The organism is Streptomyces pyxinicus, assembly GCF_024753135.1.
Taxonomy (GTDB): Bacteria; Actinomycetota; Actinomycetes; order Streptomycetales; family Streptomycetaceae; genus Streptomyces; species Streptomyces pyxinicus.
The window spans coordinates 286,686-343,633 of the sequence record NZ_JANUGP010000004.1 but is presented as its reverse complement, the minus strand read 5'-3'; the positions used below and the strand labels follow the sequence as shown (position 1 = coordinate 343,633).

General features: G+C 71.0%; 50 protein-coding genes, 1 tRNA gene and 1 pseudogene (2 of these 52 cut by a window edge). 33 read left to right on the top strand and 19 right to left on the bottom strand.

All coding sequences use genetic code 11. The features are described from left to right. Positions 1–1,668, top strand: the 3' portion of a protein-coding gene (locus tag NX794_RS08460) for a PDDEXK family nuclease (protein WP_258777627.1). 1,593 nt of this gene lie to the left of the window's left edge; 1,668 of the gene's 3,261 nt are visible here — the last part of the coding sequence; its start codon lies beyond the left edge, outside the window; the stop codon is at positions 1,666–1,668. Between the two features lie 656 nt (positions 1,669–2,324). Here the strand turns inward: NX794_RS08460 and NX794_RS08455 are convergent. The 4 genes and pseudogenes from NX794_RS08455 to NX794_RS08440 all read right to left on the bottom strand — a co-directional run bounded on the left by NX794_RS08455 (position 2,325) and on the right by NX794_RS08440 (position 7,782). After that, on the bottom strand, positions 2,325–6,023 hold the full coding sequence (locus tag NX794_RS08455; RefSeq protein ID WP_258777626.1) for a hypothetical protein: 3,699 nt from the start codon (positions 6,021–6,023) through the stop codon (positions 2,325–2,327). An 854-nt stretch (positions 6,024–6,877) separates the two neighbouring features. Further along, positions 6,878–7,045: an integrase core domain-containing protein gene (locus NX794_RS08450; protein WP_428985871.1), complete on the bottom strand. Its 168-nt coding sequence runs from the start codon at positions 7,043–7,045 to the stop codon at positions 6,878–6,880. Beyond that, positions 7,028–7,264, bottom strand: a pseudogene (locus NX794_RS08445) (helix-turn-helix domain-containing protein); the annotation flags it as partial. The pseudogene NX794_RS08445 and the gene NX794_RS08450, both read right to left, overlap by 18 nt. 444 nt (positions 7,265–7,708) lie before the next feature. Then, positions 7,709–7,782: transfer RNA gene (locus NX794_RS08440), tRNA-Gly, on the bottom strand. Between the two features lie 269 nt (positions 7,783–8,051). On the opposite strand from NX794_RS08440, the gene NX794_RS08435 reads away from it, so the two are divergent. The 3 genes from NX794_RS08435 (at position 8,052) to NX794_RS08425 (ending at position 9,435) form a co-directional block, all read left to right on the top strand. Further along, complete coding sequence (locus NX794_RS08435; protein WP_258777642.1) at positions 8,052–8,228, top strand: hypothetical protein; 177 nt, start codon at positions 8,052–8,054, stop codon at positions 8,226–8,228. A 121-nt stretch (positions 8,229–8,349) separates the two neighbouring features. Further along, positions 8,350–8,925 (top strand): dCTP deaminase, encoded by a 576-nt coding sequence (dcd, locus tag NX794_RS08430; protein WP_258777625.1) that lies wholly within the window; start codon positions 8,350–8,352, stop codon positions 8,923–8,925. 12 nt (positions 8,926–8,937) lie between these two features. Beyond that, the gene (locus NX794_RS08425) at positions 8,938–9,435 is read left to right on the top strand and encodes a phosphoribosyltransferase (protein WP_258777624.1); all 498 of its coding nucleotides are present in this window, start codon (positions 8,938–8,940) and stop codon (positions 9,433–9,435) included. A gap of 85 nt (positions 9,436–9,520) precedes the next feature. Here NX794_RS08425 and NX794_RS08420 read toward each other — a convergent pair whose 3' ends face one another. Both NX794_RS08420 and NX794_RS08415 read right to left on the bottom strand, forming a co-directional pair. After that, positions 9,521–10,582, bottom strand: coding sequence for a Yip1 family protein (locus NX794_RS08420; protein ID WP_258777623.1), 1,062 nt, complete (start codon positions 10,580–10,582; stop codon positions 9,521–9,523). A 61-nt stretch (positions 10,583–10,643) separates the two neighbouring features. Further along, a complete protein-coding gene (locus tag NX794_RS08415) occupies positions 10,644–12,128 on the bottom strand; it encodes a VCBS repeat-containing protein (protein WP_258777622.1) in 1,485 nt (494 codons plus the stop codon). Between the two features lie 180 nt (positions 12,129–12,308). Here NX794_RS08415 and NX794_RS08410 point away from each other — a divergent pair, with 180 nt between their 5' ends. Continuing rightward, positions 12,309–12,653 (top strand): antibiotic biosynthesis monooxygenase family protein, encoded by a 345-nt coding sequence (locus NX794_RS08410; protein ID WP_258777621.1) that lies wholly within the window; start codon positions 12,309–12,311, stop codon positions 12,651–12,653. 42 nt (positions 12,654–12,695) lie between these two features. Here NX794_RS08410 and NX794_RS08405 read toward each other — a convergent pair whose 3' ends face one another. From NX794_RS08405 to NX794_RS08395, 3 genes are all read right to left on the bottom strand, one after another. Further along, the gene (locus NX794_RS08405) at positions 12,696–13,613 is read right to left on the bottom strand and encodes an RNA polymerase sigma-70 factor (protein WP_258777620.1); all 918 of its coding nucleotides are present in this window, start codon (positions 13,611–13,613) and stop codon (positions 12,696–12,698) included. Between the two features lie 49 nt (positions 13,614–13,662). Next, positions 13,663–14,046, bottom strand: coding sequence for a DoxX family protein (locus NX794_RS08400; protein ID WP_258777618.1), 384 nt, complete (start codon positions 14,044–14,046; stop codon positions 13,663–13,665). A gap of 146 nt (positions 14,047–14,192) precedes the next feature. After that, positions 14,193–16,460 (bottom strand): (Fe-S)-binding protein, encoded by a 2,268-nt coding sequence (locus tag NX794_RS08395; protein WP_258777616.1) that lies wholly within the window; start codon positions 16,458–16,460, stop codon positions 14,193–14,195. Positions 16,461–16,727: 267 nt separating this feature from the next. On the opposite strand from NX794_RS08395, the gene NX794_RS08390 reads away from it, so the two are divergent. The 7 genes from NX794_RS08390 (at position 16,728) to NX794_RS08360 (ending at position 24,944) form a co-directional block, all read left to right on the top strand. Then, positions 16,728–17,747, top strand: coding sequence for an MraY family glycosyltransferase (locus NX794_RS08390; protein ID WP_258777615.1), 1,020 nt, complete (start codon positions 16,728–16,730; stop codon positions 17,745–17,747). A 94-nt stretch (positions 17,748–17,841) separates the two neighbouring features. Then, positions 17,842–19,689 (top strand): molecular chaperone DnaK, encoded by a 1,848-nt coding sequence (dnaK, locus tag NX794_RS08385; protein WP_258777614.1) that lies wholly within the window; start codon positions 17,842–17,844, stop codon positions 19,687–19,689. Beyond that, complete coding sequence (grpE, locus tag NX794_RS08380) at positions 19,686–20,351, top strand: nucleotide exchange factor GrpE (RefSeq protein WP_258777613.1); 666 nt, start codon at positions 19,686–19,688, stop codon at positions 20,349–20,351. Before dnaK ends, grpE begins: the two co-directional genes overlap by 4 nt. A 39-nt stretch (positions 20,352–20,390) precedes the next feature. Next, complete coding sequence (gene dnaJ / locus NX794_RS08375; RefSeq protein ID WP_258777612.1) at positions 20,391–21,575, top strand: molecular chaperone DnaJ; 1,185 nt, start codon at positions 20,391–20,393, stop codon at positions 21,573–21,575. 5 nt (positions 21,576–21,580) lie between these two features. Continuing rightward, complete coding sequence (locus NX794_RS08370) at positions 21,581–22,033, top strand: heat shock protein transcriptional repressor HspR (protein ID WP_258777611.1); 453 nt, start codon at positions 21,581–21,583, stop codon at positions 22,031–22,033. A 435-nt stretch (positions 22,034–22,468) separates the two neighbouring features. Further along, on the top strand, positions 22,469–23,575 hold the full coding sequence (locus NX794_RS08365) for a sugar ABC transporter substrate-binding protein (RefSeq protein WP_258777610.1): 1,107 nt from the start codon (positions 22,469–22,471) through the stop codon (positions 23,573–23,575). Positions 23,576–23,912: 337 nt separating this feature from the next. Next, positions 23,913–24,944, top strand: coding sequence for a helix-turn-helix transcriptional regulator (locus NX794_RS08360; RefSeq protein WP_258777609.1), 1,032 nt, complete (start codon positions 23,913–23,915; stop codon positions 24,942–24,944). Here NX794_RS08360 and NX794_RS08355 read toward each other — a convergent pair. Genes NX794_RS08355 through NX794_RS08340 form a run of 4 tightly spaced genes read right to left on the bottom strand, consistent with a single transcriptional unit; the run spans position 24,907 to position 28,913 of the window. Beyond that, the gene (locus NX794_RS08355) at positions 24,907–25,893 is read right to left on the bottom strand and encodes a helix-turn-helix transcriptional regulator (RefSeq protein ID WP_258777608.1); all 987 of its coding nucleotides are present in this window, start codon (positions 25,891–25,893) and stop codon (positions 24,907–24,909) included. The two genes, NX794_RS08360 and NX794_RS08355, sit on opposite strands and share 38 nt — an antisense overlap. After that, a complete protein-coding gene (locus tag NX794_RS08350; RefSeq protein WP_258777607.1) occupies positions 25,890–26,876 on the bottom strand; it encodes a helix-turn-helix transcriptional regulator in 987 nt (328 codons plus the stop codon). Before NX794_RS08350 ends, NX794_RS08355 begins: the two co-directional genes overlap by 4 nt. Further along, positions 26,873–27,901, bottom strand: a complete 1,029-nt coding sequence (locus NX794_RS08345) for a helix-turn-helix transcriptional regulator (RefSeq protein ID WP_258777606.1) — start codon at positions 27,899–27,901, stop codon at positions 26,873–26,875. Before NX794_RS08345 ends, NX794_RS08350 begins: the two co-directional genes overlap by 4 nt. A 1-nt stretch (position 27,902) precedes the next feature. After that, the gene (locus NX794_RS08340) at positions 27,903–28,913 is read right to left on the bottom strand and encodes a helix-turn-helix transcriptional regulator (RefSeq protein ID WP_258777605.1); all 1,011 of its coding nucleotides are present in this window, start codon (positions 28,911–28,913) and stop codon (positions 27,903–27,905) included. A 297-nt stretch (positions 28,914–29,210) separates the two neighbouring features. On the opposite strand from NX794_RS08340, the gene NX794_RS08335 reads away from it, so the two are divergent. Beyond that, a complete protein-coding gene (locus NX794_RS08335) occupies positions 29,211–29,546 on the top strand; it encodes a Rieske (2Fe-2S) protein (protein ID WP_258777604.1) in 336 nt (111 codons plus the stop codon). A gap of 145 nt (positions 29,547–29,691) precedes the next feature. On the opposite strand, the gene NX794_RS08330 is transcribed toward NX794_RS08335, so the two are convergent. Further along, positions 29,692–30,105 carry a TIGR03618 family F420-dependent PPOX class oxidoreductase gene (locus NX794_RS08330; protein WP_258777603.1) on the bottom strand — a complete coding sequence of 138 codons (414 nt, stop codon included), beginning with the start codon at positions 30,103–30,105 and terminating at the stop codon, positions 29,692–29,694. Between the two features lie 109 nt (positions 30,106–30,214). On the opposite strand from NX794_RS08330, the gene clpB reads away from it, so the two are divergent. Together clpB and NX794_RS08320 are read left to right on the top strand one after the other, a co-directional pair. Further along, complete coding sequence (gene clpB, locus NX794_RS08325; protein ID WP_258777602.1) at positions 30,215–32,827, top strand: ATP-dependent chaperone ClpB; 2,613 nt, start codon at positions 30,215–30,217, stop codon at positions 32,825–32,827. 173 nt (positions 32,828–33,000) lie between these two features. Beyond that, the gene (locus NX794_RS08320) at positions 33,001–33,531 is read left to right on the top strand and encodes a type III secretion system chaperone family protein (protein ID WP_258777601.1); all 531 of its coding nucleotides are present in this window, start codon (positions 33,001–33,003) and stop codon (positions 33,529–33,531) included. Between the two features lie 17 nt (positions 33,532–33,548). Here the strand turns inward: NX794_RS08320 and NX794_RS08315 are convergent, their stop codons facing one another. Then, positions 33,549–34,739 (bottom strand): mannosyltransferase family protein, encoded by a 1,191-nt coding sequence (locus tag NX794_RS08315; protein WP_258777600.1) that lies wholly within the window; start codon positions 34,737–34,739, stop codon positions 33,549–33,551. Positions 34,740–34,842: 103 nt separating this feature from the next. Further along, positions 34,843–36,027, bottom strand: coding sequence for a pyridoxal phosphate-dependent aminotransferase (locus tag NX794_RS08310; protein WP_258777599.1), 1,185 nt, complete (start codon positions 36,025–36,027; stop codon positions 34,843–34,845). A 148-nt stretch (positions 36,028–36,175) separates the two neighbouring features. On the opposite strand from NX794_RS08310, the gene NX794_RS08305 reads away from it, so the two are divergent. The 16 genes from NX794_RS08305 to NX794_RS08230 all read left to right on the top strand — a co-directional run bounded on the left by NX794_RS08305 (position 36,176) and on the right by NX794_RS08230 (position 52,138). Beyond that, on the top strand, positions 36,176–36,631 hold the full coding sequence (locus tag NX794_RS08305; protein ID WP_258777598.1) for a hypothetical protein: 456 nt from the start codon (positions 36,176–36,178) through the stop codon (positions 36,629–36,631). A 153-nt stretch (positions 36,632–36,784) separates the two neighbouring features. Continuing rightward, a complete protein-coding gene (locus NX794_RS08300) occupies positions 36,785–37,156 on the top strand; it encodes a hypothetical protein (RefSeq protein ID WP_258777597.1) in 372 nt (123 codons plus the stop codon). Between the two features lie 292 nt (positions 37,157–37,448). Continuing rightward, the gene (locus tag NX794_RS08295) at positions 37,449–37,985 is read left to right on the top strand and encodes a DUF2617 family protein (protein ID WP_258777596.1); all 537 of its coding nucleotides are present in this window, start codon (positions 37,449–37,451) and stop codon (positions 37,983–37,985) included. Between the two features lie 108 nt (positions 37,986–38,093). Next, the gene (locus tag NX794_RS08290; RefSeq protein ID WP_258777595.1) at positions 38,094–39,734 is read left to right on the top strand and encodes a polyamine aminopropyltransferase; all 1,641 of its coding nucleotides are present in this window, start codon (positions 38,094–38,096) and stop codon (positions 39,732–39,734) included. Positions 39,735–39,786: 52 nt separating this feature from the next. Then, positions 39,787–40,677 carry an SRPBCC family protein gene (locus tag NX794_RS08285; RefSeq protein ID WP_258777594.1) on the top strand — a complete coding sequence of 297 codons (891 nt, stop codon included), beginning with the start codon at positions 39,787–39,789 and terminating at the stop codon, positions 40,675–40,677. Between the two features lie 51 nt (positions 40,678–40,728). Beyond that, positions 40,729–41,523, top strand: coding sequence for an aldose epimerase family protein (locus NX794_RS08280; RefSeq protein WP_258777593.1), 795 nt, complete (start codon positions 40,729–40,731; stop codon positions 41,521–41,523). A 10-nt stretch (positions 41,524–41,533) separates the two neighbouring features. Continuing rightward, complete coding sequence (gene pyrE, locus NX794_RS08275; protein ID WP_258777592.1) at positions 41,534–42,082, top strand: orotate phosphoribosyltransferase; 549 nt, start codon at positions 41,534–41,536, stop codon at positions 42,080–42,082. A gap of 149 nt (positions 42,083–42,231) precedes the next feature. Beyond that, entirely contained in the window at positions 42,232–43,254 is a 1,023-nt protein-coding gene (gene fbaA / locus NX794_RS08270; RefSeq protein WP_258777591.1) for a class II fructose-bisphosphate aldolase, read from the top strand. Between the two features lie 96 nt (positions 43,255–43,350). Next, positions 43,351–44,853 (top strand): MFS transporter, encoded by a 1,503-nt coding sequence (locus NX794_RS08265; protein ID WP_258777590.1) that lies wholly within the window; start codon positions 43,351–43,353, stop codon positions 44,851–44,853. Positions 44,854–44,857: 4 nt separating this feature from the next. Further along, positions 44,858–45,271, top strand: a complete 414-nt coding sequence (locus NX794_RS08260; RefSeq protein ID WP_258777589.1) for a DUF3151 domain-containing protein — start codon at positions 44,858–44,860, stop codon at positions 45,269–45,271. Between the two features lie 198 nt (positions 45,272–45,469). After that, positions 45,470–46,318 (top strand): tryptophan 2,3-dioxygenase family protein, encoded by an 849-nt coding sequence (locus tag NX794_RS08255; protein ID WP_258777588.1) that lies wholly within the window; start codon positions 45,470–45,472, stop codon positions 46,316–46,318. Then, entirely contained in the window at positions 46,311–47,504 is a 1,194-nt protein-coding gene (gene kynU / locus NX794_RS08250) for a kynureninase (protein ID WP_258777587.1), read from the top strand. The genes NX794_RS08255 and kynU overlap by 8 nt, the downstream gene beginning before the upstream one ends. A 357-nt stretch (positions 47,505–47,861) precedes the next feature. Then, positions 47,862–48,755, top strand: coding sequence for an alpha/beta hydrolase (locus NX794_RS08245; RefSeq protein WP_258777586.1), 894 nt, complete (start codon positions 47,862–47,864; stop codon positions 48,753–48,755). Between the two features lie 93 nt (positions 48,756–48,848). Beyond that, positions 48,849–50,201, top strand: coding sequence for a sensor histidine kinase (locus NX794_RS08240; RefSeq protein ID WP_258777585.1), 1,353 nt, complete (start codon positions 48,849–48,851; stop codon positions 50,199–50,201). Further along, on the top strand, positions 50,198–50,863 hold the full coding sequence (locus tag NX794_RS08235) for a response regulator (RefSeq protein ID WP_258777584.1): 666 nt from the start codon (positions 50,198–50,200) through the stop codon (positions 50,861–50,863). Before NX794_RS08240 ends, NX794_RS08235 begins: the two co-directional genes overlap by 4 nt. A 54-nt stretch (positions 50,864–50,917) precedes the next feature. Further along, a complete protein-coding gene (locus NX794_RS08230; protein WP_258777583.1) occupies positions 50,918–52,138 on the top strand; it encodes a cytochrome P450 in 1,221 nt (406 codons plus the stop codon). A gap of 12 nt (positions 52,139–52,150) precedes the next feature. On the opposite strand, the gene NX794_RS08225 is transcribed toward NX794_RS08230, so the two are convergent. Further along, positions 52,151–53,671: an APC family permease gene (locus tag NX794_RS08225; protein ID WP_258777582.1), complete on the bottom strand. Its 1,521-nt coding sequence runs from the start codon at positions 53,669–53,671 to the stop codon at positions 52,151–52,153. Positions 53,672–53,798: 127 nt separating this feature from the next. Next, positions 53,799–54,608 carry a diacylglycerol kinase gene (locus NX794_RS08220; RefSeq protein ID WP_258777640.1) on the bottom strand — a complete coding sequence of 270 codons (810 nt, stop codon included), beginning with the start codon at positions 54,606–54,608 and terminating at the stop codon, positions 53,799–53,801. Positions 54,609–54,853: 245 nt separating this feature from the next. On the opposite strand from NX794_RS08220, the gene NX794_RS08215 reads away from it, so the two are divergent. Together NX794_RS08215 and NX794_RS08210 are read left to right on the top strand one after the other, a co-directional pair. Next, positions 54,854–56,137: an adenylosuccinate synthase gene (locus NX794_RS08215; RefSeq protein WP_258777581.1), complete on the top strand. Its 1,284-nt coding sequence runs from the start codon at positions 54,854–54,856 to the stop codon at positions 56,135–56,137. Between the two features lie 83 nt (positions 56,138–56,220). Beyond that, a complete protein-coding gene (locus tag NX794_RS08210; protein ID WP_258777580.1) occupies positions 56,221–56,448 on the top strand; it encodes a hypothetical protein in 228 nt (75 codons plus the stop codon). A 15-nt stretch (positions 56,449–56,463) separates the two neighbouring features. On the opposite strand, the gene NX794_RS08205 is transcribed toward NX794_RS08210, so the two are convergent. Next, positions 56,464–56,948, bottom strand: the 3' portion of a protein-coding gene (locus NX794_RS08205) for a phospholipase D-like domain-containing protein (protein ID WP_258777579.1). The gene runs 166 nt beyond the window's last position; only the last 485 of its 651 coding nucleotides appear in the window; the start codon falls outside the window, past its right edge — the gene reads right to left on this strand; its stop codon occupies positions 56,464–56,466.

Below are 56,948 nucleotides of genomic sequence, written 5' to 3'. Positions count from 1 at the left end.
CGGGAGCAAGCTTTGTCGGCCAAGGTGAACGGCAAACCGGTCGAGGCGGTCTTGTCGGCTCGACGCTGGCTTACCGACGCGGTGACCACTGGAGACTGGGGCAGCGAGTTCGAGGCACTGGATTTTCTGGGGGACTTGTATCGAGAGAGTCACGAATCGACGCTTGCCGCCCAGTACTACCAACGCGCGGGCAGGACGAAGAAGCTCAAGGAACTCGCCGCTGCCGTGGGAGACCTCACGTTGCCAATCGGCCCCCTCTCCGATGCTCCCTGGTGGGTACTCCATTGCCGCACCACGATCGTTGAGGCGCAGGCGGACCTGATCGCCGACGAGACGGCCCGTGATCTGCTCGGTGAATTGACTGATCTGGCTCAACGGGCCAGAGCCGGCGAAGTGGCGGATTCCCCCTTCCACAACCTCACACACCAGGCCACTCGCAGCGTCTGCGCACTCGCGGCTCGGGGGACACCGGAACAAGCTCTCGCCGTTCTCGACCTTCTGGCCCCTGATGTCCCACGGGGACCCAACAGGTACCACCACTCGGACGACTGTCATGCGTCCGCCTGTGTCGACATCGCCAGAACTCATGGGGCCATCGCGATGAAAGCTCTGACCAGACTCTTTGATCTGGCAGACGGAGGGGCACAGAAGGCGCTCAAACTCGTCGTGGATGACGAGGTGGTCAGCCTTCTGCAAGCGCGGCAAGCGGAAACGGAGCCGTTGGCAGGCTCCGTTGTCCCGGGCGGGTTGGCTGAGGACGACCTCATCCGGCTCCGGGCGAGAGTTGGCCGCCTCGACGACAACGGCCTCTTCTTGGCGGATGTCGCACGGGCTGTGATCGACCCCGACCACATCGCGGTGAGCGAGCGCGCGGAGCAGGCGCGAGCCCGCATTCTTCGACACCGCGAACCGACGCCTGGCGTCGCGGAGTTCGGAACCAGATTGGTCTCCGATTCCTATCTGGTCGGCAAGCTCGGCGAGGAGAGTCGCGCGGAATGCCTCGACAAGCTCATGAGCATCGCGAACGACGTACGTGAAGTGGCCACAACCAGGAAGGACGCGCTCATCGGAGTCCGTAATCTGGTGGTCGACCTGCCTGCCGAGATCCAGCGGAAGGTGTTCGGTACAGCGAAGGGCTTCGCGGTCGGCGACCAGGACGGCAGTCATCTGGACGACCAGCTGACCGGCACGCCCCACCCGCTCAGTTCCTTCAAGGTCTTTGGGGGTTCGGCGTCTCTGCGAGGAGAAGCTCTACTTCTGGCAGTCGCGTCGGCCACAACCTCCGAAGAATACGCATGGGTGCGCGGACAAGCCATCGGTCTGCTGTCCAGCGAGGACACCGCCCACCTTCATGCTGCGGCGGTCGCGCTCAGTCGACTCGCAGAAGGCATCACCGACGATGTCGACGCCGACCTTCTGGCGGCGCACCGTCATATCAATGTGCGTCAAGCCTGCGCGGTGCTGTGCCTACGGCATCCCGATCGCTACCAGAACACCGCCATGCGCCTGGCCAAGGACACTGAGCACAGAGTCCGTCAGACCCTGGCCGAAGCAGCTGCTCAGAGTGACCTCAAGCGATCCGAAACGGCGAGAGCCGTACTGGAACTCCTCACCCGTGACCCACGCCACAGTGTGCGTGTGGCGGCCGACATCCGGCCCCGTGAGTGAAAGGGCAAAAGGCAAAGACGGCGTGTGCCGTCATAGGTATATGGCCACTGATGCCGTGCATCAGACGAGTTCGTGCTCCTTCCAGTCCAGCGCCTGGACCGTCTCCAGGGGACACCGACGATCCCTGTCCCTGTTGGGACGCCGAGCCTTGGTGTGAGTCCGTGCCGGAGCAGTTCACTCTCCAACGCGGTCGACACCGGGACGATCGCCGGTAGTTGCGATATTCAGGGCCATGAGACGGCGTCGGTGCCAGCCCGGATGGTGCCGGCGTGGTGGTGGAGCAGGCTCACGGACATGTTCACGGTGGTAGACGTCCCATTCACGGAAGCCGGTGTTCACGGGCACCCCCAGCCCTGCCGGAACGACTGAGCCGCAGGTCTCCCACTTCCCGTCTCTCTGATTGGGCGTATCGCGGACGTGTCAGACGTGGTGCCGTCCGGATCGGGCGTCGGGGCGTGAACCGGGTGATAGGTCACCCAGCTACCCCACACAGTCCGGAGCAGCACCCCGGCCTTTGCCGGGACGTCTGCGCCGCACCTGGCACAGCGGCCCGCGTATTGCTTCGTCCGTATCGGGCTGTTCATTGCCTCGCCTCGATGAAGACCAGACTCCGCGGCAGAGCAGGGTGGGTGTTTTCGTCGCCCGGCACCGGTGCCTCAGTCATCGGCTGCGGTAAGGAGCTGAGCCGCGCGTTCGGGGGAGAGGTCCCACTGCAGGGCGACCGTGATCAGGAATTCCATCTCCTGGAAGTCGTCGGTCGGTTGGCCGGTGGCGCCTTCAGCAATGGCGACGGCGAGATTCGGTACGCCCGGGTCTCGGACCGCTGTGTCCGTGTCGACTTCGCTCTGCACCCGGAGAGCCAGGGAACCGAGGAAGTCCACGATCTCACTGATGACCAGGTCTCCGGGACGGAGTTCCGTGATGATGCGATGTGTCTCCTGGAATCGCGTCGCGGCTTCGTCGGCGACGCTCTGATGCAGCGGAGCGGTATCCCGCAAGGTCGCCAGGTGCGCCAGACCAGAGAGGCATTGGAGGGCCTGATGAGCGTCGATGACCGCGTTGGTGAGGGGGGTGGAGTGGGCCTCAGGGAGGGCCCCACTCCAGCTGTCAAAGAGGTCGACTCCCGGCCCCAACGTGGTCTGGAGCTGCCGGCTCAGCAGGCGGACCGGCCTACCGTCGACGAGTGGCATGAGGAGAACGGGTCCCCGGTAGCCCTGCGACACATAATCGTGGCGCATCAAGGCGCTCAGTTCGTCCACCGCCGCTGACCATCCGATGATGTCATCGAGGTACACGCCCACCGCCGACTCAACAGGTGGCCATTCCATCGCGTTCGGATCGGCGGGGAGGCGGGTGAAGAGCTGAACGGAGAGTCCCGCGGCCTCGGCGTCGGCTTGGAGCTGTTGCTGTGCGGCAGGCGCTCGGGCGTCTGCGGCGGTGCGGGCAACGTCCGCGGCCCGGGCGAGAGCGAGGCCGGACGGCCCCGATCGTGCCGCGGTTCTGATGGTCTGTAGGCCGAGGGTGCCCCACGTAAGCTCCGCGAGAACGGCGTGAAGGTCGGTGAGAGCCTTCGCCAACTGGTCCAGGACAGCTGGCGGTTCTTGGTCGACGAGATGCCATTGTTCCTCGTCCCGCACACCCAACGTGCTATTCCTCAGCGAGTCTCGGACGTAGCCGGCGAGTGATCTGTACTCTCCGGGATCGACGATCCGTCGTGTCAGATTGTCCGCGATCCCGAGTGCGAGCAATTGCATGTGGTCCGCTCCGCCACTCGGGACCGCGTCATCGGCAGGCAGCGAGGACAGGTGGGTACCGTCCAAGGGCAGTGTCAGCGCGGTGGCCTGCTTGTACAGGTCGGCCTGCACCGTCTTGAGCATGGCGATGTCCCGGGGCTTGCTGCGTCCGGTGAGCCAGACTCGGGTCAGATCAATCAAGTACTTGTACAGCTCGGGTAGCAGGGCGCTTACCGCAGTGGTCCTGCTGGTCCGGTCGGTGGTGCCGGCCAGGGTGGTGGCAATCAGGCTCTGCGCGCGAGTCCATGCCACCTGGGTCGGTGAGCGATCGTACTGACGCTCCAGACGGCTGATTCCAGCTGTGAAGTCACCGAAGGTCTGGGGAATACCACCGGGCAGAAGGCTCTGAACGTCCACACTTTCGCAGTGGGGGAGGCAGCGCAGAAGGATCCGGCCGAAGGCCCGGACTGCTTGTTCCGCCTCAGGCTGAGCCCGATCGGACACGTGCAGAAGACGGGCGTACGCAACCTGTCGACCTTCCCGTTCTAGGACAGATACCTCGTACAACCACGGAAAGTGGGCTCTGAGTCTCGTCAGAACAGCCTCCTCTCCGCCCACGAGTTCCAGTAGGCCGTTCGCCAGATCCAACGACACGGCTCGCGTCGCTGTGAGAAGGTCCCCCAGCAACTCGATCGATGAACCGGTCAGCAGTCGGCCGAACGGAGAATTCGCGAGCGCCGGAGCCCAGTTCGTAAGATCCAGGTCTGCCCCTGTCAGGACGGCCAGGACCCTCTGTGTCTCGGCCGGTTCCGTGCACTGAGCGAGAAGTTGGGCCAACTGGGCCGTCCCGAGCCGTTCCACCAGGGTGTCGCGCAGCGGCGAGCTCAGCGGAAGGTACGCGCGGATCTCGGTTGTGGCCGCCGCGATCTCGGGTAGCAGGTTGGGCAGTGGATCCCCGTCGAGCAGCGCGAGCTGTAGAAGGGTCCGACGGTATGCGAGCGCTACTTGATGCCGGTCGAGGATCTGTTTCCAGTCGTTGGCGCAACGAGTGAAATCGACCAGCCGAAGCGCCTGGAGGACACCGGTGATCGCAGTCGTTCCGTGCCTTTGCCCAACTTCGACGACAATCTGGCCCAGTACGACGGAATCGAGGTCGGGGCAGTCCGTGAGGGCGCCGGCGACGAACGGCTGGAGTTGTTCGTCCGTCAGCATCCGCATGACCGCGATAACGGTCTCATCCAGTACGGGTGGCGGTACCGCGTGTACGGCATCCGCCAATCTGCCCGAGCGCAGTTGGTGGAGCCCGGACAGATGGCCGAGCCGCTCGTGAACGAGGTGCTCGTGGACCAGACGCGAGAGCGCGGCGCGAAGTTCCACGTCCCCAATGCCGAGTTGTCGTTGGAGTGCCCGTACCGACAGATCGGTGCCCCATCGATGGGCCACCGAGATCCTGGCCAGAATGCCGAGTTCTGTCTGTCGTCCTTCGACTACCCGCCGGTCGACCTGCTCCGACAGAACGTCCGAGAGCCGCCTTCCTTTGGTGAGAAGGTGAGTGAACTCCAGAGTCAGACCGTCGGCTGCCTCGTATGCCTCCCGCCAGTGCGGTGCCGTCGTGGCACCGGACGCGGTCAGCCCGGTGTGGATCTCCTTCGCGACGTCCTCGTCAAGTGTCACCGCGATCTGCGTACACCTGGCCCGGGTCCGCAGCGGCAGCAAATCCTCACTGCGGACAGAACCCAACAGCAGCACTCCGGGAATCGGGGCGAGTTCTCGCTGAAGGGCGTCCCAAGCCTCGGCCGAGCCGATTCCGATGCCGTCCACCACGAATCCGACCGGCGAGCGTGCCGAGGGTTTCAACGCTCTCGCCAGCCGCACCAACGCGGCGATGTCCCCGTCTCGGAGACGCCTGATCCGATACCAGAGCACATGCCTGGTCACGTAGGCGGCCGTCCACATGACAGTCGACTTGCCCACTCCTGACGGGCCGACAATGAGGACGCTCTCTTCGCGGCCGATCGCCGTCACCACCTGGCCGGTCAGAGCCTGCCTGGGTGCGGGCAGGCCGGCTGCGATGTGACCGGGCTGCACGTCGATGCCTTCGTAGAAGTTGCTAAGCAGAAGCGGTCGGTCGAAGTCCACCGGCTCGCAGACACCTGACGACAGGGCTTCTTCCAGTGACTCGCGATCGATGGATTCCACGACCTCCTGAGCGATGCGCTCGATGCTTGTGCGAGTGAGCCCGGCCGCCTCACCCAGACTTGCCTCTGCGTTGGCATCCGCTTGGCCTGCCACCTCGTCGCGTAGACCCAGCACGACAGGTTGGGCGGCAGCAGGGAGCAGCCCGAAGCGCTGTACCACCGCGGCCCGGGTTTCCTCTGCCGCGGTGCCCCACGGCAACACGTACAGGCTGACACCCTCGCACCAGGCGTCGGTCTCATCCCTGTTCAGACCGGCGTGCGCAGCCTTCGCGGCGAATTCCCGCAGCACGGGATGGCCTGTTGGGAGAGCGCTCAACGGACGATCCCAGTGCATGAACAGCTCTCCTGCCACTGGCCGCTCGAGAATGAGGATCGCGCGATCGGTCAGTCCCACCGCTGCCCGCTTGGCGTGCGCCTTGGCCATGGCGACGAGGTGCCCGGCTACATCGGCAGCGGTGAAATCACCGACCCGTTCCTGACGTGATTTTACTTGGACATGCCAGGATGTCGGGCCTTCGCAAGAGAGGTCTTCAAACCCCTCCGGGACAATGCAATCGATGGCGAGTCGGCCGGACAGGACCCGGCCGCACAGCCATGCTCCGACGACATCCTGGTAGTGAAACCCGCGACCGGCTCGTGCCCCCGATCGTGTCTGCGTCCACAGGGATTCGGCGGGGCCACTGGTCGGATCGCCTCGACGCACGGGTACGGCGGGCCGCTCTCGTCCTTTGTTCCTACTGGCCATCTAGGAAGCATGGCAGTTCGGTCGGACAAGCGAGGCGACTTGTCCAGACGGCGCCGCTCGGTGACACCTACGGAAAAAGGGAATTCGGGCCCCGGTTGCTGAGGGATGCGCCACCCATCAAGTGGACTAGCCGACAAAGGACCCAGGGCCATCAACCTCGGGGATTTCGCATGGAGCAGGTGACGAGAGTCGAACTCGCATCTCCCAACTTGGGAAGCGACAGCGCTTCGGGAGCTGGATGGCTTCTGACCTGCACATATGGTCTCTGGCCTGGCGGCCAGGGGCTTGGAATCGCACCGCTGTTGACCGCGGTTTACCGGTCGCATGGGCACGCTATGGCGCGCTGCCAGCTCGTGGACGTGACTAGCGTATCTGGGCGGCTGGCGAGCGGCGGACGCCCTAGAAGCAGCCGTTTACCGGGAGGCCGCCGTTGCGGGAGCGCATAGAGGCGGGATCAGCGGCGGACGAACAACTCGGGGCGGAGGCGGCTCGGAGCGGCTTCGCGATGCGGACTTGCTCGGGGTAGCCACCACCTAGGTGTGTTGTTCGGACAGGTTGGTGACGCGGCTGGCGGGTGTTTGGCCTGTGATGCCGGTGTGGGGTCGGTGGTAGTTGTACCAGTCGATCCAGTCGGTGAATGCGGCTTGTCGCTCAGCGTCTGAGGTGTAGGGCCGCTGGTAGGCCCATTCCTCTGCCTCGATGCCGGCCGGTGTCCTGGCGGGCTGGTGGTGGGGGCTGCTGGAGTGGTCATTCATTCCGGCGACGCCGAGCTGTCGGTAGCGTCCGGCCCAGCGGGCCGCGGCGGTGTGGCTGACCTGGAAACGTTCCGCTGCCCGGCGCACGGGCTAGCCGTCGTCCACGACACAGCGGGCCAGGCGAAGTCGCCCGGTCTCAGTCGGCGGGGCATTACGGTGGACCACGAGTGCCTCCAGTCGTCGGTGCAGATGCCGCAATCCACACCGAACCCGGAGGCCCTCACCCATTTCAAGAACCCAGCACGCGTGTCACCAACGTCCCGGGACAACACACCTAGGCGGTAGAGCGGGGACGACTTCGGGCAGAGAGTCCGCGAGGAGATGCCGGACAACTCGCCAGGGCTGCCCGGCAGCCAGACGGCATGGCCGGTGTCAACTGGTGGTGATCGACCCCTTCGGGAGCGGTGTTCGGATCTGTACGACAGGTTGAAGGCTTCCGCGAGCGGGATCATGTCCGTGATGGCACAGCGGACCATCGCCTCGGCCAAGGCCACCTTGCAGGGCCGGCGACCTGACCTCGACTTACAGTGGGGCACGCAGAGGGCGCGCCCCCCATAAATTGGCCTAGACGACAAACAAGCCCCAGGCCATTGACCTGGGGCTTCACCGTGGAGCGGGTGACGAGAATCGAACTCGCGCTCTCAGCTTGGGAAGCTGATGTTCTACCATTAAACTACACCCGCGTGAAGGGGAGAGGGTGACCCCGTGGGGTCGATCTCCCGACGCTCGCTCACTGTACATCATGGCGGACCCCCGGTGCCGAGACCCGGGGGTTTGAGGCGTTCCAGGCGTGGTATCCGGCTGCGGGCGGCGCGAGTTGGGGCGTAGCGTGGGGGCGTGGGAGAGGGGCCGGGTGGGGCCGGAGTGCCGCCTGGAGAGTCGTCTCTTTGATCCCGTAATGTGGCTTTTGTCGTCAGGGCACTGAGCCCGACGCGGCTCTTGGGGAAGGGACTTGAGGGACTTGATGGAACGCACCGCCGTCGTCCGCTGCGCGGACGGGCACGTCTTCAGCACCGCTTCGTTCCCGATGCAGCAGGCCGAGCGGCTCGGCCCCGGCCGGCTCATGAGGTGCCCCCGGTGCAGCCGGCTGCGCAGCGTCGTGCCGGTCGTTCTGGAGAAGCAGGGGTAGGGGCACACAGAAGGAGAGAGGCGTCGCTCCTTGTGGTCGGGGCGTCGCAGGTCCGCGGGTACCTGGCGCGTGGAGTCGTCACGATTGTCGTGGCTCCGCGCGCCTTGCGTATCCTCGCTACGTGCTTCTCTCAGACAAGGACATCCGGGCCGAGATCGACGCCGGGCGGGTACGGATCGATCCCTATGACGAATCGATGGTGCAGCCGTCGAGCATCGACGTGCGGCTGGACCGCTACTTCCGGGTGTTCGAGAACCACCGGTACCCGCACATCGACCCCTCGGTCGAGCAGCCGGACCTGACCCGGCTGGTGGAGCCGGAGGGGGACGAGCCGTTCATCCTCCACCCCGGGGAGTTCGTCCTCGCCTCCACCTACGAAGTGATCTCGCTGCCCGACGACCTCGCCTCGCGCCTGGAGGGCAAGAGCTCGCTCGGCCGGCTCGGGCTGGTCACGCACTCCACCGCCGGGTTCATCGACCCCGGCTTCAGCGGGCACGTCACCCTGGAGCTGTCCAACCTCGCCACGCTGCCCATCAAGCTCTGGCCGGGCATGAAGATCGGGCAGCTGTGCATGTTCCGGCTGTCCTCGCCCGCCGAGTTCCCCTACGGCAGCGAGCGCTACGGCTCCCGCTACCAGGGGCAGCGCGGGCCGACCGCCTCGCGGTCCTACCTCAGTTTCCATCGGACCCAGGTGTGAGGACAGCCGTCCATGAGTGAAGTGCGCGAGAACCTGACCTACGAGCGGTTCGGCACCGCCGTGCGCGAGCTGGCGCAGACCATCGCCGACGACGGGTACGAGCCCGACATCGTGCTCAGCATCGCCCGCGGCGGCGTCTTCGTGGCCGGTGGCCTCGCGTACGCCCTCGACTGCAAGAACATCCACCTGGTGAACGTGGAGTTCTACACCGGGGTGGGCACCACGCTGGAGATGCCGGTCATGCTCGCCCCGGTCCCGAACGTGATCGACTTCTCCGACAAGAAGGTCCTGATCACCGACGACGTCGCGGACACCGGCAAGACGCTCAAGCTGGTGCGCGACTTCTGCCTGGACACCGTCGCCGAGGTGCGCTCCGCGGTGATCTACGAGAAGTCCCACTCCCTCGTGCGGTGCGAATACGTCTGGAAGCGCACCGACGAGTGGATCAACTTCCCGTGGAGCGTCCTGCCGCCCGTGGTGAAGCGGGCCGGGCAGGTGCTCGACGCCTAGAGTCCGGCAAAGGACGGCGTACGGCGTGTGAAGGGCCCCCGGCGAGTGATCACCGGGGGCCCTTCGGCACGTACGTCCGACGCGTTCAGAACGTGCCCAGCTTCACGATCGACAGCAGCGCGATCAGCTGGATCGCCGACGCGCCCAGCGCCTTCGGCCAGGGCAGGTCGTGGGAGCGGGAGACCATCAGGGTCAGCAGGGCGCCCGTGGCGAGCCAGGTCGCCCAGCCGAGCAGCTGCACGAAGCCGGCGTCGCCGCCGAAGAACATGGCCACGATCAGGCGGGGCGCGTCCGTCAGGGCGGTGATCAGCATCGACAGGCCCACCGTCGGCTGCCAGGCGCCGTCGCCGCCGAGCTGGCGGGCCAGCGTGTGCGTGACCACGCCCAGCACGAACAGGCCGAGCACCATCACGACCGCCGTCACCAGCACGATCGGCACCGCGTTGGAGAGCGTCGCGTCGATGACGTCCTTGCGGGCGCCGTCGAAGCCGAAGACGGCGAGCAGGCCGTAGAGGAAGGTGACGACGAGGGCGGGGCCCCACATCGTGTAGTCGCGCATCCGCAGGAAGGTCTGGTTCGGGGACAGGACGATCCCCTTCAGCAGCTCCTTCCAGTGCAGGGGCGGACCCAGCGGCGCCGCGGGCGCGGGGGCCGAGCCGGCGTGGTAGGTCGCGCCCTGCGTGTAACCGGCGGCCTCGTCGACCGAGAAGGCCTGGGTGTGCCCCGGGTTGTTCGCCGCGTACGGGTCGTGCCCGCCGGGTCCCGCGCCGTGGTGGCCGCCGTCGCCGAAGTACTCCGGACCGTCGTCGGCCGGGCCCGGGTAGCCGTACCCCGGCCCCGGTCCCTGCTGCGGGTACGGCGGCTGCGGCGGCGCGGCCGGGTAGCCGTACGAGGGGCCACCCTGCCGCCCGTACGACGGGCCGGCGGGCCTGCCGTACGACGACGGTCCCCGCTGTCCGTGCGGAGGAGGCCCCGCGGGCCTGCCGTACGACGGTCCCCGCGGCGCCTGCTGTCCTTGGGGGGTGCGGTCGTCCCGGCCCCCGCGTCCGATCCTGAATCCAGCCACGTCATCGAACGTACCCGGTCCCGGGGACCCGTGTGCCGGGCCCGGGTGTCCGGGCCCGGCTTTGCGGCCGACCTGTGACATCCCCTAAGGGACCGTCAGCCGGTCCTTCCGGGGTTCCTCCGGGTCGGCCCGGAGAACCGGGTCAGTCCGCGAAGACGGCGGTGAACCGGGGGGTGCCGGTCGTGGAGACGCCGACGGAGGACGGTCCGAAGGAGCGCGAGCCGGTCGTGGTGATCTTCGTACCGTCGGACGGCAGGTAGGTGACCGCGCCGTCGCTTGCGTTCTCGTACGAGCCGACCACCAGGTCGGCCTTGCCGTCGCCGGTCACGTCGTCCAGCTTGACCTCGGCGCCGAAGAAGTCGGACTTCTCGGCGGTGCCCGGGACGCCCGCGGTGTCCTCGGAGAAGGTCTGGGTGCCGGAGGCGGTGTTCACGCCGGACGCGGAGCCGTACAGGACGGTGACCGAGCCGGTGTCGACGGCGGAGCCGATGTCCTCCCGCGGGGTGCTGACGACGAGGTCCTGGTAGCCGTCCCCGTTGATGTCGCCGAGGTCCAGCTCGAAGCCGAAGGCGTCGCCCTTCTCGGAGGAGCCGGGCACGTTGCCGGTGTTCTGGGTGATGCCGGTGGTGGCGGCCGGGCCGGTGGCGGAGCCGTAGGTGATGTTCACCTTGCCGCCGGTGGCGGCGTCCGGGACGGTCGTGCCGTCGCTGGTCTTGGTGTCCCAGTCGGCGCCGCTGACGATGTCGCCGAAGCCGTCGTGGTTGATGTCCCCGACGGCGGTGATGATGCCGGGCTTCAGGGCCTTCGCGGAGGCGCCGCTCAGACCGCTGTTGGTGCCGGGCAGCCAGTAGTTGGTGTTCCAGCCGTACCGCGTCGAGGTCTCGTAGCCGTCCACGACGAGGTCGGTGCGGCCGTCGCCGTTGACGTCGCCGGCGGTGAGGTTGAGCGGGCCGTACGGGTAGTCGTCGGTGCCCGAGCGGATGGGCGGCTTGACGGTGGTACGGCTGCCGTAGGCCCCGGAGGTGGTGAAGCCGCCCTTGTACAGGTACAGGGTGCCGGCGGAGCTGCCGACGACCAGGTCGGCCTTGCCGTCGCCGTCGAAGTCGCCGGCGGCCAGGGCCCCGCCCCAGTAGTCGTGCGCGGAGACGGCCGGGTCGGAGACGGTGACGGCCTTGCCGGTCAGGCCGCTCCTGGAACCGAACAGGATGGCGACACCGCCGCCGTTGGTGTCGGTGCCGACCTTCTCGCCCGGGGAGCCGACGGCGAGGTCGTCGTAGCCGTCGCCGTTGAAGTCGGCGTAGGCCAGGTCGCCGCCGAACTGGTCCCCGGTCTCGGCGGTGCCGGGGACGCCGGAGGTGTTCTGGCTGAGCGTGCCGCGCTTGGCCGAGGTGACGCCGGTGGACTTGGCGCCGTACAGGACGACGACCTGGCCGGCGCTCTGGTGGCCGCCGACGTGGGCGGTGGGCGCGGCACTGGCCACGTCGCCGATGCCGTCACCGTTGAAGTCGGCCTTCGCCACCGCGGTGGAGTCGGCGGCGGTGGCGGGCGCGGTGGTGAAGGTGAGCAGGCCGCCCGTCAGCGCGGCCGCGGTGGCCGTCGCGAGGGCGAGACGCCTGTGCTTGTGCATGCGGGTTCTCCTGCGGCATGCGGGGGATGCCTGGCGGGCATCCACAGTCGATGGGGTGCGGACTGCCCGGGTTCGTCGCGTGTTGTACCGCGGTTCACCGGGCGGTCGGCGATCAAGAGACCCGCCGCGGGGGGTGAGGGTTGTACGTGGCTTCGGTGCGGGAGGGAGGAGGATGGGGCCATGAGCGTTGTGAAGATCAATGTGCTGACCGTTCCCGCCGAGCAGCGGGAGACGCTGGAGAAGCGGTTCGCCTCGCGGGCCCACACCGTGGAGAACTCCGACGGGTTCGAGTGGTTCGAGCTGCTGCGGCCCCTGGAGGGCACCGACCAGTACCTCGTGTACACGCGCTGGCGTGACGAGCAGTCCTTCCAGGCGTGGATGGAGGGGCCGATGAAGGCCGCGCACCAGGGCGGCTCTCCCGAGGGCGGCTCGCACGAGGGCGGGGAGCGGCCTCGTCCGGCCGCGACCGGCTCCACGCTGTGGTCCTTCGAGGTGGTGCAGCAGGCGGCGCCGAAGACCGCCTGAGCGACGAGCCGGCGGGACGGGGGAACGGCCCCGGCCCGTCCGTCACTCCCGGGGGCGGCGCCGGGCCTCGCGGTCGATCGCCCAGGCGTCCCCCACCGGGCCCAGGTGCCGGAGCTTGTCGGGGTTGACGACCAGGCGGACGGCCTGGATCCGGCCGTCCAGCACGTCGAGCGCCAGGGCTTTGAGCACCCTGCCGTCCCGGTCCCGGACGATCGCCCCCGGCGCGCCGTTGACCTCCCGCGGCTCCCAGGTCACGCCGAGCCGGGCCGTCCGGGAGAACGCGAGGTCGAGCAGCCGGGCCACGTGTTTGGCCCCGGCGACGGCCCGCGCCAGCCGCGGTGCCTTGCCGCCGCCGTCCCCGACCATCGACACGTCGGCGGCGAGCAGGCCCTGGAGGGCGGCCACGTCGCCCTCGCGCAGGGCGTCGAAGAAGCGGGACGACAGTTCCTCGCGCTCTCGGCGGTCCGCCGCGAAGCGGGGCCGGCCCTCGGACATGTGGCGCCGGGCGCGCAGCGCGAGCTGGCGGCAGGCCGGCTCCGAGCGGCTCACCGCCTCCGCGACCTCGGGGAAGCCGAAGTCGAACACCTCGCGCAGCACGAACACCGCGCGCTCCAGCGGGCTGAGCCGTTCGAGCAGCAGCAGGGCGGCCATCGACACCGAGTCGGCCAGTTCGGCGGCGCGCGCCGGGTCCTCGTAGGGGTCGGCGAGCAGCGGTTCGGGCAGCCAGGGCCCGGCGTACCGCTCGCGCCGCACGCGGGCCGAGCGCAGCACGTCGATCGCGAGCCGGGTCACCGTGGTGGAGAGGAACGCCTTGACCGACCGGGGCTCCGTCGTGGCGGCGGCGTAGCGCAGCCAGGTCTCCTGGACCGTGTCCTCGGCCTCGCCCACCTCGCCGAGGATCCGGTAGGCGAGGGAGAACAGCAGCGGTCGCAGTTCCTGGAACTCCTCTGTCCGGTTCATGGCGGCTCCCCCCGCGTGAGGTGGCTGGGTACGGCTGCGTGCGGTGCCGTCAGGCGGCGAAGGGCGCGGGGCCGAGGCGTCCCCAGGCGATGAACGCCGCGAGTGCCAGGTAGGCCAGGTTCAGCAGCACGAGGCCCCGCTCGCCGCGGCGGCCGTGCGTGATCATCGCACCGGCCATCAGGAGGGTCCAGCAGATCGCGGTCACCGGCACCAGAAAGGCCGCGATGCCGAGCGCGGCGGTGAGGACGAGGCCGGCCGCGGCGAGCAGTTCGAGCACGCCGAGCGACTTCACGAAGCCGGCGCCGACGTTCGCGGTCCAGCCGCCGCCGTGCACCGCGGCCAGCCGCTCCTTGGGTACGAACGTCTTGCTGACCCCACCGGTGAGGGCGACCGCCGCCAGCAGCCCGGTGGCGATCCACAGCGCCAGGTTCATGTTCCGCTCCACTCCCTGAGGACGAGTGCCTGTGCCCATGGGACGAGGCGGCCGGCCCCCGTGTGACACGCGCGTCGGAACCCGCACGTACGACGGCGCCCCCTGCCTGTGCGGGGCAGGGGGCGCCGAAGAGCGGGGAGCGGCGGTTACTTCACCGGTTCCGGCTCCGGCTCGGTCTCCGGCTCGGTCTCGCCGGCCGGGTCGAGCGGGGTCTTCACCGAGTCCAGCAGGAGCTGGGCGACGTCCACGACCTGGATGGATTCCTTGGCCTGACCGTCGTTTTTCTTGCCGTTGACGGAGTCGGTGAGCATGACGAGGCAGAACGGGCAGGCGGTGGAGACGATGTCGGGGTTGAGGGAGAGGGCCTCGTCGACGCGCTCGTTGTTGATGCGCTTGCCGATGCGCTCTTCCATCCACATCCGGGCGCCGCCGGCGCCGCAGCAGAAGCCGCGTTCCTTGTGGCGGTGCATCTCCTCGTTCCTGAGGCCCGGGACCTTGCCGATGATCTCGCGCGGGGGCGTGTAGATCTTGTTGTGGCGGCCCAGGTAGCAGGGGTCGTGGTAGGTGATGATGCCCTCGACCGGGGTGACGGGGACCAGCTTGCCCGCGTCGACCAGGTGCTGGAGCAGCTGGGTGTGGTGGATGACCTCGTAGTCGCCGCCGAGCTGGGGGTACTCGTTGCCGAGGGTGTTCAGGCAGTGCGGGCAGGTCGCGACGATCTTCTTGGCCGACTTCGGCTTCTTCGTGCTCTCGTCCTCGTCATCCTCGCCGAAGGCCATGTTCAGCGCGGCGACGTTCTCCATGCCGAGTTCCTGGAAGAGCGGTTCGTTGCCCAGGCGGCGGGCGGAGTCGCCGGTGCACTTCTCGTCGCCGCCCATGATGGCGAACGTGACGCCGGCGATGTGGAGGAGTTCCGCGAAGGCCTTGGTGGTCTTCTTCGCGCGGTCCTCCAGGGCGCCGGCGCAGCCCACCCAGTAGAGGTATTCGACCTCGGTGAGGTCCTCGATGTCCCTGCCGACGACGGGGACCTCGAAGTCGACCTCCTTCGTCCACTCCAGGCGCTGCTTCTTGGCCAGGCCCCAGGGATTGCCCTTCTTCTCCAGGTTCTTCAGCATCGTGCCGGCCTCGGAGGGGAACGCCGACTCGATCATGACCTGGTAGCGGCGCATGTCGACGATGTGGTCGACGTGCTCGATGTCGACCGGGCACTGCTCGACGCAGGCGCCGCAGGTGGTGCAGGACCACAGCACGTCCGGGTCGATGACGCCGTTCTCCTCGGCGGTGCCGATCAACGGGCGTTCGGCCTCGGCGAGGGCGGCGGCCGGGACGGTCTTCAGGGCCTCCTCGGACCCCTTCTCCTCGCCCTCCATGGTCTTGCCGCCGCCGGCCAGCAGGTACGGCGCCTTGGCGTGGGCGTGGTCGCGCAGGGACATGATCAGCAGCTTCGGCGACAGCGGCTTGCCGGTGTTCCAGGCCGGGCACTGCGACTGGCAGCGTCCGCACTCGGTGCAGGTGGAAAAGTCCAGCAGGCCCTTCCAGGAGAACTGCTCGACCTGCGAGACACCGAAGACGTCGTCCTCGCCGGGGTCGGTGAAGTCGATCGCCTTGCCGCCCGACGTCATCGGCAGCAGCCCGCCCAGCGCGGTCCCGCCGGCGGCGTCGCGCTTGAACCAGATGTTCGGGAAGGCCAGGAACCGGTGCCAGGCGACACCCATGTCCGTCTTCAGCGCCACCACGATCATCCAGATGAAGGAGGTCGCGATCTTCAGGCCGGCGAAGAAGTAGGTGAGGTTCTGGAGCGTGGAGACGTCCATGCCGCCGAACCACTTCACCACCGGGTACGAGATGAAGAAGGAGGCCTCGTAGCCGTCGACGTGGTGCTGGGCGCCCTCCAGGGCGTGCAGCGTGAAGATGCAGACGCCGACGATGAGGATGACGGTCTCGACGAAGTACGCCTGGCCGAAGTTGGAGCCGGCGAAGCGGGACTTGCGGCCCGCCTTGCCGGGCTTGCTCAGCTGGCGGATGCCGATCAGGACGAGGATGCCCAGGACCGTCATGGTGCCGATGAACTCGACGAACATGTTGTACGGCGCCCAGTCGCCGATGACCGGCAGGATCCAGTCGGCCTGGAAGAGCTGGCCGATGGCGTTGACGATCGTCAGCAGCAGCGAGAAGAAGCCGACCGCCACGAACCAGTGCGCGACGCCGACGACTCCCCAGCGGTTCATCCGGGTGTGGCCCAGGAACTCGCGCACCACGGTGACGGTGCGCTGGTACGGGTTGTCGGTGCGGGTCCCGGCCGGCACCGGCTGGCCCAGCCGCATGAACTTGTACAGCTCAAGGACGGCGCGGCCGAACAGTGCCACGCCGACCACGATCAGGACCAGCGACACGATGATCGCGGCGAGTTGCATTGACGCTCCTGGGGCGGCCTCGATGTGAACCGAGCGATATTACTAAGCGGTAACTTATGCAGTCCGTCTGAGACTACCCCCATCTTCCGTCGGGATGCAGCCGGACGCGGGGTGATATGGGTCGCTGAGGCACGCCTTCCCCGTCGTCCGTGATCCGGCCGGCGTTCCTCGTCCCGCCACTGCCGCCACTACTCCCGACGCGCCTCCTCAGGCAATCCGATCGTGTTATTCATCCCGATTTGCTACATAAGCCCCTACCTTAGAGCCGTGCTCTACGGGATCGCAGCCGCCACCGCCGCCCTGCTCCTCGCCGCCGTCCTCGCGGCGCTGCTCAGGGTGCCCGCGCTGCGGCTGGGCATCCTCGACCGGCGCCGGCAGCGGCCGTTGCCGGCGCTCGGCGGCCTCGCCGTCGTGATCGTCACCTGTCTGGTCGCCTGGGTGGGCGAATGGACCCGGGTCGCCCCCCTGGGGCAGGGAGTGGGGCGGCTGCTGGTCGCCGCCGCCGGGGTCGCCGCGCTGGGGCTGGTCGCCGACGTGTGGCGGCTGCGCGCGCGGGTGCTGGTCGCCGGTACGGCGGTGGCGGCGGCCTGCGTGGTGCCGTACGACGCTACGGGGGTGCCGGGCGGGCTGCTGGCGGTGGGCTGGATCGTGCTCGCCGCGCTGGCCTTCAAGGGGCTGGACCATGCCGACGGGCTGGCCGGGACGGTCGGGGTGGTGACCGCGTTCGGGGCGGCGGCCTGTGCCGCGGCGGAGGTGATGGACGGGCTCGCCGTGCTGCTGAGCGTGTTCGCCGCCGCCCTCACCGGCTTCCTGATGCACAACTGGCATCCCGCGCGCGTGGGCATGGGCGCCTGCGGATCGCTGTTCACCGGATTCCTGCTCGCCTCGTCGGTTGTCTTCACGCGCGCGGGGTACGCGATCGGACCGAGCGCGGCGGTGGTGTTCTGCCTGGGCGCGGTCGCCGCCGCCGACACGGTGCTCGTGGTGCTCGCCCGGGTGGTGGCCCGGCGCCCGCTGCTCAGGCGCGGCCCTGACCATCTCGGGCACCGGCTGCGGGGCCTCGGGCTGACCCCCCAGGCGTCCGTGGTGCTGCTCGGCGCCGGGGCCTTCTCGGCGGTGCTCGTGGGGGTGCTCGTGCACACCGGCTGGACGGGCGGCTCGGCAGCGCTCTGGGTGGCGGGCGGGGCGCTTTTCGTCGTCCTCGCGCTCTTCCGGATTCCGGTCCGGACCGCGCGGCGGCCGGCATCCACGCAGGTCACAGGCTCATTGCGTGTAAGGAACGGATAAGACTTGAGTCCTGTTGGCTCAGGTCTGTTGACCGGCGCCGTTCCGTCGTGCACACTTGAGCCTGTTGCACTCAAGTCAGCTGGAGGAATCAACCATGGCACGTGCGGTCGGCATCGACCTGGGCACGACTAACTCCGTCGTCAGCGTTCTGGAGGGCGGCGAGCCCACCGTCATCACCAACGCCGAGGGTGCCAGGACCACGCCGTCCGTCGTCGCCTTCGCGAAGAACGGTGAGGTGCTCGTCGGCGAGGTCGCCAAGCGCCAGGCGGTCACGAACGTGGACCGGACCATCCGCTCGGTGAAGCGTCACATGGGCACCGACTGGAAGATCCAGCTGGACGGGAAGGACTTCAACCCCCAGCAGATCTCCGCGTTCATCCTGCAGAAGCTGAAGCGGGACGCCGAGTCCTACCTGGGCGAGAAGGTGACCGACGCGGTCATCACCGTCCCGGCGTACTTCAACGACTCCGAGCGCCAGGCGACCAAGGAGGCCGGCGAGATCGCCGGTCTGAACGTCCTGCGCATCGTCAACGAGCCGACCGCGGCGGCGCTCGCGTACGGCCTCGACAAGGACGACCAGACGATCCTCGTCTTCGACCTCGGCGGCGGCACCTTCGACGTGTCCCTGCTGGAGATCGGCGACGGCGTCGTCGAGGTGAAGGCCACCAACGGCGACAACCACCTCGGTGGTGACGACTGGGACCAGCGCGTCGTCGACTACCTGGTCAAGCAGTTCCAGTCCGGTCACGGCGTGGACCTGTCCAAGGACAAGATGGCCCTGCAGCGCCTGCGCGAGGCCGCCGAGAAGGCCAAGATCGAGCTGTCCTCGTCCACCGAGACCTCGATCAACCTGCCGTACATCACGGCGTCCGCCGAGGGCCCGCTGCACCTGGACGAGAAGCTCACCCGCGCCCAGTTCCAGCAGCTGACCGCGGACCTGCTGGAGCGCTGCAAGACGCCGTTCCACAACGTGATCAAGGACGCCGGCATCCAGCTCGGCGAGATCGACCACGTCGTCCTCGTCGGCGGCTCCACGCGTATGCCCGCCGTCGCCGAGCTGGTCAAGGAGCTGACCGGCGGCAACGAGGCCAACAAGGGCGTCAACCCGGACGAGGTCGTCGCCATCGGCGCCGCGCTCCAGGCCGGTGTCCTCAAGGGCGAGGTCAAGGACGTCCTGCTGCTCGACGTCACCCCGCTGTCCCTCGGTATCGAGACCAAGGGCGGCATCATGACCAAGCTGATCGAGCGCAACACCACGATCCCGACCAAGCGGTCCGAGATCTTCACGACGGCCGAGGACAACCAGCCGTCCGTGCAGATCCAGGTCTACCAGGGCGAGCGCGAGATCGCGGCGTACAACAAGAAGCTCGGCATGTTCGAGCTGACCGGTCTGCCGCCGGCGCCGCGTGGCGTCCCGCAGATCGAGGTCGCCTTCGACATCGACGCCAACGGCATCATGCACGTCACGGCGAAGGACCTCGGCACCGGCAAGGAGCAGAAGATGACCGTCACCGGCGGCTCCTCGCTGCCGAAGGACGAGGTCGACCGGATGCGCCAGGAGGCCGAGAAGTACGCGGAGGAGGACCACGCCCGCCGCGAGGCCGCCGAGTCCCGCAACCAGGGCGAGCAGCTCGTCTACCAGACCGAGAAGTTCCTCAAGGACAACGAGGACAAGGTCCCCGGCGAGATCAAGACCGAGGTCGAAGGCGCGGTCGGCGAGCTGAAGGAAGCCCTCAAGGGCGAGGACACCGCCGAGATCCGCTCCGCCACGGAGAAGGTCGCGGCCGTCTCGCAGAAGCTGGGCCAGGCGATGTACGCCGACGCCCAGGGCGCGCAGGCCGCCGGCGGTGCCGGTGAGCCCGGTGCCGGCGAGGCCAAGGCCGACGACGACGTCGTGGACGCCGAGATCGTGGACGACGAGCGCAAGGACGGTGCCGCGTGACGGAGGAGACCCCGGGCTTCGAGGAGAAGCCCGACGTCCCCTCCGGCGCCGGCCCCGACGACGCCGAGCCGAAGGCCGCCGACCCCTCCGCGGAGGAGGCGGCGGCCCCGGCCGGGGACGCCAACGCAGACGCCGGTCTGGTCGCCCAGCTGGACCAGGTCCGCACCGCGCTCAACGAGCGCACGCTGGACCTCCAGCGGCTCCAGGCCGAGTACCAGAACTACCGCCGCCGGGTCGAGCGCGACCGGATCGCGGTCAAGGAGATCGCCGTCGCGAACCTCCTGACCGAGCTCCTGCCCGTGCTCGACGACATCGGCCGCGCGCGGGAACACGGCGAACTGGTGGGCGGGTTCAAGTCCGTCGCCGAGTCGCTGGAGACCGTCGCGGCCAAGATGGGCCTCCAGCAGTTCGGCAAGGAGGGCGAGCCCTTCGACCCGACGATCCACGAGGCCCTGATGCACTCCTACGCGCCGGACGTCACCGAGACGACCTGCGTGGCGATCCTGCAGCCCGGGTACCGCATCGGCGAGCGCACCATCCGCCCCGCGCGGGTGGCCGTCGCCGAACCGCAGCCCGGCGCGCAGACCGTCAAGGCCGAGGGCGCCGAGGAGAGCGGCCCGGCGGCCGACGACAAGGAGACCGGTGGCCCGGAAGAGGGCTGACGTGGTCACGGAGGACGCACGGGAGGAGGGACGTCGGGGATGAGCACCAAGGACTTCATCGAGAAGGACTACTACAAGGTCCTCGGCGTCCCCAAGGACGCCACCGAGGCCGAGATCAAGAAGGCGTACCGGAAGCTCGCCCGCGAGTTCCACCCGGACGCGAACAAGGGCAACACCAAGGCGGAGGAGCGCTTCAAGGAGATCTCCGAGGCCAACGACATCCTCGGCGACCCCAAGAAGCGCAAGGAGTACGACGAGGCGCGCGCCCTGTTCGGGAACGGCGGTTTCCGTCCCGGGCCGGGTGCCGCCGGCGGCTCCTTCAACTTCGACCTGGGCGACCTCTTCGGAGGAGGCGGCGGCGGAGGCGCCCAGAGCGGCGGCTTCGGCGGCGGCATAGGCGATGTCTTCGGGGGCCTGTTCAACCGCGGCGGCGCCGCCGGGGGCACCACCCGGACGCAGCCGCGGCGCGGGCAGGACGTCGACACCGAGGTCACCCTCAGCTTCACCGAGGCGATCGAGGGGGCGACGGTCCCGCTCAGGATGACGTCCCAGCAGCCCTGCAAGGCCTGTTCGGGCACCGGCGACAAGAACGGCACACCGCGCGTGTGCCCGACCTGCGTCGGTACCGGGCAGGTCGCCCGGGGCTCGGGCGGCGGCTTCTCGCTGACCGACCCGTGCCCCGACTGCAAGGGCCGCGGCCTGATCGCCGAGCACCCCTGCATGGAGTGCAACGGCAGTGGGCGCGCCAAGTCCTCGCGGACGATGCAGGTGCGCATCCCGGCGGGCGTCACCGACGGGCAGCGCATCCGGCTGCGCGGCAAGGGCGCGCCCGGCGAGAGGGGCGGACCGGCGGGCGACCTGTACGTGGTCGTGCACGTCGGCGAGCACCCGGTGTTCGGGCGCAAGGGCGACAACCTGACCGTCACCGTGCCGGTGACGTACACCGAGGCCGCGCTCGGCGGCGAGGTCCGGGTGCCGACCCTGGGCGGCCCCGCCGTCACCCTGAAACTGCCCCCCGGCACGCCGAACGGCCGTACGATGCGGGCGCGGGGCAAGGGCGCGGTCCGCAAGGACGGCACCCGCGGCGACCTGTTGGTCACCGTCGAGGTGAGTGTCCCCCAGGACCTGTCGGGGAAGGCTCGTGAGGCGCTGGAGGCGTATCGCGAGGCGACCGTGGACGAGGATCCGCGGGCCGAGCTGTTCGAGGCCGCGAAGGGAGCCTGAGAGTGATGGACGGCCGTCGACGTAATCCGTATGAACTGACCGAGGAGACCCCGGTCTACGTCATCTCGGTGGCGGCCCAGCTGTCCGGACTCCACCCGCAGACGCTGCGCCAGTACGACCGCCTGGGCCTGGTGTCCCCGGACCGCACCGCCGGCCGGGGCCGCCGCTACTCGGCCCGTGACATCGAACTGCTCCGCCAGGTGCAGCAGTTGTCGCAGGACGAGGGCATCAACCTGGCCGGCATCAAGCGGATCATCGAACTGGAGAACCAGGTCGTCGCCCTCCAGTCCCGCCTCGCGGAGATGGAGGCGGCCCTGGACGGCGCCGCGGCGGCGATGCGGCAGCGCGAGGCCGCCGTACACGCTTCCTACCGCCGCGACCTGGTGCCGTACCAGGAGGTCCAGCAGACCAGCGCGCTGGTGGTGTGGCGCCCCAAGCGGCAGCAGCAGAAGGACTGAGCCCGCGCCGCGCAGGGCCCGTCCGCCGAGCGGAACGAACGAGGCCGAGGGCCCGTGGGCGACAGCGCCCGCGGGCCCTTCGCCGTGCCCGGCCCCCGGCCCCGCTCACCGCGTATGCCGGCTTCGTTGGCCGAGTTCATTCGCTCCTCTGATCGATTCGAGGTCCGGTCGGTGCCCCTAGGCGAGCGGGGTGTGCAGGTTGCGCGCCAGGTTGCCCCGTTCTTTGCCGAATCGTGAACTCCCTTTGTATGGGGGGTCCGTAAAGGGGTGATGAAGGAGGTTCCGCGAAGTCTTCACAGGGACGGCCGAGCGTGGTGTTGCGGACTCGTTAAGTGATTCCGCTTGACGCCGGGTACGGGCTCCGCGTTGTCTTTTCAGACACCTGGGTCGTATAGCAGCACCCACGTCCGGAACGCACCTGAAGTGAGCCCCCGAATGCGTCGTATCGCCCTATCCGTGGCCGCGTCCACGATGACCCTCTCGCTCGCCGGCTGCGGCGTGCTGAACGCGACAGGGGACGGCGCGAGCGCGAGTCCGACCAAGGGCGACGACATCACGGTGGGCCTGCTGCTGCCGGAGAAGGCCAACACCCGCTACGACAAGTTCGACTATCCCATCATCCGGGACAAGGTGGCCGAACTCACCGGCAAGCAGGGCAAGGTGAAGTACGCCAACGCCGACGCGAACGCCGACCGGCAGGCCCAGCAGCTCCAGGCCATGGTCGACGACAAGGTGGACGTCATCCTGCTCGACGCGGTCGACGCGCACGCCGTCGCCGCCGGGGTGAAGAAGGCCAAGGACGCGGGCATCCCGGTCATCGCCTACGACCGGCTCGCCGAGGGCCCGATCGACGCCTACGTCTCCTTCGACAACGAACTGGTCGGCGAGGTGCAGGCCCGCTCCCTGCTGGCGGCCCTGGGCTCGGGCGTCAGCACCTCCGACAAGGTCGTCATGATGAACGGCTCGCCCACCGACCCGAACGCCAAGCAGTTCAAGCAGGGCGCGCTGTCCGAGCTGAACGGCAAGGTGGACATCGCGGCGTCCTACGACACCAAGGACTGGAAGCCGGAGAACGCCGAGGCCAACATGGCCGAGGCCATCGCGCGGATCGGCAAGGGCAACATCGCCGGCGTCTACGCGGCCAACGACGGCATGGCGGGCGGCGTCATCAAGGCCCTCAAGGCGGCCGGCGTCACCGACCTGCCGCCCGTCACCGGCCAGGACGCCGAACTGGACGCGGTGCAGCGGGTGGTGGCCGGCGACCAGTACATGAGCGTCTACAAGCCCTACCCGGACGAGGCCGAGGCCGCGGCGCAGATGGCCGTCACCAAGCTGCAGGGCAAGGACATCCAGTTCGACGCCCTCACCCAGGACAAGGTCGACAGCCCCACCACCAAGGACATCCCGTCCAAGCTGGTCCAGGTGAGCGCGCTCACCCGGGACAGCATCAAGGACACCGTGATCTCCGACGGCATCTACAAGGCCGACGACATCTGCACGGCCAAGTACAAGGCGGCCTGCGCGTCCATCGGCCTGAAGTGACCCCGAGCCGCCCCTGAGGCGGTACCCGCGGGGGCTTCCGCCGGCACCGCGCCACCCCCGTCGGCGCGGTGCCGCGGCCCCGGCGGGCGGGGGGTGCCCGACCGGGACCGCGCCGGGCGCCGGTGGGGCGCCCGGGGGAAGCGGGACCAACGATGCCCCGGTGAACTGCCCGCCACCACCATCATCTTGTTGCAATGCGAGGGGCGGGGCCTGGTGGATACCCGGGCGAACTGGCACTTCTCGGCGGTGGTGGTGGGCGGAGCCGTGTTGCGGACCCGGTCGGCGCCGCGCATAGTTGCGCTGCGGAAGTGGCAGCACACCGGGGGTGGAATGGGCGATGGCCGGGCACGGGGCCAAGGAGCATCCTCACGGTGCCGACCGGCTGTGTGAGGCCGGGGACCGGGTGTACTCCCGTGCCGTCCGCCGGGGCCGGGTGGCGCGCACGGACGCGGAGCCGGTGCCCTGCCTGCTGGAACTGGCCCTGCTGCACCCGGATCCGGACGACATGGAGTGGCTGGTGCCGACCTCCCCGCAGGAGGTCATGACCCGGCTGCTGCGCGGGGTGTACGACGAGGTCAGCGAGAGCCAGCGCCGGATGGGCTCGGCGGTGGCCGCGTTCGAGTGGTACGCGGGCCTGGGCCGGCAGCTCAACACGCTCGCGGCACCGGCCGAGGGCAGCGCGATCCGGGTGCTGGACGGACTCTCCCGTATCCAGGCCGCGATGGACGAGGCGACCGAGGCGTGCACGACCGAGGTGCTCACCGTGCAGCCGGGCGGCATCCGACGGGAGGCCGAGCTGACCGAGGGCCTGCACCGGGCGCTGGAGCTGCGCGGGCGGGGCGTGCGGATGCGGGACCTGTACACGCACGTGGCGCGGCACGGCCAGGGGCTGCTCAACTACCTGGAGCTGATGGGCGACGCGGTGGAGGCCCGCACCCTGGACGAGGTCATCGACCGGCTGATCCTCTTCGACCGCACGGTGGCGTTCATCCCGGCCAACTCCGACCGCACCCTCGCCCTGGAGCTACGCCACCCGGCGCTGGTGGAGTACCTGGTGACGGTCTTCGAACGCCTCTGGCGCCTCGCGATCCCGCTGACCGCGCCGCTGCCCGACACCGGCATCGAGGGCATCTCGCACCGCGAGCAGTCCATCGCCGCGCTGCTCGCCGAGGGCCACCAGGACGCGGTCATCGCCGAACGCCTCGGCATCAGCGTCCGCACCTGCCGCGCCCACATCGCCCGCCTCTCGGAGACCCTGGGCGCGGCGAGCCGTACCCAACTCGGCGTCCGCATCGCCCAGGTGGGCCTGGACGGCAGCCGCTCCGGCGCCCTCACCGTCCCTGATCAAGGATCCCCGACCGTCCTATGAGATACCCGAGCTGAGCCCGGCTCTCACTGCCGAGCGCGGCGGCGAGCTTGGCGATGTGGAGCCTGGCGGTACGGATGTTCATCCCGAGCCGTTCCGCTATGGCGGCGTCCGTGTGGCCTTCCACGAGGAGGGCGGCGATGGCCTGCTGGCGGGGGGTGACGCCGTCGACGGACGGTTTCCGGACGGCCTGGGCCTTCGGGTACATCGGCGTGGCCAGCCGCCACAGCCGGTCGAAGACCTTCATCAGATAGCTCACCAGCGGCGGGTGGCGCACCTCCACGGCCAGGCTGCGGTCGGTGTTGGCCGGGATGAAGGCGACCGCCCGGTCCACGACGAGGAGCCGCTCGGGCAGTTCGTCCAGTGAGCGGGCCTCCACATCACCCCGCAGGATCTCGTAGCGGGCGTGGAGCAGGGGGGCGTGCCGCTGGGTGTGCTGGTACAGGGTGCGGATACGGGCGCCCCGGTCGAGCAGCGCCTGGTCCCGCTCCAGGGCGATGACCCGTGCCGTGCGGCCGCCCTCCTGGTAGAGGTTGGTGGTCGGCTGCATGGCGAGCAGTTCGACGGTCGCCTCCCGCATCGCCTCCCCGATGGCCTCGTTGATGCGGGGGAGCCCGCTGAGGATGCGCAGGCCCGGCACGGCGTCGGGCGTGGTGGGCTGGCTCTCGCCGCGCAACAGCGGTTCGAAGAGTTCCACCAGCTTCTCCTCGCGCCGGTGTTCCTCGGCGGCCCGGGCCCGGGCGCCGCGCAGGAGGCGGTGCAGCGCGACCTCGGGAGCGACGGGCTCCAGCCGGGTGAGATCGTCGAGGGCGGGCTGCACAAGCCCGAAGTCGGTCAGGCACGGGGCGCCTTCGGCCTCGGCGGCGCTGATGTGGCCTTGCTTGAGGGCGAGTTCGTACAGTGCCACGCCCTCGGCGCAGAGGTCCTCGACACCGTGCGCACGGTGACTCATCGGTCGGCGGCCTCCTGGTCGAGAATCCCCGAACGCGCGATGAGATACCCGAGCTGGGCCCGGCTCTCGCTGCCGAGGGTGGTGGCGAGCTTGGAGATGTGCAGACGGGTGGTGCGGACGTTCATCCCGAGCCGCTCCGCTATGGCGGCGTCCGTGTGGCCTTCCACGAGGAGGGTGGCGATGGCCCGCTGACGGGGGGTGACGCCGCCGGAGGAACGCGGCTGGACCGCCCGCGGGTACATGGGCGTGGCCAGCTGCCAGAGCCGTTCGAAGGCGGTGCGGAAGAATCCGACGAGCGCCGGGTGGCGCACCTCCAGGGCGAGCCGCTGGTCGTCGCCGGCCGGGACGAAGGCGACCGCCGCGTCCACGATGATGTGCCGGTCCGGCAGTTCGTCCAGGGTACGGGCCTCCGCGCGGCCGCGTAGCTGTTCGTAGCGGGCGTCGATGAGCGGCATGTGGCGCTGGGTGTGCTGGTAGAGGGTGCGGATGCGGCATCCTCGGTCGAGGAGGGCCTGGTCGCGGTCCATCGCCATGTCCTGTGTCGTCAGACCGCGTTCGTCGTGGTAGTGCACGTGGGGCTGGATGGACCACAGCTCGTGGGCCGCCGTCGCCATGGCGTCGCTGATCGCCTCGTTGATGGCGTCGGTGCCGCTGAGCAGCCGCAGGGTGGGGGTGTCGGCCGGTTCGGGAGGAGGCGTGCCGCGCAGCAGGGGCTCGAACAGCTCCAGCAGGCGCTCCTCGCGGCGGCGTGTTTCGTGGATGCGGTCCTGGGAGGCGCTCAGGAAGCGGTCCAGTACAGCGGCGGGGGTGGCCGGTTCCAGTCGGCCGAGGTCGTCCACCGCCGGGTGCAGCAGCCCCAGCGAGGTCAGGCAGGGGGCCTCGGCGGCCTCGGCGGCGGTCAGCCGGCCCTCGCGCAGGGCACGCTCGTACAGCGTCTTCCCGGCGGGGCACAATGCGTCGGCGCCGTGCTCGTGATGCTTCACTCGACCGTCCCCTCCTGCCGGTCGAGTACCCCCGAACGCGCGAGGAGATAGCCCAGCTGGGTCCGGCTCTCGCTGCCGAAGGTGGCGGCCAGCCTGGCGATGTGCAGTCGGGCGGTGCGGACGTTCATGCCGAGGCGGTCGGCGATGACGGCGTCCGTGTGGCCTTCGACGAGAAGGGCGGCGATGGCCCGCTCCCGCGCGGTGACGTCCGCCGCCGCGGGCCACCGGACGCTCCGCGGGAACATGGGCGCGGCCAGCCGCCACAGCCGGTCGAAGGTGCTCGCGAAGTAGGCGAGCAGGGCGGGGTGCCGTACCTCCAGGGCAAGGGTGCCGTCGGTGGCCGCCGGGACGAAGGCGACGGTGTGGTCGACGGCGACCAGCCGGTCGGTGACCTCGTCCAAGCCGCGCGCCTCGATGTCACCGCTGAGTTGCTCGTAGTGGGCGGCGACGGCGGACACCTGGCGATGGGTGTGCCGGTGCAGGGCGCGGATGCGGCCACCGCGGTCCAGGAACGCCTGGTCACGCGGTACGGCAACACCGTACGAGGCGTGATCCTCGTGGTGCGGCCGGACACACCACACCTCTTGGCGGGCCGCGCTGATGGCCTCCGTGACGGCCTCGTCGATCCGTGCGGTGCCGTGGAGCACGCGCAGGGCCGGCGTGTCCGTGCCGTTGCCGGTGAGCCGGCCGTCGATCCGCAGGAACGGTTCGAACGCGTCCGCCAGCCGGGCCCCGCGGCGGCGTTCGTCGGCGATGCGGTCGGTGGTCGAGCGGAGCAGCCGGTGCAGGGCCACGGAGGCCGGTACGGGCTCCAGCCGCCCGGGGTTCTCCGCGTGGGGCCGAAGCAGCCCCAGGGCCGGCAGACAGGGAGCGTCGGCGGCGTCGGCGGCGTCGACCTGCCCTTCGCGCAGTGCGCGTGCGTACAGCTCCCGGCCCGCCGCGCACAGTTCCTCGGCACCGTGCCGGGCATGGGACGTCCGGCGCGTGTCGGCGTCCTGGCCCGTCGATCCGTGCGAGACGCTCACGTCAGTGGTCCCGGTCCAGCATGCCGGACTGGGCGATGAGATAGCCCAGCTGCGCGCGGCTGCCGCTCCCGAGGGCCTGGGCGAGCTTGGCGATGTGGGCGCGGCAGGTACGGACGTTCATGCCGAGCCGGCGGGCTATGGCCTCGTCGACATGGCCTTCGACCAGGAGCTTGGCGATGGAATGCTGGATCTCGGTGATGCCGTCGGGGGCGGTCTCGTAAGGGGTTCCGGCGCTCAGTGGCACGGCACGGTCCCACATGAACTCGAAGACCTTGATCAGGTAACTGACGAGGCCGGGATGGCGAAGCTCCAGCGCGACCTGGCGGTCGTCGCGTATGGGGATGAACGCGACCGTCTCGTCGCAGATGATGAGACGCTCGACCAGTTCGTCGATGGTGCGGTACTCCGCCTTGCCGTTGGCGAACTGGTCCACGTAGGCGAGTCGCTCGGGACTGTAGCGGGCCGTGTGCTGGTACAAGGTGCGGATGCGTACACCGCGTTCGACCAGCGTCCTGTCGCGCTCCAGGCCCTCGATGACCCTGCGCTCCGGGTGACGGGCGCTGGGCTGCACCGTCAGCATCTCGTTGCGGCACTGCTCGGTCGCGAGATCGAGCGCCGCGTTGATGCGGTCGAGCCCTTCGAGCACGGTGATGGAGTGTGTCGGAGAGACTCCCTGCGCGCTCAGGGCCAGGAACGGTTCGAAGATTTCGGCCAGCTCCACCGAGGCACGGCGGCGCTCGGAGATCTCGCGTTCCAGGGGGCTGAGACGCTGTGCCAGGGCCACCGTCGGGGGAACCGGACGCAGCCAGCCGACGTCGTCGGGGTCGGGGTGGAGGAGGGCGAACTCCATGAGGCAGGGAGCGGTCTCCGCGTCGGCGCGGGCGATCCGTCCCGTACGCAGCGCATTGGCGTAGAGACGCCTTCCTTCCTCACAGAGGTCGGTGATGGCGTGGGGATGTGTCCGCTTCGCTGGATTTGTCGTCAAATCTCCACCCCCCAGGGTCCTGAACATGCAGGAACATGATGCACTGATTGTGTGGTCATGACGTGCCTGAATGAGCCATCGTCTTATCCGACGGGGGAAGAGGGGACCTTCAAGTGAGGACGAAGCCGACTATGCGTAAGAGAATGCTTCGCTCGGTGCTTGTCGCCGCCTTCTCCGCCGTTGTGGCCTTCGGAACTCTGAACGGCCTCTCCACCGGGAAGGGCGATACACGAGCCGACAGCGTGTGGTCAGTGGTGGGGGCGAGTGACGGGTCGATCCAGGCCGTTGCCGAGGCCGCCCCGAGCGACAGCGTTTGGTCCTGACATGACGACGCCACCCGACGACCGCAGCTTCCGCCGTGAGATGGCCACCGCCTACCGTTCCGGCTGGCACTTCATCGATCTGGTCACCGCCATCCCCCACAGCGGTGACTCGTTGATGGTGACGGTGTTCGGTGAGCCGGTCGTCGTCACGCGGGACGAGGACGGCGACGTACGGGCCTTCCGGTGTCTGCGCAAGCCGCGTGGTGCGCCGCAGCCCGTGCGCTGTGCCATCCGGTACGGAATGATCTTTGTGAACCTGGACCAGCGGGATCACCGGCTTGCCGAGCCGGCGGACCCCGACCTCAGTACCATCTCGGCCACCCCCCGCAGTGCCTGACGCGATTCCCCCGTCGTAACAGATCGCTCAGGCGCTTCCCCCCGCAGCGGCGTCACCGTGACCTGAACACGGTGACGCCGCTGCAGTTTGTGGCGACATTTCGGGGAATGGGCACGCTTTCACGCTGGCTGAAAACCGACGCAGGTCAGCCCCGCCCGAGCGCCCGTTCCAGGGCGATCTCGATGACCACGCGGGTGGGATTCGGCCGCGGCGGGTGTCCGTAGCGCTCGGCGTAGCGCCGCTCCGCCTCCGTCACCCGGTCCGGCTCCGCGGACACCCGCGCCCGCCCCTCCAGGGTCGCCCAGCGGCGCCCGTCCACCTGGCACACGGCGACCCGCGCGCCCCCGGCGCCGGCCGCGCGGACGTGGGCCACCTTCCGGCTGCCCCCGTCGGCGATGACCCGCGCCAGGCGGGCCTCGGGGTCGTACGTCACCCCGACCGGCACCACGTGCGGGCTGCCGTCGGGGCGGATGGTCGTCAGCGTGCACAGGTGCCGCTCGCGCCAGAAGTCCAGGTATGCCGCATCCGGGGAACCCGGGTTCACGGAGTGTGCCGTCATGGCGTCGAACTTAGGCCGTCCGGCCCTGCACCTCCAGCCTTGAGTGGAATAGACTCAACTTTGTGTACGTTGGTCGAAGCAGTGGATCGTCGAGGAGGAGAACGGACACGTGGACGCCGAGCTGACCAACAGGAGCCGGGACGCGATCAACGCCGCGGGCAACCGGGCGCTGACCGAGGGGCACCCGGACCTCACCCCCGCCCACCTGCTGCTGGCTCTGCTCCAGGGGCAGGAGAACGAGAACATCACCGACCTGCTCGCCGCCGTCGACGCCGACCAGGCGGCCGTACGGGCGGGCACCGAGAAGGTCCTCGCCGCGCTGCCCAGCGTGACCGGGTCCACCGTGGCGCCCCCCGCGCCCAACCGCGAGCTGCTGGCCGTGATCGCCGACGCAGGGGAGCGGGCCAAGGAGCTGGGGGACGAGTACCTGTCCACCGAGCACCTGCTCATCGGCATCGCCGCCAAGGGCGGTGCCACCGGCGACCTGCTCAAGCGGCAGGGCGCCGACGCCAAGAAGCTGCTGGAGGCCTTCAGGAAGGCCAGGGGAGGGCGCCGCGTGACCACAGCCGACCCGGAGGGCCAGTACAAGGCCCTGGAGAAGTTCGGCACCGACTTCACCGCCGCCGCCCGCGAGGGCCGGCTCGACCCGGTCATCGGGCGGGACCAGGAGATCCGGCGCGTGGTGCAGGTGCTGAGCCGCCGTACCAAGAACAACCCCGTGCTCATCGGCGAGCCCGGCGTCGGCAAGACCGCCGTCGTGGAGGGGCTCGCCCAGCGGATCGTCAAGGGCGACGTGCCCGAGTCCCTCAAGGACAAGCGGCTGGTCGCGCTGGACCTGGGCGCCATGGTGGCCGGCGCCAAGTACCGCGGCGAGTTCGAGGAGCGGCTGAAGTCCGTGCTCGCCGAGATCAAGGACTCCGACGGGCAGATCATCACCTTCATCGACGAGCTGCACACCGTCGTCGGCGCCGGCGCCGGCGGGGACTCCGCCATGGACGCCGGCAACATGCTCAAGCCGATGCTGGCCCGCGGCGAGCTGCGCATGGTCGGCGCCACCACGCTGGACGAGTACCGGGAGCGGATCGAGAAGGACCCCGCCCTGGAGCGCCGCTTCCAGCAGGTGCTGGTCTCCGAGCCGAGCGTCGAGGACACCATCGCGATCCTGCGCGGTCTCAAGGGCCGCTACGAGGCGCACCACAAGGTGCAGATCGCGGACAGCGCGCTGGTCGCCGCCGCCACCCTCTCCGACCGCTACATCACCTCCCGCTTCCTGCCCGACAAGGCCATCGACCTGGTGGACGAGGCGGCCTCGCGGCTGCGCATGGAGATCGACTCCTCGCCCGTCGAGATCGACGAACTCCAGCGCTCCGTGGACCGGCTGAAGATGGAGGAGCTGGCGATCGCCAAGGAGACCGACCCGGCCTCCCGCGAGCGCCTGGAGCGGCTGCGCCGCGACCTCGCCGACAAGGAGGAGGAGCTGCGCGGCCTGACCGCCCGCTGGGAGAAGGAGAAGCAGTCCCTGAACCGGGTCGGCGAGCTGAAGGAGCGGCTGGACGACCTGCGCGGACAGGCCGAACGCGCCCAGCGCGACGGCGACTTCGACACCGCCGCCAAGCTGCTCTACGGCGAGATCCCCGAGCTGGAGAAGGAGCTGGAGGCCGCCTCCGAGGCCGAGGAGGAGGCCGCCCGGGACACCATGGTCAAGGAGGAGGTCGGCTCCGACGACATCGCGGACGTCGTCGCCGCCTGGACCGGCATCCCGGCCGGCCGTCTGCTGGAGGGCGAGACGCAGAAGCTGCTGCGCATGGAGGACGAGCTGGGCCGGCGGCTCATCGGCCAGGGCGAGGCGGTGCGGGCCGTCAGCGACGCCGTGCGCCGCTCCCGGGCCGGGATCGCCGACCCCGACCGGCCCACCGGGTCCTTCCTCTTCCTCGGCCCGACCGGCGTCGGCAAGACCGAACTCGCCAAGGCGCTCGCCGACTTCCTCTTCGACGACGAGCGGGCCATGGTCCGCATCGACATGTCGGAGTACGGCGAGAAGCACAGCGTGGCCCGGCTGGTCGGCGCGCCCCCCGGGTACGTCGGCTACGAGGAGGGCGGCCAGCTCACCGAGGCGGTACGGCGGCGGCCGTACAGCGTGGTGCTGCTGGACGAGGTGGAGAAGGCCCACCCGGAGGTCTTCGACGTGCTGCTCCAGGTGCTGGACGACGGCCGGCTGACCGACGGCCAGGGCCGTACCGTCGACTTCCGCAACACCATCCTGGTGCTCACCTCCAACCTGGGCAGCCAGTTCCTGGTGGACCCGCTCACCAGCGAGGCGGAGAAGCGGGAGCAGGTGCTGGAGGTCGTCCGGGCCTCCTTCAAGCCCGAGTTCCTCAACCGGCTCGACGACCTGGTGGTCTTCTCCGCGCTGACCAAGCCCGAGCTGGAGCGGATCGCCGCACTCCAGCTCGACCGGCTCGGCAGGCGGCTGGCCGAGCGCCGGCTCACCCTCGACGTCACGCCCGAGGCGCTGGCCTGGCTCGCCGAGGAGGGCCTCGACCCGGCCTACGGCGCCCGCCCGCTGCGCCGCCTGGTGCAGAGCGCGATCGGCGACCGGCTCGCCAAGGAGATCCTCTCCGGCGAGGTCAAGGACGGCGACACGGTCCGCGTCGACCGCGCCGGCGAGGGCCTGCTGGTGGGCCCGGCGACCGGGAAGGCGGACACGGCGAAGACACGGTGACGCCCGGCCGGTGGGAGCCGCGCCGCCCGGGGACCTCGTACCGGTCCCCGGGCGGGCGCGCGGCCGACCGGACGGATCATGTCAGCCCGTGGCTGACAGGCCGCTGCGGGGCTTGCCACCCCCCTCCCCGCATGGGGGAGGATGGCGAGATCCACCATGAAGGGAAAACTACGGTGAGCATCGACCCGTCCTCGATTCCGAACTTCGGGGGCCAGCCCGAGCCGCAGCCCCAGGGACCGGCCGGCCCCGTCCTCCCGGATCAGGACCTTGTGAAGCAGCTCCTCGACCAGATGGAGCTGAAGTACGTCGTCGACGAGGAGGGAGACCTCGCCGCGCCGTGGGAGCAGTTCCGCACCTACTTCATGTTCCGCGGCGAGGAGGAGCAGGCCGTCTTCTCGGTGCGGACCTTCTACGACCGCCCGCACGCGATCGAGGAGAAGCCCCAGCTCCTGGAGTCGATCGACGACTGGAACCGGCGCACCCTGTGGCCGAAGGTCTACACCCACACCCACGACGACGGCACGGTCCGCCTCATCGGCGAGGCCCAGATGCTGATCGGCACGGGTGTCGACATCAACCACTTCGTCTCCTCCACCGTCAGCTGGGTGCGGGCCGCGATCGAGTTCGACAAGTGGCTCGCGGAGCAGCTCGGCCTGGAGCAGGACGTCGACCAGGCGGACAAGCCCGAGGAGGACGGGGAGTAGCCTCCCCGCTCCCCGGGTCACAGGGGCGCGCGTCCGAACACCACCAGGTACGCGCCGTAGGCGTAGCCGAGCCCGGCCAGGGCCGCGACCACCACGGTCGCGTGCCAGGGCCGGGCTCGTGCCGTCCGCACCAGGGCCAGCGCGAGCGGCAGCAGTAGCGGGAACGCCGGCAGCAGGAACCGCGGCTTGGACTCGAAGAAGCCGGACCCGCCGAGCGTGATCAGCAGCAGCGCCCCGCTGTACACGAGCAGCGGCAGCGGGGCCCGCTCCACCAGCAGCAGCGCGAACAGCAGCACCCCGGCGAGCACGATGAGCAGCGCGACCGGGAACGCGAACCGGTGCCCGAGCAGCAGCGCCCGGCGCACCGACTCCAGCGAGCCCTCCCCGAAGTCGAACCGCGAGCCCCAGCGCCGCTGCACCGCGAAGTAGCCGCCGGTCAGGCTGCCGGTGCGGCGGCCGACCCAGAGGACGTACGCCGTCCAGCCCAGCGGGGCCAGCGCCGCGCCCGTCCACAGCCTGGGGGAGACCCGGCCGCGGCGCCGCCACAGCTCGGCGCCGGCCGCGGCCAGTACGGCGGCGGCGACCGCGAACCCGTTCGGCCGGGACAGCCCCGCGAGCGCCGCCAGGGCACCGGCCCACACCCAGTTGCCGGCCAGCACCGCGTACAGCGACCAGGCCGCGAACGCGGTCAGCAGCGGCTCGGTGTACGCCATCGACAGCACCACCGAGTGCGGCAGCAGCCCCCACAGCAGCACCAGCGCCAGACCGGCCGACCTGCCGTGCAGCCGGGTGCCGACCGCGTGGACGCCGGCGGCGGCCACGGCGGCGGCCGTCCACGACACCAGCAGCCCGGCGCCGATCCCGTCGAGCGGGGTGAGCGCGGTGACCGCGCGGACCAGCGCGGGGTACAGCGGGAAGAACGCCAGGTCGCTGACGAGCGTGGCGTGCAGGCGCATCAGCCGGCCGTAGCCGTGCGAGGCGATGCTCAGATACCAGACCGAGTCCCAGGATCTGCCGAGCAGCGCGAGCGGATGCCGGCCGGCGGCCTGTCCGACGAGGGCGAGCACGGCCGTACCGGTGAGCCGGATGCCCAGGAACAGGCCCACCGCGAGGAGACTGGCCCGGCCGAGGGACGACCGGGCGCGCTCCGCGGGCGCCGGCTCGGGTGTGACGACGGGCGGGGCGAGAAGGGTGCTGGCGTGAGTCACACCTCCGCACCTTGCAAGCCCCCGGCCACCGACGCGAGCAGCGAACGGCCGAGCGTGTCACCGGTTCACCTGTGTCGAGTACAACGCCGGGCCACCCGGGTGGTCACATCCGGCGCAGCCGCCCGGCGGCTTCTCGCAGGACCTCCTCGCGCTTGCAGAACGCGAACCGCACGAACGGGGCGCCGGCCTGGCGGTCGTCGTAGAAGACCGCGTTGGGGATGGCGACCACGCCGGCGCGTTCGGGCAGGGCGCGGCAGAAGGCGAAGCCGTCCTTCTCGCCGAGCGGGCGGATGTCGGTGGTGACGAAGTAGGTGCCGGCCGGCCGGAACACCTCGAAGCCGGCCGCCGTCAGCCCCTCGGCGAGGATGTCGCGGCGGGCGAGCATCGACCGGCGGAACTCCTCGAAGTAGGAGTCGGGCAGCGCGAGCGCCTCGGCGACCGCGTACTGGAAGGGGCCCGAGGAGACGTACGTGAGGAACTGCTTCACCGCCCGTACGGCGTCGACCAGCGCGGGCGCGGCCGTCACCCAGCCGACCTTCCAGCCGGTGAAGGAGAACGTCTTGCCGGCCGAGCCGATGGTGACCGTGCGCTCGCGCATCCCGGGGAAGGCGGCCAGCGGCAGGTGCTCGGCGTCGTCGAAGACCAGGTGTTCGTAGACCTCGTCGGTGACCACCAGCAGGTCCCGCTCCACCGCGAGTTCGGCGATCGCGGTCAGTTCGGCGCGGGTGAGGACGGTGCCGGTGGGGTTGTGCGGGGTGTTGAGGAGCAGCAGCCGGGTGCGGTCGGTGACGGCCGCGCGCAGTTCGTCCAGGTCGAGCCGGAAGGCGCCGTCGTGCGGGCGCAGCGTCACCGGGACCCGGCGACCGCCGGCCAGCGCGATGCTCGCCGCGTAGGAGTCGTAGTACGGCTCCAGCGCCACCACCTCGTCGCCCGGCTCGACCAGTGCCAGCAGCGCGGCGGCGATCGCCTCCGTGGCACCGGCCGTGACCAGCACCTCGGTGTCCGGGTCGAAGGACAGCCCGTACCGGCGCAGCTGGTGCTCGGCGATCGCGGTGCGCAGCCGCGGGATGCCCGGGCCCGGCGGGTACTGGTTGCCGTGCCCGGCGCGCAGCGCTCGTACGGCGGCCTCCCGGATCTCCTCGGGGCCGTCGGTGTCGGGGAAGCCCTGGCCCAGGTTGATCGCGCCGGTGGCCACGGCGAGGGCGGACATCTCGGCGAAGATCGTGGTCCCGAACTCGGCGAGACGGCGATTCAGCAGCGGGCGCTCGGTGGAGGTCATGCCGGTCATCCTCCGCCCTGGCCCGGGGCCCGCTCAACCGGCGTTCCCCGCCGTCGAGCGGGTTTCCGTGTTCCGCAACGGCTGCCGCGAGTACCCCGTCTAGCAGCGTGAGGGCCGCCGGCCCCGTGACGCCCACTTTTGAGTCGAGGACGATCTGATGAAGCCGCGCCTGTTGGTCACCTGTCTGTCGGCCCTGGTGCTCGTGTCGGCCTGTTCCGGCGGCGCCCGGCCGCGGGAGACGCCCGGCGCGCCGGTGCCGACGAAGGGCGCCGTGAGCCCGGCTCGCCTGCCCGATCCGGGACGGTCGCCGCTTCCGCTCGGGACGAGGACGCTGTACACGGGCTCGGGCCACGGCGCCGGTGGTGTCACGCTGCCCGCGTCGGCGGCGAAGGCCTCTTCGGTCACGGTGCGGTGGACGTGTGCCGGGCCCTCCGGGTTCGGCGTCACCGCCGGCGGGAAGACCCTCGTCCGCTCCGGATGCGGGGACAAGGGCGGGGACGGTGTGTTCAGCGCCCGGATCCCGCGCGCCCGGCCGCGCGATCTCGCGTGGCGGTTCGCGGCGGCCGACTCGGTGGCCTGGCGGATCGTCGTCACCGAGCCGCCCGGCCGGTAGGAATCGCCGTCCGTCTTCGCAGGTCAGAGGCGGTTTCCCCGACGCCATCCTCAGAAGTTGCTCAACTCTGCTTTGGCCGCGGGCGGGGCCGGGCATCCCCCGGTCACCGCGGTCCACGGGGGCCGCTCAGGGGGAGGGAAGGAGGGTGACGCCATGGCATTCGGCATCATCCTGGCGGTGGTCGCGATCATGTTCGTCGCGGCCTCGGCGAAGCGCGGGCGCCGCGCCCGGAACGCGAAGGTGTCGCTCGGCAAGGGCGGCCGGGGGCGGATGAACCGCTCATCGGCGTCCTCGGCGTCCTCGTCGTCCTCGTCGGCGTACGACAGCGGGAACAGCTGGTGGGCGGCGGGTGGCGGCGCTGCCGGCTCCGGGTCTTCCGGGGGACACGGAGGTCACGGGGGTCAGCACGGCGGGCACTCCTGCGGTGGGCACTCGTGCGGGGGCGGCTCGTCGTGCGGCGGTGGTTCGTCCTGCGGCGGAGGTTCCTCGTGCGGCGGTGGGGGCGGCTGCGGGGGCGGCAACTGACGAGGGAGGATGGACCGGCCGCCCGCCGGAGGGAGGCATTCCGGTGGGTGTTCGCCCGGCGCGTGTTCCGCGCCGGGCGCACGCCTTCGTTGAACAGTTGAACTGTGCAGCCCCCCAAGGGATGGAAAGCCCACGAAGTTGGGTAAAAACGCTGTGGGGGTGCCTCTGTTCATGATTCCCTCTAAATCGCCAACGCAGCCCCTCGGACGTCCCGCAGACTCCCTCCCCGGCCGAGGCCGGCTGGGCTGACATGGCCGATCTCCCCCTCATCGCGTGTTAGCGGAGCCGATCCATGCTCACGACCCTGAACACCTCCTACACCGATACGCGCGCCGCCGACCTCGCCTGGGCCCTGGGGCGCGAGCCGTTGCCCGCCCTGGCCACGCTGGATCTCGAACTCAGAGGCGCGAGACTCCAGTTGAGACTTCTCGGCGCGTCCCACCAGGTACTCCTGGAGGAGGAGCGCGGCGACTGCTCGGAGACGGTCGCCTGCATCCCCGGCTCCAGCACCCCGCTCCCGCTCGGCGTCGCCAAGCGGATCGGCGACTGGGAGTACGAGTTCGCGGCCCGGGTCGAAGTCCTCACGCCCGGCTCCTTCGCGGGCCGCGCCCAGGAGTTGCTGGCCCTGGTCTCCGAGCACCCGCACGGTCTCGCCGGCGTCTTCCCCGGCAGCCCGCACGCCTTCACGGCGATGCTGGCCCAGCGGCAGGACGGCCAGGTGCACTGGCGCACCTGGCACGCCTACCCGCAGGACGGCCAACTGGTCGCCACCCGGACCCGGGTGGGCCCGCGCGGGCCGGTCGGCCAGGCAGGCCGCCCCCCGGCGTGACGGGGTGTCAGGGCACGTGGGCCACATAAACCCGGAACGCGTCAACTGCCCCCAGGACCACACGTGTGGGTGACGAAGCGTGCCCGGCATGTGACGTAACGTCGGGGAGTGATCGAACCGCACGCCCCCGCGCCCCCGGGCGCCCCGCCCTCCTGGACCGGCCCCGCGCGGCTGCCCGTCCGGCCCGGCACCGGGCGGTTCCTGGTCCTCGTGTGCGTCTTCGTCTGCGCGGCCTGCGGCCTGGTGTACGAACTCGAACTGGTCGCCTTCGCCTCGTACTTGATGGGCGACTCGGTCACCCAGGCCTCCGTCGTGCTCTCTGTGATGGTGTTCGCGATGGGCATCGGCTCGCTCGGTGCCAAACGGCTGCGCTGGCACGCCGCCGCGGGCTTCGGCGCGGTCGAGTCGGTCCTCGCGCTGGTCGGCGGCTGCAGCGCCATGGCCCTGTACGCCGTGTTCGCCTGGACCGGCGGCTGGGGCGGGGTGTGGGCCGAGGGCCCGCGCTGCCTCCTGGTCGCCTTCTCGCTCGCCATCGGCCTGCTCATCGGCGCCGAGGTCCCCCTGCTCATGGAGTTGATCCAGCGCATCCGCCGCCAGGACGCGGGCGGCGCCGTGGCCGACCTGTTCGCGGCCGACTACGTGGGCGCCCTCGTCGGGGGCCTCGCCTTCCCCTTCCTGCTGCTGCCGTTCCTGGGCCAGCTCACCGGCGCCCTGCTCACCGGCACCGTCAACGTGGTCGCGGGCGGCGCCCTGGTGCTGGGCCTGTTCCGGCGCGACCTCACCCGCCGGGCCCGCTGGACACTGCTCCTCGCCGGGGTCGTCGTCCTCGGGGTGCTCGGCTCCGCAGCGGCCCTCGCCGGCGACTTCGAACGGGCGGCCCGGCACGCGGTCTACGGCACGGACGTCCGGGTGGCCGTGCGGACCGGCGTACAGGAGGTCGTCCTGACCGGCGGCACCCACGGCAGGCCGCTCGACCTCTACCTCGACGGCCGGCTCCGGGTCGGCGGGCGCGACGAACGCGCCTACCACGAGGCCCTGGTCCACCCCGCGCTCGCCGCCGCCCCCGCCGGCGCGCGCGTCCTCGTCCTCGGCGGCGGCGACGGACTGGCCGTGCGCGAGGTGCTGCGCGACCGCCGGGTGCGCCGCGTCGACGTCGTCGAACTCGACGCCGGCCTGCTCCGCCTGGCCCGCGAGGACCCTGGCCTGTCGGCGGCCAACGGCCACGCCTACGCCGACCCGCGCGTCCACGTCACCCGCGCGGACGCCCTCGGCCGGCTGCGCCGGGCGCCCGTTGTGCCGTACGACGTGGTGATCGCCGACCTGCCCGATCCCGGCATCACCGCCAGCACCAAGCTGTACTCGGAGGAGTTCTACGGCCTGGTCCGGCGGGCGCTGGCCCCGCACGGCCGGCTGGCGGTGCACGCCGGGCCCGTCACCAGCCGCCCCCGCGTCTTCTGGACCGTCGCCGCCACCCTGCGCGCGGCCGGTCTCGCCGGCACCCCCTACCGGGTCCTCGACCCCGACTCCGGCTTCCCGGCCGGCCCCGACCGCTCCACCGGCACCGCCCGCGCCCCGCACGACTGGGGTTTCCTGCTGGCGGCGCCGGGCCGGACCGCGCCACCGCTGCGGCTGGACGGCGTCCGGCCGCTCACCCTGACGCCGGGGCGGCTGGCGGCGGACCGCCGGGCGGCCGAGCGGACCCGGATCGGCGGGCTGCCCCCGTCCACGTTGGTGCGTCCGCGGTATTGAGCGCCCGTCCGCCGGGGTGAGTTCCGGCCGGGACTGGGTAGGCTCAGCGGACATGAGGCACCAGGTCTTCGTTCCGGTACCCGCCGAGCGACTCAGAGCCGCCCTGGCCGACCCCGCCCGCGTCGCCCGCGCCCTCCCCGGTCTCCAGCAGGACGCCGGCGCCGAACCCGTCACCGGGCGCCTGAAGCTCCGCGTCGGCGGACACTCCGTCACCTACCGGGGGACGGCACGGGCGGTGCCCCGCGACGACGGCACCTACGCCCTGGAGGCCGACGCCACCGAGGCCCGCGGCACCGGCTCGGTCAAGCTCGCCCTGGTCCTCGGCCTCGCCGACGCCGACGGCGGCACCCTGGCCACCGTCGAGGGCACGGCGGACGCGGACGGCCGCATCGCGGAACTGCCGGCCGAGACGGTCGCCGCCGCCGCGACCAGGCTGCTGACCCGGTTCCTGGAGGGCCTCGCCGACCCGGACACGGCTGAACCCCGGGAGGCGGGAACCGCGCCTGCCGACGACCACACCTCCGTCGTCGACACCGAGGTCCCGCCGCCCTCCCTCGCGGCCGAGGCGGACGACGACCAGACCGGCGACGAGCGGATCGGCGACGAGCGGATCGACGAGGAACGGATGGGCGACGAGCGGATCGGCGAGGAGCGGGTCAGCGACGAGCGGATCGGCGACAGGCGGGCCGGTGAGCCCGTGGGCCCCCTCACCGAGGGGTTCGGCGAAGCCGAGCCCCCCGCCGAGGCCGCGCACGCGCGCCGCACGATGATCGGCCGCAGCGCCGAGGAGGTCGACCACGCCCCGCCCCGCGGCCGCTACGCCCCGGTGCCCGCGCCGCAGACCGTCACCGGCAACCCGGCCCTGCGCTGGGCGGCCCCGGCGGCGGCCCTGGCCCTCGCGTCGGCCGTCGTCGTGGGCCGGGCCCTGCGCAAACGCCGATGAGCTGCCCGCGCGAACGCCGGTGAGCACCCGCCGCCCCGCTAGGGTCGTCCCGTGAGCAACGAAGAGATCACGCTGACCGCGGGCGACAAGGGCGCGAAGGTCCGCGTCAGCCCCTCCGACGGCGGCCGTATCAGCGGGCTGGAGGTCGACGGCCTCGAACTGCTGAGGCAGGGCCCCCGCTTCGGCTGCTTCCCGATGGTGCCCTGGTGCGGCCGGACCCGCGACGGCCGCTTCCTGGACGGCGCCACCGTCCGGCAGCTGCCGCTCAACTCCCCGCCGCACGCCATCCACGGCACCGCACGCGACGGCGCCTGGCGCACCGCGCGCGTCGCGGAGGACGAGGCGGTCCTGACGTACGAGCTGACCGACCCCTGGCCGCACCCCGGCCGCGTCACCCAGGTCGTCGCCCTCGCCGAGGACAGCCTGACGCTGACGATGTCCGTCGAGGCGTACGAGGACTCCTTCCCGGCGCAGATCGGCTGGCACCCCTGGTTCCACCGCACCCTGGGCGGTGTGGACGCCCGGCTGGACTTCACGCCGGCCTGGCAGGAGGAGCGCGGCCCGGACCACCTGCCCACCGGCCACCGGACCGACCCGCGCCCCGGCCCCTGGGACGACTGCTTCGGCATGCCCGACGGCGTCGACGTCACCCTCACCTGGCCGGGCCGGCTGGAGCTGAAGGTGACCAGCCGCGAGCAGTGGGTCGTCGTCTACGACGAGCAGGAGGAGGCCGTCTGCGTGGAGCCGCAGACCGGGCCGCCCAACGGCCTGAACACCCTTCCGCGCCTGGTCACCCCGCTGGAACCGCTGGAGGCGACGACGACCTGGAGCTGGCGGCGGCTCTAAGCTGGCGGGCATGACGGACGTACGTGCTGAGCTGTTGCAGCAGATCAAGGACAAGGCCGTGGTGCACGGCAAGGTGACGCTCTCCTCCGGGCTGGCGGCCGACTACTACGTCGACCTGCGCCGCGTCACCCTCGACGGCGAGGCCGCCCCGCTGGTCGGCCAGGTGCTGCTCGACCTCACCGCCGACCTGGAGTTCGACGCGGTCGGCGGCCTCACCATGGGCGCCGACCCGGTCGCGGGCGCCATGCTGCACGCCGCCGCCGCGCGCGGCCGGAGGCTGGACGCGTTCGTCGTCCGCAAGGCCGCGAAGGCGCACGGCATGCAGCGCCGGGTCGAGGGTCCGGAGATCGCGGGCCGCCGCGTTCTGGTCGTCGAGGACACCTCCACCACCGGCGGTTCGCCGCTCACCGCCGTCGAGGCCGTGCGCGAGGCGGGCGCCGAGGTCGTCGCCGTCGCCACCATCGTGGACCGCGCGACCGGCGCGGCGGAGAAGATCGAGGCCGGGGCGGGCGTTCCGTACCGTTTCGCCTTCTCGAAGGACGAACTGGGCCTGGACTGACGACGCGTACGACCCGGACCCGACCGGCGCATGGACCACCGGGCCAGGTCTGGAAAGATGGGGCCGACGACGGCGTCGAAAACCCTCAGGTCTAGGTCAGGGCCGTAACGCACCACGCACAACCCACCCGCAACTCAAGGAGCGGACAGATGCCCATCGCAACCCCCGAGGTCTACAACGAGATGCTCGACCGGGCGAAGGCAGGCAAGTTCGCCTACCCGGCCATCAACGTCACGTCCTCGCAGACCCTGAACGCGGCCCTGCGGGGCTTCGCTGAGGCGGAGAGCGACGGCATCGTCCAGATCTCGACCGGCGGTGCCGAGTTCCTCGGCGGCCAGTACAGCAAGGACATGGTGACCGGCGCGGTCGCGCTCGCCGAGTACGCGCACATCATCGCCGAGAAGTACCCGGTCAACATCGCGCTGCACACCGACCACTGCCCGAAGGACAAGCTCGACGGGTACGTGCGGCCGCTGATCGCGCTCTCCAAGAAGCGCGTCGACGCCGGTCTCGGCCCGCTCTTCCAGTCGCACATGTGGGACGGCTCCGCCGAGACCCTCGCCGACAACCTGGAGATCGCGCAGGAGCTGCTGGAGCAGGCCCGCGCCGCGCGGATCATCCTGGAGGTGGAGATCACCCCGACCGGCGGCGAGGAGGACGGTGTCTCGCACGAGATCAACGACTCCCTCTACACCACGGTCGACGACGCGATCCGCACCGCCGAGGCGCTCGGCCTGGGCGAGAAGGGCCGCTACCTGCTCGCCGCCTCCTTCGGCAACGTGCACGGCGTGTACAAGCCGGGCAACGTGGTGCTCCGCCCCGAGCTGCTCAAGGAGCTGAACGAGGGCGTGGCCGCCCGCTTCGGCAAGGGGTCCCCGTTCGACTTCGTCTTCCACGGCGGCTCCGGCTCCACCGAGCAGGAGATCCAGACCGCGCTGGAGAACGGCGTGGTGAAGATGAACCTCGACACCGACACCCAGTACGCGTTCACCCGCCCGGTCGCGGGCCACATGTTCGCGAACTACGACGGTGTCCTGAAGATCGACGGCGAGGTCGGCAACAAGAAGGCCTACGACCCGCGGACCTGGGGCAAGCTGGCCGAGGCGTCGATGGCCCAGCGGGTCACCGAGGCCACGCAGCACCTGCGCTCGGCGGGCAACAGGATCAAGTAAGCCGTACCGGGGCGGTCGCCACGGCCGTCCCCACGGGTACCTCCGGTTGGGCCCGGCGGCTGTCTGTGCCGCCGGGCCCGCTGTATACCTGGGAGCATGCCCGACGTCCGGCTGGCCTCCCCGCAGGGCACGTGGATCCTGCTGACCACGGTCCTCGGCTCCAGCATGGCCCTGCTGGACTCGACTGTCGTCAACGTGGCGCTCCCCGCCATCGGCCGCGACCTGGACGCGAGCCTGGCCGCGCTCCAGTGGACGGTCAACGCGTACATGGTCACGCTGGCCGGGCTGATCCTGCTGGGCGGCTCCCTCGGCGACCACTACGGGCGCCGCAAGGTCTTCGTGCTCGGCGTGGTGTGGTTCGCCGCCGCCTCCCTGGCCTGCGGACTCGCCCCCACCTCCGGGGTGCTCGTCGCCGCCCGCGCCCTCCAGGGCGTCGGCGGAGCGCTGCTGACCCCCGGCTCCCTCGCCCTCATCCAGGCCTCCTTCCACCCCGACGACCGCAGCCGGGCCGTCGGCCTGTGGTCCGGGTTCGGCGGCGTCGGCGCGGCGGTCGGCCCCTTCCTGGGCGGCTGGCTGGTCGCCGGGCCCGGCTGGCGCTGGGTGTTCCTGCTGAACATCCCGCTGGCCCTGCTGTGCGTCCCGGTCGCCCTGCGGCACGTACCGGAGTCGTCGGACGCCCGCTCGCACGGCCGTTTCGACGTCCTCGGCGCGGCCCTCGGCGCCCTGGCCCTCGCCCTGCTGACGTACGCGCTGACCGAGGCGAACACCGGCTCGCTCGCCGTCGCCCTGACCGGTGCCGCGGGCGTGGCCGTCGCGGTCGCCTTCGTGTACACCGAGCGGCGCCGCGCCGACCCGATGCTGCCGCCCGGCATCTTCGCCTCGCGCCGGTTCACGGCCGTCAACCTGGTCACACTGTGCGTGTACGCGGCCTTCGGCGGCTTCTTCTTCCTCACCGCCCTCCAGCTCCAGGTGGTGGCCGGCTACTCGCCGCTGGGCGCCGGTACGGCCCTGCTGCCGACCACCGTCCTGATGCTGCTGTTCTCCGCCCGCTCAGGCGCCCTCGCCGACCGCACCGGGCCCCGGCTGCCGCTCACCGTCGGCCCGCTGCTGTGCGCGGCGGCGATGCTGCTGACGCTCCGGGTCGGCCCGGGCGCCTCCTACCCGCTGGACGTGCTGCCCGCGCTGCTGGTGATGGGCGCCGGCATGGTCACCCTGGTCGCGCCGCTCACCGCCACCGTCCTCGCCTCCGTCGACGCCTCCCGCGCCGGGCTGGCCAGCGGCATCAACAACGCGGCGGCCCGGGCGGCGAGCCTGGTCGCGGTGGCCGCGCTGCCGCTGCTCACCGGGATGGGCCCGGACGCCTACCGCGACCCGGCCGCCTTCGACCGCTCCTTCGACCGGGCGATGCCGGTCTGCGCGGGCGTCCTGGTGCTGGGCGCGGCCCTGGCCTTCACCCTGGTACGCCGGCCGGGCCCCGGCTGCCGCCGCCCCGAGTGCCACATCCACGGCTCGGTGACGTGCCCGCCGCTGGAGACCGGGGAGTCCGGCTCCGCGCCGAGGGCGGGCGGGGGCCGCTCGCACCGTCCGGTGACAGACTGAACCCATGACGATGCACGAGAACCTCCTCGGCGGCCCGCCCCCGACCCACCTCCCCGACGACCCGGAGCCGCGCGAGTTGCTCGCCCAGGGCACCGCGCCCGCGGACGTCGCCGCCAAGTACCCCACCTCCTCGCTCGCCTGGGCCCAGCTGGCCGACGAGGCGTTCGAGCGCGGCGCGGTCGTGGAGTCGTACGCCTACGCCCGTACGGGCTACCACCGCGGCCTGGACTCCCTGCGCCGCAGCGGCTGGAAGGGCCACGGCCCGGTGCCGTGGGAGCACGAGCCGAACCGCGGCTTCCTGCGCGCCCTGCACGCCCTCGCCCGCGCCGCCGGCGCCATCGGCGAGCAGGAGGAGTACGAGCGCTGCTCCCAGTTCCTGAAGGACTCCTCCGCGACGGCGGCCCAGACCCTGGGCTGACCCGTAGGGGTCCCGTGGGGGTCCCGTGGGGGTCTCGTCAGGGCCGTACCCGGTGGCCGTACCCGGTGTGGCCCGTCCGACGGCGGACGGGCCTTGCCGTATCCGGGGGGATTGCAGAGGATTCCGCTTGGGGACCGGGGCCCCCGTGCCGGCATCGGCAGGGGCGGACCGCTACCCGGAGTACTACAGGAGACAGCGATGTCCCACCAGGCTCACCCCCCTTCCGAGGCCGCTGAGCCCGAGACCCCGCATCTCGACTTCGCCGGTACCACGCCGTACGAGGACTACGTCAAGGCGGACGTCCTCACCCACCTCCAGCACACCCTCTCCGACGATCCCGGCGAGATGGTCTTCCTGGTCACCACCCAGGTCATGGAGCTGTGGTTCACGGTGATCGTGCACGAGTGGGAGACGGCCGCGCGGGCGCTGCGCTCGGACGACGTGCCGACCGCGATCGCCGCGCTGAAGCGCTCGGTACGGGAGCTGGAGGCGCTGAACGCCTCCTGGCGGCCGCTCGGCCAGCTCACCCCCGCCCAGTTCAACTCCTACCGCGGCGCCCTCGGCGAGGGGTCCGGCTTCCAGTCGGCGATGTACCGGCGCCTGGAGTTCCTGCTCGGCGAGAAGTCCGCGTCCATGCTCGTCCCGCACCGCGGCGCCCCGCGCGCCCACGCCGAGCTGGAGAAGGCGCTGCACGAGCCGAGCCTGTACGACGAGGTGCTGCGGCTGCTGGCCCGCCGCGGCCACGCCGTCCCCGACTCCGTGCTCGACCGCGACGTGGCCCGGCGCCACGAGCCCTCCGGCGCCGTCGAGGCGGTCTGGGCGGAGATCTACGCGGGCGACGAGAGCGCCGAACTCGCCCGCCTCGGCGAGGCGTTGAGCGATGTCGCCGAGCTGGTGTGGCGCTGGCGCAACGACCACCTGGTCGCCACCCGCCGCGCGATGGGCGCGAAGACCGGCACCGGCGGCTCGGCCGGCGTGGCCTGGCTGGAGAAGCGCGCCCGCAACAACGTGTTCCCCGAGCTGTGGACGGCGAGGTCCCATGTCTGAACTGGCCCGGCGGGCGGAGAAACTGGACGCCGAGGACGCGCTCGCCCCGCTGCGCTCCCGCTTCGTCCTGGACGACGTCGTCTACCTGGACGGCAACTCGCTCGGCGCGCTGCCGGCCGGCGTCCCCGACCGGATCGCGGACGTGGTGCGCCGCCAGTGGGGCGAACTGCGCATCCGCTCGTGGGAGGAGAGCGGCTGGTGGACCGCGCCCGAGCGGATCGGGGACCGGATCGCGCCGCTGGTCGGGGCGGCGCCGGGCCAGATCGTGGTGGGCGACTCCACCAGCGTGAACGTCTTCAAGGCCCTGGTCGCGGCGGTTCGCATGGCCGACCTGCGCGGTCCGGGGCGGGACGAGCTGCTGGTGGACGCCACCACCTTCCCGACGGACGGCTACATCGCCGAGTCCGCCGCCCGGCTGACCGGCCGGACGCTGCGCCCGGTGACGCCGGACGAGGTGCCGTCGGCCCTGTCCGACCGCACGGCCGCGGTCCTGCTCAACCACGTCGACTACCGCACCGGCCGGCTGCACGACCTGCCGGCGCTGACGGCCGCGGTCCACTCCGCAGGCGCCCTCGCAGTGTGGGACCTGTGCCACAGCGCGGGCGCGCTGCCGGTCGGGCTGGACGAGCACGGGGTCGACCTGGCGGTGGGCTGCACCTACAAGTACCTGAACGGCGGCCCGGGTTCCCCGGCGTACCTCTACGTCCGCCGCTCGCTGCAAGGTGACTTCGACTCCCCGCTGCCCGGCTGGAACTCCCACGCGGAGCCCTTCGGCATGAGCCCGTCCTACGCCCCGGCCCCGGGCGCGCAGCGCGGGCGCGTGGGCACGCCGGACATCCTCTCCATGCTGGCCCTTGAGGCGGCCCTGGACGTCTGGGACGGCGTCCGGGTCGAGGCGGTCCGCGCGAAGTCCCTGGCCCTGACGGACTTCTTCCTGGAGTGCGTCGGCGCCCGCACGGAACCGGGCCGGGTCGAACCGGTGACCCCGGCCGCGCACGCCCACCGGGGCAGCCAGATCGCCCTGCGCTGCCCCGACGCGGCCGAGGTCATGCCCGCCCTCATCGCCCGAGGCGTGGTGGGCGACTTCCGCCACCCCGACATCCTCCGCTTCGGCTTCACCCCGCTCTACGTCAGCTTCACGGACGTGGAACGAGCGGCCCGGGTCCTGGGGGAGGTGCTGAACTAGAGCAGACGGAGCCACTCGCGGCCCGCCTGCCCGCGCCCCTGCTGGCCTGCGGTCAGGCGTGCCGCGCGCGGCGGTACCGGTCGGCGTTACGGCGGCCCCGCTGACCTGCGGGCAGGCGTGCCGCAAGGGGCGGCACGGGTGGGCGCAGGCGGCACCCCGCAAGCGCGGGCAAGAGCCCCGACCCCCGCCCGGGTGCAGCACAGGGTGCCCCCGCGAACGCCCCGCAGCAGCGCAGGGCACCCCTACGAGCACCCCACCCCCGCCCGGTCCCGCCCCCCTGATACCGTCCCCGCCAACCCGCACCGGACGAAGCCCCGCCCCCGTCCGCACCACCCGCTCCGCACGAGAGGCCGACCCATGCCAGCCGACGCCGCCGCACACCGCGCCGCCGCCGAAGAGAAGTCGGCCTTCTCGCACCCCCCGGTCGCCCCCGACACCACCGCCCCCTACGGGAACCACCCCGACCAGGTGATCGACTTCTACGCCCCCCACACCACCGGCACCCCCCAGACCGCCCCCCTCGTCGTGGTCCTGCACGGCGGAGCCTGGCGCTCCCCCTACGACCGCCACCACATCACCCCCTTCACCGCCCACCTGGCCCACAGCGGCTACGCCGTGGCGAACATCGAGTACAGACGAGGCGCCCCCGAGAAAACCCCGAACGCGACCGAGACCGCCGGCCGCTGGCCCGACACCTTCGACGACGTCGCCGCAGCCCTGGACGCCCTCCCGGACCTCGCGAGAGCGGCCCTCCCCACGGCCGACCTCCGCCGCACGGTCCTCACCGGCCACTCCGCCGGCGGCCACCTCGCCCTGTGGGCTGCGGCCCGCCACGTCCTCCCCGCCGACGCTCCTTGGCGCACCGCCGGCCCGGCCCCCCTGCGCGGAGTCGTCGCCCTGGCCCCCATCGCGGACTTCGCACTCGCCGGGAAACTGGACGTCTGCGGCGACGCGGCCGCCCAACTCCTCGGCAGCCGGGCGGGGGCGGAAGAGGACACCGTCACCGACCGCCGCCCCTACGCCGACCCCGCCCTCCTCCTGCCGACCGGCATCGCGACCACCCTCGTCCAGGGCAGCGCCGACACGGTCGTCCCCCAGGCGGTGGCCGAGGCGTACGTGGAAGCCGCGGCGAAGGCGGGCGAGACGGTGGGCCTGACCCTGCTGGCGGACGTGGGCCACTTCCCCCTGATCGACCCGGCGGCGAACGCCTGCGCGGTGGTGACGGAGGAGATCGCCCAACTGGCGTGGTGATCCAACCACCGTGCGTAGTACTTGAGAGGGATGCCGAGGGACCCCTCTCACTGGTGACGACCGCGCCCCGGCCCAGCGCCTACCGTTTTGCCTGTGACCGAGACGACGCACAAGCAGACGACACGGCCGGGCGCGGCCGACAGGCGCCGCAGTCCGGAGTTCCGGCTGGCCGCGGGACTGCTGGGCGGGCTGCGCCAAGACCTCTTGACGGGTGCCTTCGCCTACCGCCCGCTGCCGCCCCTGCGCGTCGACAGCGACTTCACCCGCCGCTTCTCCGGCCGCCCGCGTGCATACGCGCTCTGGACCCCGCATACGGTGGTGGCGGCCGTCGGTGTGGTGGCGATGCTCCTCAACCTGGCGAGCAACGGGACCGACGGGGTGGCCGGGCTGCTGTGCGGGTTCCTCGCGCTGGGGCCGGTGCTGCTGACGCTGGTGCGCCCGGCCGGCGCGTTCTGGCTCTCGCTCGCCGCGACCACCGTCGTCGGACTGGTCGGTGACGACTGGCAGTCGTGGCCGTGGGCGGAGGGCAGCTTCCTCTCCCACCTGGCGGTGCTCACGGTCGTGGCGATACGCACCCGGCCGCGCACCGCGGCCTGGATGTGGCTGCTGACCGTGCTGTACGGCTCCTGGATCGTGGCCGTCCTCGGCGCCGGGCACGACGACATCGACGCGAGCCCGATGGTCCTCTTCTCGGCGCTGATCCTGCTCGTCGTCACCGTCCGGCACATCCGCCGGGAGGCGCAGCAGGAGGTGACCGCCCAGCAGACGGTGACCGCGGTGGAGCGTTCCCGGCGCACCCTGCTGGAGGAGCGCACGACCATCGCCAGAGAGCTGCACGACGTGGTCGCCCACCACATGTCGGTGGTCGCCATCCAGGCGGAGGCCGCGCCCTACCGGGTGGAGAACCCGCCGCCGGAGCTGGAGAAGGCGTTCGCCACCATCCGGGAGAACGCGGTGGCGGCCCTGACCGAGCTGCGCCGGGTGCTGGGCGTGGTCCGCGCGGAGGACTACGCGGCGCCGGACGCCCCGCAGCCCACCCTCGCCGATCTGGACGGACTGCTCGCCAATGTGCGGGAGGCCGGCCTTGAGGTGGAGAAGACGGTGACCGGCGCGGTGCGGGAACTGCCGCAGGGTGTGGAGCTGTCGGCGTACCGGATCGTGCAGGAGGCGCTGAGCAACGCGCTGCGGCACGCGTCGGGGGCGAGCGCCCGGGTGGAGATCGGCTACGTCCTCGGCGGTCTCGGCCTGCGCGTGGTCAACGGCCCGCCGCCGGCCCCGAACCTGGTCAAGCCGTCGCCCGGCGCCGGGCACGGCATCACCGGGATGCGGGAGCGGGTCTCGATGCTGAACGGCGAGATGACGGCGGGCCGGACGGACGACGGCGGGTACGAGGTGTCGGTGTTCCTGCCGGTGCCGGCCGCCCCGGCGGACGAGGACGCGGCATGACGATCCGCGTACTGGTCGCCGACGACCAGATGATGGTGCGCGAGGGCTTCTCGGTCCTGCTGAACGCGATGCCGGACATCGAGGTCGTCGGCGAGGCCGTCAACGGCCGGCAGGCGGTGGACCGGGTGCGGGAGCTGGCGCCGGACGTGGTGCTGATGGACATCCGGATGCCGGAGATGAACGGCATCGAGGCGACCCGGGAGATCGTGGCCGCGGACGAGGCGGCGAAGGTCCTGGTGCTGACCACGTTCGACCTGGACGAGTACGTGTACCAGGCCCTGCGTGCCGGCGCCTCCGGCTTCCTGCTGAAGGACGCCTCGGCGCGCCAACTGGCCGACGGCGTCCGGGTGGTGGCCTCCGGCGAGGCACTGCTGGCCCCCTCGGTCACCCGGCGCCTGATCACGGAGTTCTCCCGGCTGGCGGGCCCTCCGCGCGCCCTGCAGGCGGCGCAGGCGGCCTACGGGGAGCTGACGGAACGCGAGACGGAGGTCCTGATCCTCATCGCCCAGGGCCTGTCGAACGCGGAGATAGCCGGCCGCCTGGTGGTGGCGGAGTCGACGATCAAGACCCACGTGAGCCGGGTCCTGGTGAAGCTCGGCCTGCGCGACCGCACCCAGGCGGCGGTCTTCGCCTACGAGGCCCGCTTGGTGACACCGGGCTGAGCCGCCGTTCCCCCACCCTGGCCGTGGTGGGGTGCCCGGGGCTACGGTCCGTCCATGGCAGACGCTGGTGACCTCGCTTTCGACCCCTGGGACCCCGCGTTCCTCGCGGACCCCTACCCCGCCTACGCCGAGTTGCGGGCGCGGGGGCGGGTGATCCGGTACGAGGCGACCGACCAGTGGCTGGTGCCGCGGCACGCGGACGTGTCGGCGCTGCTCAGGGACCGGCGGCTCGGGCGGTCGTACCAGCACCGGTTCTCGCACGAGGAGTTCGGGCGGAGCGCGCCACCGGCCGAGCACGAGCCGTTCCACACGCTCAACGACCACGGGATGCTCGACCTGGAGCCGCCGGACCACACGCGGATCCGGCGGCTGGTGTCGAAGGCGTTCACGCCGCGCACGGTGGAGCGGCTGAAGCCGTATGTGCGGGAGCTGGCGAGCGAACTGGTCGCCGGACTCGTGAGGCGGGGCGGCGGGGATCTGCTGCGGGAGGTGGCCGAGCCGCTGCCCGTGGCGGTGATCGCCGAGATGCTGGGGATTCCCGAGGCGGACCGGGGGCCGTTGCGGCCCTGGTCGGCGGATATCTGCGGGATGTACGAGCTGAACCCGTCCGAGGAGACGGCGGCGCGGGCGGTGCGGGCTTCGGTGGAGTTCTCGGAGTATCTGCGGGAGCTGATCGCCGAGCGCCGCGAGAAGCCGGGTGAGGACCTGATCTCCGGGCTCATCGCGGCGCACGACGAGGGGGAGCGGCTCACCGAGCAGGAGATGATCTCCACAGCCGTCCTGCTGCTCAACGCCGGTCACGAGGCGACGGTCAACGCCACGGTGAACGGCTGGTACGCGCTGTTCCGCGACCCCGGACAGCTCGCGGCCCTGCGCGCCGACCACGCGCTGATCCCGTCCGCGATCGAGGAGCTGATGCGCTACGACACCCCGCTCCAGCTCTTCGAGCGCTGGGTGCTGGAGGACATCGAGATCGACGGGACGACGATCCCCCGGGGCGCGGAGATCGCCCTGCTCTTCGGCGCGGCCAACCACGACCCGGAGGTCTTCGCCGACCCGGGCCGCCTGGACCTGGCCCGCGCCGACAACCCGCACATCTCCTTCAGCGCGGGCATCCACTACTGCATCGGCGCCCCGCTGGCCCGCATCGAGCTGGCGGCCTCGATGCGGGCCCTGCTGGTGCAGGCCCCCACGCTGACCCTGGCGGCGCGGCCGGAGCGCAAGCCGAACTTCGTGATCCGGGGCCTGGAGGAGCTGAGCGTGACGGTGGGGTGAGCCGGGGGAGCGTCAGCGTTCCTTCGTCTCCTCCAGCACCGTCCGGCCCAGCAGCGCGTACCGCTCGGGGGCCCGGCGCCTGAGGTACTGGGCGTAGCCGACGCCGGTCGCCGCGATCAGGGCCACCAGCCAGGGTGTGGCCCGCAGCACCAGGGAGCCGGACTCGGGCCCGGCCGCCGCACCCATGTGGGAGACCAGCAGCACGACCACGGCGAGCATCGCGACGCCGCCGAGCAGCGGGGCGGTGAAGGTGCGGAACCAGTGCCGGCTCTCGGGGTGGTGGGAGCGGAAGTACCAGAGCACGGCGAAGGAGCACACGGCCTGGACGACCAGGATCGCCATGGTGCCGAGGATGGCGAGCAGGACGTAGGTGCCGGTGTAGGGGTCCTTGCCGGCCGCCCAGAAGGCGCCGATCAGCACCGCGCTGACGGCCGTCTGCACCAGCCCCGCCACGTGCGGGGAGCCGTGCCGGGCGTGGGTGCGTCCGACGGTGCGCTTCAGCGACGGCAGTACGCCCTCGCGGCCCAGCGCGTACAGGTAGCGGGCGGCGCAGTTGTGGAAGGCCATGCCGCAGGCCAGCGAACCGGTGATCATCAGCCACTGCATGACGTCGACCGCCCAGTGGCCGACGTAGCGCTCGGTGGGGTTGAAGAACAGGGAGAGCGGGTTGGCGGAGGACGCCGCCCGCACCGCCTCGGCCTCGCCGTTGCCGGTGATCGCCATCCAGGAGACGAGGACGTAGAAGACGCCCACGCCGAGCACACTGACCATCGTCGCCCTCGGGATGATCCGCTTGGGATCGCGGGATTCCTCGCCGTACATCGCCGTCGACTCGAAGCCGACCCAGGACCAGAAGGCGAAGAAGAGCCCGAGCCCGGCGGAGGTGCCCTTGAAGGCGTTGACCGGGTCGACGGGCGCGAACGTGAAGCCGTGCGGGCCGCCGCCGTGCACGGCCACCGACACCGCCATGGCCGCCAGCACGGTGACCTCGGTGGCCAGCAGCACCACCAGCAGCTTCTCGGCGACGCTGACGCCGAACCAGGTGCCCAGGGCGTTCACCGCGAGCATCACCATCGCGAACGCCCACCATGGCACGTCGGTGCCGGTCTGGTCCTTCAGGGTGGTGGTGGCGAAGGTGGAGAAGATGCCGATCAGCGCCGGTTCGAAGACGACGTAGGCGAAGGTGGCGAGCAGTCCGGAGGCCAGTCCGACGGTGCGGCCGAGGCCGTAGGAGATGAAGCCGTAGAAGGCGCCGGTGGAGGTGATGTGCTTGGCCATCGAGGTGAAACCGACGGAAAAGATTGCCAGGACGACCATTGCGACGAGGTAGCTCGCCGGGGCGCCGACGCCGTTGCCGGACGACACCATGAAGGGCACATTGCCGGTCATCGCGGTGATCGGCGCGGCGGTGGCGACGGCCATGAAGACCACACCGAGCATCCCCACGGCGTTGGGCTTCAGCCGATGAACCGTTTCGCCGTCCGCTCGTGCCGCCCCGGCGGCATCCTCCGTGACACCCTCGTCCACTGCCATCGACCGGCCCCTTCCACGCGCCTCGCCCTTGCGTCCTGATGGAGCAGGATGGTGGACGAGGCACCGGCTCGGGAAGGGGTCGGCGCGGTTAAATATGTGTCACGAGACCTTTAGGGGGCGGCAGCCGTCAGTGAGCGGTGGGCAGCGTCAGCCCCCAGGCGCCCTCCCGCACCGTCCAGGTGCGGCGCCGTACCGGACCCGCGACCGCCGCGTCCGCCCGGTAGCGGAAGTCGGCGCCCGTGACCGTCACCGTGCGGCCCGCGGCCCGAACCGGGGTGGCCTCGGCGCCCAGCGACAGCGGCCGTACCTCCACCGAGGCCAGGCCGCCGGGGCCCGGGACCACCGAGACCGCCTCGACGGGCTGGTCCAGGTCCACGACCGTCTCGCCGTCCACCTCCACCCGCAGCCGCGCGGGCCCCGGCGCGGGGATGGCGGGCAGCCGGACCGGGCGGGAGACGGCCAGGGTGCGCACCAGGGAGCGGTACGTCGAACGCAGCCAGGGCCGCCCGGCCGCCACCGGCACCGCCGCCGCCTCCATCACCGCCCGCACCGGCGCCGGCGGGATGGCCAGCGCGCCAAGCACCACCCCGTCGCTGTCGTCGACCAGCAGGTCAAGGCGGTGCTCCGCGCCCTCCAGCACGGTCCGGGCCGCCGCCACCGGGCCGCCCGGCACCCCGAGGGACTCGGCCAGCGCGCTGTCGCCCACCGGGACCACGGACAGCGCGCACCCGGCCAGCTCGCGCCGGCGGTGCAGCAGGGTCACGGCCCGGACCAGGGCGCGGTCGTCGCCGACGACCACCGGGCGCCGGGCCCCCCGACGGCCCAGCGCGCGGGCGAATTCCTCCGGCCCCTCCGGAAGGCACACCTTGGTCGCCGCACCCGCGCTGAGCACGTCTTTCGCGATCCGTACGGCCTCCCCGTCCGCCTGTCGGGCCATCGGATCGATGATCACCAGCAGCTGATCGGACGTCGCGGAAGTCGCCACCTCGGTCCTGCCTCGCTTCCTCGGGTAGCATCTTTGTGCAAGAGCCCCTTGCGCTATTGCGCCAGGGGCTTCGTCTATTCCGGGGCATCCGGTCCGACGGTTGTGCGACCAACGGCGGTCGCGGTGGTACGCGGCGGTGAACCTTACGCCCGCGCCCCCGACCTTGGACATGCCCCGCCCGGAAGGGGTGTACGCGCGTGCCCGCACTTGTGCTGCTCGGTGCTCAGTGGGGTGACGAAGGCAAGGGGAAGGCCACCGACCTGCTCGGTGGCTCGGTGGACTATGTAGTGCGCTACCAGGGCGGCAACAACGCCGGCCACACGGTCGTCGTCGGCGACCAGAAGTACGCGCTCCACCTGCTCCCTTCCGGAATCCTCTCGCCCGGCTGTACGCCGGTCATCGGAAACGGTGTCGTCGTCGACCCGTCGGTCCTGCTCTCCGAGCTGAGCGGTCTGAACGAGCGCGGCGTCGACACGTCCAAGCTCCTCATCAGCGGAAACGCGCACATCATCACGCCGTACAACGTGACCGTCGACAAGGTGACGGAACGCTTCCTCGGCAAGCGCAAGATCGGTACCACCGGCCGGGGCATCGGCCCGACCTACGCCGACAAGATCAACCGCGTGGGCATCCGGGTCCAGGACCTGTACGACGAGTCGATCCTCCTGCAGAAGGTGGAGGCGGCGCTCGACGTCAAGAACCAGATCCTGACCAAGCTCTACAACCGCCGCGCCATCGCCGCCGAGCAGGTGGTCGAGGAACTGCTGGGCTACGCGGAGAAGCTGCGGCCCTACGTCGCCGACACGGTGCTGCTGCTCAACCAGGCCCTGGAGGACGACAAGGTCGTGCTCTTCGAGGGCGGCCAGGGCACGCTGCTGGACATCGACCACGGCACGTACCCCTTCGTCACCTCCTCGAACCCGACCGCGGGCGGCGCCTGCACCGGTGCAGGCGTGGGCCCGACGAAGATCAGCCGGGTCATCGGCATCCTCAAGGCCTACACGACCCGGGTCGGCGCGGGCCCGTTCCCGACCGAGCTGTTCGACGAGGACGGCGAGGCGCTGCGCCGCATCGGCGGCGAGCGGGGCGTCACCACCGGCCGGGACCGCCGCTGCGGCTGGTTCGACGCGGTCATCGCCCGCTACGCGACCCGTGTGAACGGCCTGACCGACTTCTTCCTCACCAAGCTGGACGTGCTGACCGGCTGGGAGGAGATCCCGGTCTGCGTGGCGTACGAGATCGACGGCAAGCGGGTCGAGGAGCTGCCGTACTCGCAGACCGACTTCCACCACGCGAAGCCGGTCTACGAGACGCTGCCGGGCTGGTCGGAGGACATCACCAAGGCCAAGTCCTTCTCCGACCTGCCGAAGAACGCGCAGAACTACGTCAAGGCCCTGGAGGAGATGTCCGGCGCCCCGATCTCCGCGATCGGCGTGGGCCCGGGCCGTGACGAGACGATCGAGATCAACTCGTTCCTGTAGTCCCGGTGCCGAAAGCGCCCGCCGGTCCGCCCTCCGGGGCGGTCCCGGCGGGCGCTTTCGCGTACGGCGGGGTGCAATGGACCATGAGCACCCACCGCAACCCCCTCTGCCGGGGCCCCTACGGCGAGGACGGCACCCGCTCCGACGGGCCCGATTGCTCCGACCCGGCCGTCTTCGAGGTCACCCGCCACCACCGGCCGGCCCTGCGGGTCTGCCCGGTCCACCTGGGCCCGTCCCTGCTGCTGGCGACGGCCGTCCTGTGGCCCCCGGAGATCAGACTCGTCGGCCGCGCCTCGGCGCCGAGTGCCTAGCGGGGCTCCCCGGGTTCAGCTGAACACGATCATCGAGCCCTGGGCCAGGGAGCGGGTCGCCGCCGCGTGCAGGCCGAGCCAGACGTGCCGTTCGCGGGCGAAGGGGCTGGGGTCGTAGGGGGCCGGTACGGCCGGCTCCTCCAGCTCGGTCGGCGCGGCCGGCGGGGCGGGGGCGGCCGGGGGGTTGGCCGGGTCGATGCCGATCGAGGGGGCCGCGTACTCCAGTTCCCGCAGCAGGGCCTGCGCGGAGCCCAACGGGCCGCCGCCCGCGAGCAGTTCGTCGTTGGAGAGCGGGTGCGGGAAGTCGACCGGGACGTAGGCGCCCGCGTGGTCGTAGTGCCAGACCAGGTGGGACTGCTGGGCCGTGGACTCGAACATCTCCAGCAACTGCTCGTAGTCGCCGCCGAGTTCGTCCACCGGTGTCACCGGCAGGCCGCAGACCTGGAGCAGGTACACCCGGCGCAGGAAGTGCAGGGCGTCGTAGTCGAAGCCGGCCACCG

Excerpts from the sequence above, each read along its gene's own strand:
- NX794_RS08405 (WP_258777620.1), bottom strand. The coding sequence starts at position 13,613 with ATGAACCGGACAGAGGAGTTCCAGGAACTGCGACCGCTGCTGTTCTCC.
- NX794_RS08260 (WP_258777589.1), top strand. The coding sequence starts at position 44,858 with ATGACGATGCACGAGAACCTCCTCGGCGGCCCGCCCCCGACCCACCTC.
- NX794_RS08455 (WP_258777626.1), bottom strand. The coding sequence starts at position 6,023 with ATGGCCAAGGCGCACGCCAAGCGGGCAGCGGTGGGACTGACCGATCGC.
- fbaA (WP_258777591.1), top strand. The coding sequence starts at position 42,232 with ATGCCCATCGCAACCCCCGAGGTCTACAACGAGATGCTCGACCGGGCG.
- NX794_RS08360 (WP_258777609.1), top strand. The coding sequence starts at position 23,913 with ATGGCCGGGCACGGGGCCAAGGAGCATCCTCACGGTGCCGACCGGCTG.
- NX794_RS08355 (WP_258777608.1), bottom strand. The coding sequence starts at position 25,893 with ATGAGTCACCGTGCGCACGGTGTCGAGGACCTCTGCGCCGAGGGCGTG.
- kynU (WP_258777587.1), top strand. The coding sequence starts at position 46,311 with ATGTCTGAACTGGCCCGGCGGGCGGAGAAACTGGACGCCGAGGACGCG.
- pyrE (WP_258777592.1), top strand. The coding sequence starts at position 41,534 with ATGACGGACGTACGTGCTGAGCTGTTGCAGCAGATCAAGGACAAGGCC.
- NX794_RS08300 (WP_258777597.1), top strand. The coding sequence starts at position 36,785 with ATGGCATTCGGCATCATCCTGGCGGTGGTCGCGATCATGTTCGTCGCG.
- dnaK (WP_258777614.1), top strand. The coding sequence starts at position 17,842 with ATGGCACGTGCGGTCGGCATCGACCTGGGCACGACTAACTCCGTCGTC.
- NX794_RS08285 (WP_258777594.1), top strand. The coding sequence starts at position 39,787 with ATGAGGCACCAGGTCTTCGTTCCGGTACCCGCCGAGCGACTCAGAGCC.
- NX794_RS08340 (WP_258777605.1), bottom strand. The coding sequence starts at position 28,913 with ATGTTCAGGACCCTGGGGGGTGGAGATTTGACGACAAATCCAGCGAAG.
- NX794_RS08425 (WP_258777624.1), top strand. The coding sequence starts at position 8,938 with ATGAGTGAAGTGCGCGAGAACCTGACCTACGAGCGGTTCGGCACCGCC.
- NX794_RS08395 (WP_258777616.1), bottom strand. The coding sequence starts at position 16,460 with ATGCAACTCGCCGCGATCATCGTGTCGCTGGTCCTGATCGTGGTCGGC.
- NX794_RS08245 (WP_258777586.1), top strand. The coding sequence starts at position 47,862 with ATGCCAGCCGACGCCGCCGCACACCGCGCCGCCGCCGAAGAGAAGTCG.
- NX794_RS08415 (WP_258777622.1), bottom strand. The coding sequence starts at position 12,128 with ATGCACAAGCACAGGCGTCTCGCCCTCGCGACGGCCACCGCGGCCGCG.
- NX794_RS08310 (WP_258777599.1), bottom strand. The coding sequence starts at position 36,027 with ATGACCGGCATGACCTCCACCGAGCGCCCGCTGCTGAATCGCCGTCTC.
- NX794_RS08400 (WP_258777618.1), bottom strand. The coding sequence starts at position 14,046 with ATGAACCTGGCGCTGTGGATCGCCACCGGGCTGCTGGCGGCGGTCGCC.
- NX794_RS08230 (WP_258777583.1), top strand. The coding sequence starts at position 50,918 with ATGGCAGACGCTGGTGACCTCGCTTTCGACCCCTGGGACCCCGCGTTC.
- NX794_RS08410 (WP_258777621.1), top strand. The coding sequence starts at position 12,309 with ATGAGCGTTGTGAAGATCAATGTGCTGACCGTTCCCGCCGAGCAGCGG.
- dnaJ (WP_258777612.1), top strand. The coding sequence starts at position 20,391 with ATGAGCACCAAGGACTTCATCGAGAAGGACTACTACAAGGTCCTCGGC.
- NX794_RS08225 (WP_258777582.1), bottom strand. The coding sequence starts at position 53,671 with ATGGCAGTGGACGAGGGTGTCACGGAGGATGCCGCCGGGGCGGCACGA.
- NX794_RS08420 (WP_258777623.1), bottom strand. The coding sequence starts at position 10,582 with ATGTCACAGGTCGGCCGCAAAGCCGGGCCCGGACACCCGGGCCCGGCA.
- NX794_RS08235 (WP_258777584.1), top strand. The coding sequence starts at position 50,198 with ATGACGATCCGCGTACTGGTCGCCGACGACCAGATGATGGTGCGCGAG.
- NX794_RS08365 (WP_258777610.1), top strand. The coding sequence starts at position 22,469 with ATGCGTCGTATCGCCCTATCCGTGGCCGCGTCCACGATGACCCTCTCG.
- NX794_RS08335 (WP_258777604.1), top strand. The coding sequence starts at position 29,211 with ATGACGACGCCACCCGACGACCGCAGCTTCCGCCGTGAGATGGCCACC.
- NX794_RS08305 (WP_258777598.1), top strand. The coding sequence starts at position 36,176 with ATGAAGCCGCGCCTGTTGGTCACCTGTCTGTCGGCCCTGGTGCTCGTG.
- NX794_RS08370 (WP_258777611.1), top strand. The coding sequence starts at position 21,581 with ATGGACGGCCGTCGACGTAATCCGTATGAACTGACCGAGGAGACCCCG.
- NX794_RS08265 (WP_258777590.1), top strand. The coding sequence starts at position 43,351 with ATGCCCGACGTCCGGCTGGCCTCCCCGCAGGGCACGTGGATCCTGCTG.
- NX794_RS08295 (WP_258777596.1), top strand. The coding sequence starts at position 37,449 with ATGCTCACGACCCTGAACACCTCCTACACCGATACGCGCGCCGCCGAC.
- NX794_RS08210 (WP_258777580.1), top strand. The coding sequence starts at position 56,221 with ATGAGCACCCACCGCAACCCCCTCTGCCGGGGCCCCTACGGCGAGGAC.
- NX794_RS08330 (WP_258777603.1), bottom strand. The coding sequence starts at position 30,105 with ATGACGGCACACTCCGTGAACCCGGGTTCCCCGGATGCGGCATACCTG.
- NX794_RS08220 (WP_258777640.1), bottom strand. The coding sequence starts at position 54,608 with ATGGCCCGACAGGCGGACGGGGAGGCCGTACGGATCGCGAAAGACGTG.
- NX794_RS08255 (WP_258777588.1), top strand. The coding sequence starts at position 45,470 with ATGTCCCACCAGGCTCACCCCCCTTCCGAGGCCGCTGAGCCCGAGACC.